This is a genomic window from Nonomuraea mesophila (assembly GCF_004352805.1).
Lineage (GTDB): Bacteria > Actinomycetota > Actinomycetes > Streptosporangiales > Streptosporangiaceae > Nonomuraea > Nonomuraea longispora.
Genome location: NZ_SMLD01000040.1, coordinates 1 through 55,848 on the forward strand (window position 1 = coordinate 1; position 55,848 = coordinate 55,848).

Here is a 55,848-nt window from a genome sequence, read left to right on the forward strand (position 1 = left end):
GGGTGTGGGTGGGTAGGTCGAGCAGGCCCAGCAGGGGCAGCAGGTGGGCGGCGTCACGCCCGGCGGGTTCTTCGTGGAGATGGTCGTGGCCGACCGCGACGCTGGCGCGGACGGCCAGATCGGCGTACTCCAGCGCGTCCAAGCGGCGGGTGGCGTCGGCCAACTGTACTTCCAGGTCGGCCAGGGTCCATTCGGGGCGAGCGACCAAGCGAGCGCCGGCGATCCGCAGGGCGAGGGGGACGCCTCCGCACAAGTGGACGATCCGCTCGGCCGCCTGCGGTTCGGCGCGTACCCGCTCGGCTCCGGCCAGTCGCGACAGGAGCACGGTGGCGTCGGCGGCATTCAGGGTGCCCAGGTGGAGGTGGCGGGCGTCGTCCAGGACGGCCAGCGGATCCCGGCTCGTGATCAGGACCCGGCAGCCGAGGCCGGCGGGGATGAGCGGGCGGATCTGGCGTACGTCTCGGGCGTTGTCCAGGATGACGAGCAGGCCGCTCGTCGCGGTCAGGGAGCGGTAGCGGGCGGCGGCCTCCCCCTCGTCGGTGGGAACAGCGGCGCCGTCCAGGCCGAGAGAGCCCAGCAGGTGGCGCAGGGCTTGGGCCGGGGTCAGCGGGTCGACGCCGGGGGTGGCTCCGTGCAGGTTGAGGTAGATGACGCCATCGGTGAACCGGGCGGCCATCGCGTGCGCGACGTGGACGGTCAGGGCGGATTTGCCGATGCCGCCGGGCCCGTCGATCACCGTGATCCTGGATCCGTCGGCAGGGCCGAGTGCCGTGCGCAGGAAGTGGATCTCGGCGGCACGGGCGGTGAAGGCGCGGGTGCCGGCGGGCAGTTCGAACAACACGTTCGGCCGGCTGACCGTGACCTCTTGCGCCGGTGTGGTCAGGTCGAGGGCCGGGTCATCGGCCAGGATGGCCTGGTGCAGGCGGCGCAGATCGGTGCCGGGCTCGATGCCGAGTTCCGAGACCATGACCCGGCGGATGTCCTGGTAGACGGCGAGCGCTTCGGAGGTGCGGCCGGCGCGGCGCAGAGCGAGCATGAGTTGCGCGGCGGGGCGTTCGCGTAGTGGATGGTCACGCACGTGTCCGGCCAGGTCGGCGGCCACCGCGTGGTGGTCCCCGGCGGCGAGGCGGAGGTCGGCGTGGGCTTCCAGGACGGAAAGGTGTTCTTCTTCCAGGCGGGCGGCTTCGATGCGTGCCCAGGGGGTGGTCAGTTCGGCCAGGGGTTCTCCTCGCCACAGTTGCAGGGCCGCTCGGAACAGGGCGTCCGCGGTGGCCCCGGCCCCCTGCTCCTGACTGGTACGGGCGCGTTCGGCCAGTCGCAGAAACAGGTGGGCGTCGACGTTGCCCGGTTCCACATCGATCCGGTAGCCGCCGGGCACGGTCTGGATGATCTTTCCCGTGGCGTGGGGTCCGAGGGTCTCACGGAGTTTGGAGATCACGATGTGAAGTTGTTTGGCCGCGGTCTCCGCGGAGTCGTCTCCCCAGATGTCGGTGAGGATCCGCTCGGCGGTTACGGCCTGCTCCGCGCTCAGGGCGAGTCTGGCCAGCACACCGATTCGTCGATGCCCGACGAGCCGTACGGGTTCGCCGGCGGCCAGGACCCGCAATGGGCCGAGCAGCTTGATCTCCAGCGCCATCAGCAGATGCTCCCCTGGTTTGACGGAGTCGGCACAAGCCCGGTGGCAGGGCTCCTTCGTGGCGATGACGTATGGAACACGGCCGTCACGCGGCTTCTGACGCCTTGCTTCACAGATGCATGCATAGACGTGCAAAGTTGCAGATGCCTTGCAAGTGCCTGGGCAGACTACTGGTTGATCAGAAGAGAGCAGCCCGTGCCGCCAGTTTGACTGCGGGTCCCAGGGCCAAGTGCCCCGGCGTCGCTCTGTAGGGTCGGCGTCATGGTTGATGTGATCACGGTCCGCCCCGCGGAACCCGGCGACGGCGATGTTCTCGGGGAGATCCACGCCTTGTCCTGGGGTGTCTCGCACGGGCCGCTGTGCACGCCGAAGGTCGCCGCGGCCGGGGTGAAGGAGCGTCGTTCCAAGTGGCACGGCATTCTGGCCGAGGGCACGGACACGATCCTGCTGGCCCACCTGAACGAACGGCCGGGGGCCTTCGCGCGGTACGAGGACTCCACTTCCCGTCCCGGCTCCGCCGAGATCCATACCTTCTTCGCCCATCCCGGCGTCTGGGGCAGCGGCATCGCGACGGCCCTGCTGGAGGCCGTCCTGGAGCGGGTGCGGGAGGCCGGGTACGCCGACGTGCATCTGTGGACGCTCCGCGACTCCGCCCAGGCGCGCCGCTTCTACGCCAAGAACGGCTTCGCCGAGACCGGCAGGACCCACGACCACGACTTCGGCGAGGGTCCCCCGCTGTCCCTGGTCGAGTTGGAGCGGGCCGTGCCCGCCCGCTGAACCGCGGGAGGGTCACCCGCGCGGGGGCCTGGGCAGGGCCGCGATGATCCCGGCGAGCACGGGCAGCGCGGCGACCAGAGTGGCGATCGCCCACCATGGGGTATCGAACGACACCCGCGGCATCACCTCCCACTCGTGCGAAGTCGTCGTCGGCCACGCCAGAAGCGACCCGATGACACATCCCGCGACCGCCCCCGGCGCCGTACCGCACACCATGCTCAGTCCCGCGCGGCTCGCCGCGAACCTCCGCAGGGTCAGGGCCGAGCCGTTGCCTGCGCGCAGCAGCACCCGTCTCGACCGGCCCCTTGCGGCCGCCCGCCCACCCGCGACCAGCGCGCTGCCCAGCGCCACGACGATCAGCGCCGCCACCACGCCCAGCCAGCCGGTCGAGCCCCGGAAGCCTCGCTCGACGTAGGTGCTCGCTCCCTCGCCCATTCGCCGGTCGATGCGCTCCTGCTCGGACCCCGTCGTGCGATGGGCGGACGGGTCGACGATCAGTTCGTACGGTTCCGGGCGCAGGCCCAGGTCCCGTACGACCTGCGTCGGGATGAAGACCTCGTTGACGTACGGGTCGGAGGAGCTGACCACGACCGCGGGAATGGTCTTCTCCGACGGTTCGCCGGAGGAAAGGGCGTAGGTGAGCGTCACCGCGTCGACCTGTACGTCATGCGGCGTGACCACCACGGCTGTGCCCTCGTCGTACGGCGTGGCCGGATTGCCGGTGAGATAGCGCAGGAGCGCCTGGTCACCGATGAAGCCCGATGACGCGACGTCCCGCACGCCCTCGGCTCTCAGGCGGAGGTCTCCACGGCGGGAGGGGAGGTCTCTCTGGGCGACGGGCACCCCGGGAAGTTCCCGCTGGATGGTCGCCCGTACGTCGGTCGCGTCTTCGGCAAGGACATTCACGAGGAGAGCGCCCGAGCGAGCCGCGGGATCGTACCCGGCCCTGCTCTGCGCCGTCACGGCGACCGCGACGATGAGGACGGTCACGGCGACGGCCGTCGTCACCATCGTGATCGCGATCGGATGAGCCGTCCGGCCACTGTTACGGGCCAGGTCACGTGCGGCCAGCCGGATCGACGGCGGCAACCGGACGGTGTGCCGCCGCAGCAGGGCCAGCAGCCACGGAGTGGACGGCCCCGCCCCGGTGAGAAGCAGCGACCCGCCGACGACGGCCGCCAGGAGCAGCAGAAATGCTCCGGTGTCGTCGTAGTGCCGGTCTTCGCGCGTCGTCCAGGCGACGAAGACCATCGTCAGGAGGCCGACGGCCGCCAGAACCGCGCCCCAGAACAGCAGCCACGGTCTCAGCCGAGCCCGCCGCGCCGCCTCGGACGCCAGGACGACCGAGCCGCACACCAGGGCCACGGGAATGCAGAGGACGACGAAGAAGAGCGCTAAGGCCGCGATCACCTGCGAAGGGTACGCAGCCCGTGGGGGCCGGGCAAGCGACGATCTCCGTGGTGCTCAGCGCACCCGCGGGGTTGCGACGCTCGTTTATGGTGCCGTGCGTGGAGGACCTGTTCGGCGGCGCCGCGCCCTATTACGCCAGATACCGTCCCGGTTATGGCCGGGCTGCGATCGACCACCTGGCCGCAGCGCTCGGCGCGGACAGCCGGGTGCTGGACCTCGGTTGCGGTCCAGGGACGATCGCGATCCCGCTGGCGCGGCGGGTCAGGTCGGTGCTCGCTGTGGACCCGGCGAGGGAGATGCTCGACGAGGGCAGGCGGCTGGCCGACGGCGTTCCGAATCTCGTCTGGTTGCCGGGCGATTCGACGGTTCTGCGGGCCTTGCCGCCGTTCGAGCACGTGGTGATGGGCCGGTCGTTCCACTGGATGGACCGCAGGTCCGTACTGACCGAGCTGGGCGAGGTGCTGCCGCCCGGCGGCGCGGTCGCGCTCGTCGGCCCGGTGAAGCGGCAGGGCGAGCCGTGGCAGCCCGACTCGCAACCGTGGCAGCCGGTCGAGGTGCGGGTATGCGATGCGTTCGGCCTCGACATCCGCACCGCCGCCACCTCTTTCCACGCCACCGGCGAACATCACCACGATCTGCTGGCCGCCTCGCCCTTCAGCAGCCTGGAATCCCGCATCTTCAGCCGAAGGCTGACCTGGGACGTGGACGGGCTGGTGGGACTCCAGCTCTCCTACTCCTACAGTTCGCCCGCGAGGCTCGGCGAACGCCTGCCCGCCTTCGTCGAGGCGCTGCGACGGGCGCTGCTCACCGACAACCCGGCAGGGCGGTGGGAGCAGACACTGGTGACCGAGGTCCTGGTCGCCAGGCGGCCCGAGCCGGCAGGCCGACGCGACCGGAGGCAGCGCCCATCCTCTGCCTGAATCGGGCCTGAATCGCTCTGCTCTACGCTGCCGCCCCATGTTACGGACCAAACCTCTCTGGGCGGTCGCGGCCGGCCTCCTCGCCCTGCCGCTCCTGACGACGCCCGCCGCCGCCGCCCCGGAGCCGCTCCGCGTCATCTCGTGGAACATCTGCGGCGAGGCGGGCGGGGATCGTGGCGAGGCCGGCTACTGCCCGTACCGCAATGAACCCGGCAAGAAAGTACGGCAGATCGCCGGCCTCGTGGCCGAGCACCAGGCCAACGTGGTGCTGCTCCAGGAGGTCTGCGGCGTCGCCTCCGACAGTCATCTCGAGTTGTTGAAGGCGGCCCTCGGCTCTGACTGGTCCTTCGCCAGGGCCGACGGCGCGCGCCCCGACGGCCGTGTCGACTGCCGTGGCTCGCTGTCGGGCAACCTCGGCCTGGGCATCGCGGTCAAGTCGCAGATCACCGACACGAAGGTCACGCAGACGCTGCCGCCCGACCCCACGGGAAAGAGCAAGCAGACGTTGCCGACGTTGTGCGTACGCACGGCGAGCTGGGCGGACACCCGGATCTGCACCACCCACGTGCTCGCCGACCCGGCGGATCCGCGCCGCCCCCAGCAGGTGAAGAACATCAGGACGGCGGTGTCCGCGGGTGGCCTGGACGTCGTGCTCGGCGGCGACTTCAACCTGTTCCCCGGCTCGGCGGAGCTGAAGCCGCTGTCCGGCACGTACGAGGAGTGCGACGCCGGCGGCGCGAAGCGCAACGAGGTCACCCACCACGCCTGGACCAACGGCAAGCACGTCTACCGCAAGCGCGACCACATCTTCGCCGCGAAAGCCGGCACGAGCAGGCGCTTCACCGCCTGTGACGCCGACCAGTCGCTGATGGACACCACCGCGAACACGTCGGACAGCGGCCGTCCGAGCGGCTACTCCGACCATGCGCCGCTGATCGGTTACCTTCCAGCGAAATCCTGAGCCGGCGATGAGTGCGCAGCAGGGCCCATAGGGTGTGACGATGGCAGGAAACAGCCCAAAGCAGGCAAAGCCTGTGCTGTCCTGGATATATCCCGCCCTACTGGTGCTTGTGCTCGCCGACCTGTTCCTGATCGACGTCCTGCCGGGCGGCCTGAGCGTGCACAGCCTGGTCGGGCTGGTGCTCGTCTCGGCCGTCGCCCTGCACCTGTTCGACCAGCGCGCCTGGATCAGTCGTACGGTCCGCCGGGCGCTGTCACGGCGAGGGCTGCACAAGGCGGTGCGGCGCGTGGGTGTGCGGGACGGCTCCCTGCTGATCGCCGGCCTCGCGCTGGTCGTCACCGGACTGGTGCAGTGGAGCGGCGTACCGGCCGCCAAACCGTGGCACAGTACGGCGACCGTGGCCTTTCTGATCACCGCAGGTGTGCATCTCTGGGGCAACCGGCGCAGACTGGCCCACCGTATTCGTGAGACCGGCCGCCTTTTCCGGCCGGGCCGCTGACCCGGCTGCGGTCAGATCAGCTCGGCCCAGGGCGACGGCGGGTTCGCCGTGAAGAAGCGCAGCAGGCCCAGCAGGCGGCCGGCCGGAGGCGCGGTCCAGTGACGCTCCCCCGGCCTCGGTACGGGGTCGGCCAGGCGCCCGAGCGCCCAGGCGAGGTGGACCCACAACACGCGCGCCTCCCAGCAGCCGCCGGAACCGTTCTCCTCGCAATACCCGCCGAGCATGGCGGAGGCGGCGCTCAGCGGCATCTTGGCGAACTCCACCGCCGGGTCGGCCCACTGCGCGTCGCCCCAGTCCACGATGCCGGTCAGAGCGGCCCCCGACGCGAGAAGGTTCTGCGGGGCGATGTCGCCGTGCACCAGGACCATGGACGGCTCGGCCGGCACGTACGGGCCGAGCGCGTCGAACCGTCCGGTGAGCCAGCGGGCGGCCTCGGCGTCGATCCAGCCGTCGGCGAGGAGCCGGTCCACCAGCACCCGCGGATCCCCCGGAGGTTCGTCCCGCGGAACGGCGGACAGCCCGGCGTCCGGCGTCGGGGTGAGCCGGTGCAGCCCGGCCAGCTCGCGGCCCACCTGCCGGTGGACCTGCTCCGCCTGGTGGGCGGGCAGGTCGAGCCTGGCCAGATCGGCTCCCCGCACGCGGTCGAGCACCATGTACGGCACGTCCACCTCGGTGCAGGTGTCATCAAATGTCACGACAGCAGGAGTCCGTACGCCGAGCCGCCGGGCGGCGGGGATGACCGCAGCCTCTTTCACGAGGTCGGCGAGGAACCGCCCCGTGCGCGGGATCCGCAGCACCAGGGCGTCGCCGATCAGGTAGGCCCGGTTGGCGACACCGGACGGCGCCGGGCGCACCGACTCGGCGGTGTGCCCGTGCCGGGCGGCGATGGCGGCCAGCGTGTCCCGGCTCGGCTCGTACTCCTCCATGGGACAGCATGCTGGCAGAGCGCCGCACGCCCGGCCCCCGGGGGCGTCTCAGGCCGGCGCGAGAGCCTTGGAGCGGTCGGTGGCCATGAGTACGGCGAAACCCCCGAGCAGGCTGCCCATGATGTAACGCTGCACGCGCAGCCAGGCGGGGCGGCCGGCCAGGAACGCCGCCAGCGCCCCCGCCGAGATCGCGATCAGGCCGTTGACCGTGGTGGCGACCACGATCTGCACCGAGCCGAGCGCGAGGCTCTGCAGCAGTACGTGACCCGTCGACGGGTCGATGAACTGCGGGAGCAACGACAGGTACAGGATGGCGATCTTGGGGTTCAGCAGGCACGTCAGCAGCCCCATCCCGAACAGCCTGGCCGGCCGCTCCACCGGGAGGTCGCGCGGCTGGAAGGCCGACGTGCCGCCGGGCCTGACCGCGTTCCATGCCAGCCAGAGCAGGTAGGCGGCGCCGGCCAGCTTGAGCGCGGTGTACGCGGCCGGCACGTACGCGAAGACGGCCGTCAGTCCGAGGCAGGTCGCCGTCAGGTAGACGGTGAAGCCGAGCACGACCCCCGCGAGGGAGATCAGCCCGGCTCTGCGGCCCTGCGTGATCGACCGTGAGATCAAATAGACCATGTTGGGGCCTGGTGTGAGCACCATGCCCAGCGAAACCAGCGCAATACCAATCAATCCCACCGTCATGTCGGCAGGTTATCCCGCGATATCTGCCATATTTCTGCCGGGTACCCGTCATTTCCGGAGAAATCGCCTCACTCTACCACCCTGCGTGTTCATGAAACTACGGGGGATGACCTTTGCGAGGAGGTGGCATGCAGTTCGACGACGACAAACCTCTCGATCCGTCCCAGATCGAGGACGTACGGGCCCCGCGCCCGCGACGCGGCGGTGGCGGCAGGCCGGGCGGCTGCATGGTGCCCGTCGGCGGCCGGCGCGGCGGCTGCCTGACGCTGGCCCTGGCGGTGGCGGGGCTGCTGCTGTTCGGTGTCGTCCCCTCGCCGTTCGGCGGCGACGAGAGCGGGCGTCAGGGCGAAGGGCAGGCGCCGAGCGCCCCTCCGGCCCCTTCACCGGACGGCAACCTGGCCGAACGCTGCCGTACCGGCGCCGACGCCGACCAGTCCGAGGACTGCCGCATCGTCGGCACGGTCAACAGCATCCAGTCGTACTGGCGGGCGGAGTTCGGGCGGCAGGGGCAGGGGGCGTACCGGCCGGCCAGGACCGTGCTGTTCTCCAGGACGGTGAGCACCGGCTGCGGCGCGGCCGACTCCGCCGTCGGGCCCTTCTACTGCCCGCCCGACCACAAGGTCTACCTCGACCTGACCTTCTTCGACACCCTCCAGCGGGACTTCGGCGCCGAAGGCGGACCTTTCGCCCAGGCGTACGTCGTCGCCCACGAGTACGGCCACCACGTGCAGAACCTGCTCGGCACCATGGAACGCCTCGGCGGCGCGGGCCTGCCGGGCGCGGGCAGCGTCCGTACGCCTGGAACTGCAGGCCGACTGCTACGCGGGCGTCTGGGCACACAACGCGGTCAGAACCGGCTTCTACGACGAACCGTTCTCCAAGGCCGACATCCACCAGGCGCTCGACGCGGCCGCGGCGGTCGGCGACGACAGCATCCAGCGGCGCTCGCAGGGCCGGGTGAACCCCGACGCCTTCACGCACGGCACCTCGCGGCAGCGCGCGAAATGGTTCGGCAGAGGATATGCCGGCGGCGAACCCCAGCGGTGCGACACCTTCTCGGGCGCCATCTGAGACCGGAAAATCGATCACGACATCCCGCGAAACCCTTTTCCAGCAGGGCTGGGAAAACCCGTACGCGCGGGCCGAGCTGCGCCGACGCAACCCGGATAACGCAAGGAATCGGATTCTCTCCTAAAATCAGGGGGGTGATCTTCAAGCTTGTCGGCGACGGACGCCCTTATCCAGAACACGGTCTGACGCCCCGGGAGTGGGCGCAGATCCCGCCACGGCAGGTCCGGCTCGACTCGTTGATCACCACGAAGGCCATGCTGGACCTGCACTCACTTCTCGCCGCCGACTCCACGTTCTACGGTGACCTCTTCCCGCACGTGGTGCAGTGGCAGGGCGAGCTCTATCTCGAGGACGGCCTGCACCGCGCGCTGCGCGCCGCGCTCCACCAGCGGTCGATCCTGCACGCCCGGGTGCTCGAGATCCCCGACTGAGGGGCGCGGCCGACACGCGAAAGGGCCCCCGGGAAATCCGGAGGCCCTTGGGCGGACGGCGGTGGTGGTGGGATTTGAACCCACGGATGAGTTGCCCCATCACACGCTTTCGAGGCGTGCGCCCTCGGCCACTAGGCGACACCACCGCGAACGAGCTTACCGGATCCTGCGGGTAGCGAAGAACCGCTTTAGTACGGCCGAGCACTCGGCGGCCAGAACCCCCATGACGACCTCGGGCCGATGGTTGAGCCGGCGATCGCGTACGACGTCCCAGAGCGAGCCCACGGCGCCGCCCTTCTCGTCGACGGCGCCGTACACGATCCTGTCGACCCGCGCCAGCACCGCGGCGCCCGCGCACATCGTGCAGGGTTCCAGGGTCACCACGAGCGTGCAGCCGGTCAGCCGCCACTGCCCGCGGCGGGCGGCGGCCTGCCGGAGCGCGAGCACCTCGGCGTGGGCGGTCGGGTCGGCGGAGGACTCACGGTCGTTGCCCGCCGCGGCCAGCACCTCGCCGTGCCGGTCGAGCACGACGGCCCCCACGGGGATCTCTCCCCTGTCGCCCGCCGCGGCGGCTTCGGCCAGGGCGAGGCGCATGGCTTCCTCGTGCGTCACCGCAACCGGTCGAGCTCGTCGGAGAACGACAGCCGCTCGGCGATCACCGACAGGATGTCGGCGGGCAGCATGCCCTCTTCCATGCTCAGCTCCAGCAGCTCTTCCGAGCTCACTCCGAGGTCGCTGAGCAGCTCGAAGTCGCCGGCGGGGCGCACGCCGAGGCCGTTGCCCTCCTTCTCGGGAACCACCCCGGCGAACTCGGCGAACAATTCGCCCAGGCTGTTGGGGGCGACCGCGTGCACGTCGGAGAGGAAGACGCGCGGCTCGTCGTCGCCGTGGTAGCGGACGAGGGCGAACCATTCGTCCTCGACCTCGACGCAGAGCAGGGCCAGCTCGTCGCCCGTGAGCCCCAGCGTCTCCATCACGGTGTCGCCGAAGTCGTCGACGATCTCGGCGTCGTCCAGATCGACCTCGGCGCCGCTCCAACCATCGGAGGTCCTGACAAAAGCCGCAGAGAAGGTGTTGGACGCCATGTTCCGCGCTCCAGGGGGTCAGCCGAAGACCGATTCGATGGCACGCTCGAACGGCTCGGAGAAGCCGAGCCGGGCGGCGATGCTGGACAACACGTCTTCGGGCAGCAGGTCAATGTCGCCGGAGAGGATGCCCAGCTCCATCTCGTCCAACCCGAGATCAGCGAAGATCGACAGATCTCCGGCGGGAAGCACGGTCTCCTCGTCCTGGAGGATCTCGTCGAGCTCCTCCTCGTCGGGGACGGGCACGTCGAGGTAGTCGAGCACCTGCTCGGCCAGCGGGAAGTCCCACGAGGCCGCGATGTCGGAAAGGAACACGTCGACCCGCTCGCCGAGGACCCGCAGCGCCACGAAGAACTCGTCGCCGACCGCGACGAGACCGATCGTGCTGCTCTCGCTCGGCTGCTGCCTGAGGGCGTGGATCAGCCCCTTGAGATCGGACGTGAGCGTGCTCGGCAGCAGCCCCGCGTCCCAGCGATCGTCCTCGCGATAAACCACGATGGCGAAGTCGAGAGCGTCTTCGTCTGTCATCGCCATCTCCACCCGACCTCTGACACGACAGATATCACCAACACCTAATCGTTCCAGAGTCGGCCACCGGTCGTGTGCCTCTCCGACCAAATTGTGATCAAAACCGATGAGGTGAGCGGCCGTACGCAGCACGACCTGCGACCTCCGCCGTCACGAGATAGCGTGGTCCTCCATGGAAACCCTCGTCGTCGACCATCCGCTCGTGGCACACAAACTGACGGCGCTGCGTGATGTCCGCACCGACTCGCCGACGTTCCGCAGGCTCGCCGACGAGCTGGTGACACTGCTCGCGTACGAGGCCACCCGCGACGTGCGCGTCACCGACGTCACCGTCGAGACGCCCGTCGCCCCCGCCCACGGCGTCCGGCTGGCCAAGCCGCACCCGCTGGTCGTGCCCATCCTGCGCGCCGGGCTCGGCATGCTCGACGGCATGACGAGGCTGCTGCCCACGGCCGAGGTCGGGTTCCTCGGCATGATCCGCAACGAGTCGACGCTGCAGGCGGAGACCTACGCCACGCGCCTGCCCGACGACCTGTCCGGGCGGCAGTGCTTCGTGGTCGACCCCATGCTCGCCACGGGCGGCACCCTGGCGGCGGCCGTGCAGTTCCTGTTCGAGCGGGGGGCGGTCGACGTCACGGCCATCTGCCTGCTGGCCGCGCCCGAGGGCCTGGCCTACATGGACAAGGTGTTCGCCAACTCAGGCAAGCCGATCCGCGTGGTGACGGCCGCGCTCGACGAGCGGCTCAACGACAACGGCTACATCGTGCCGGGGCTCGGCGACGCGGGCGACCGGCTCTACGGCGTGGTCTGATCCCCCGAAGCGGCGCAATCTGAAGCCCTGGCGCGAAAAGTCCTTTTTCCGTCACGGGGAGTCGTCACTTCGTTACATACTGTGGTTGAGTGGGTACGAAGAGACAGGAAGGCAACTTCCGCATTGCGCGTGGGGGAGCACGATGAGCGACATGCCCGGTGCCGAGGTGTTCTCGTGAACGATCACACCAAGGCCGATCCGACTCCGTACGCGGAGGTGGAGGCGCTGCTGCGCGACGAGTTCGCCGGCATCCACTCCTCGACCACCGTAACGCGCTGCGTCGAAGCCGCGCACTACGGCGCGCTGGAGGTCACCGGCTACGCCCATCCCGGGCTCGTGGAGCGCATCGCGCGTAAGCACCTTCACGTGTTGGCCCTGGTGGCCAGCGAACGTGGTTAGCAAGATCAGAACATACCCACCAAGTTACCTTTACCCCGGCACCCGGGTGGGTAATGTAGACGGTGGGTGGAGTGGGTAAGTGGCACGGAGGCGACAGTGCAGGTCAAAAAAGTCCTCACATACGGTGGTATCGCATTTGTTGCGTACTACCTGTTCGCGCGACCAGCTGACGCCGCGGACGCGGTGAGAGGAGCGTTCGACACGGTGTTCAACGCGGCCGACTCGCTGGCTCAATTCGTGAACAGCCTCGCATGAGACTTGTGACCCACGGGGACTCCGCTCCGTCGTCGGTCAACCGCTACCTTCTCCCCCACGAACAACAGGTCCTCATGGTGCGGCGGCACCCTGCCATCCTGCTCCGTCCGGTCGCCGAGGTCTTCGGCGGCCTGATTGTCGCCGGACTGCTCAGCAGCTTCTTCGGCGGCGCCGGAGCGGGTGGCACGGCGCTGGTCGTCGTCTGGTGGCTGTGGCTCCTGCTGCTGATCCGCTTCGTGTGGAAAGTGGCGGAGTGGTCGGTCGATTACTTTGTGGTGACGTCCACGCGAATGTTGCTGACCACCGGGCTCATCACCCGCAAGGTCGCGATGATGCCGTTGGGCAAGGTCACCGACATGAGCTTCCAAAGATCTCTGCTTGGGCGCATGCTCGGTTACGGTGAGTTCATCCTCGAGTCGGCCGGTCAGGACCAGGCTCTGTCAACAGTCGAGTACATTCCGTATCCGGAGACCTTGTACCTCGAGGTCTGCCAGATGCTTTTCCCGGGCAAGGACGACGGCGACGATTAATCTCCCTGCGGGGAATTCTTCACGTGGGGATACCCGATTCGGCTACTTCATGCAATCATTGCGTGTTGTTGACCCTTCCCCGCCTTGAGAGATGAGATGCCGAGTCAGGGAACCATCGGTGACCGCGTCCGAGGACTGCGGCTGAACAGGCGGATGTCCCAGGCCCAGCTGGCCGGGCCCGACCTGTCTGACAGTTATGTCTCGCTCATCGAGTCGGGCAAGCGCACGCCGACTCCTGTCGTGGCCCGGCTGCTCGCCGAGCGACTCGGCTGCACGACCGAGTTCCTGCTGCACGGGATCGAGCCCCGTCAGCGGATCGACACCGAGCTGGGACTGCGCCACGCCGAGCTGGAGTTGCAGCACGGCGACCCGTCCACCGCCGCCGATCGTTTCACGGAGATCGTGAAGGCGGCCGACGAGGAGAACGCCATGCTGACCGCGCACGCCCGCTTCGGCAGGGCGCGCGCTCTTGAGGCGCAGGGCCGGCTCGGCCAGGCCGTCGAGGCGTTCGAGCGCCTGCGCAGGGAGGCCTCGGCCCATCCCGAACGGCTGGCCGACCTCCCGCTCGCCATCTCGCTGAGCCGCTGCTACCAGCGGGCCGGCGACCGGCTGCGCGCCCACGACCTGGCCGTCTCCGCGCTGCGGCAGGCCAGGCGGCTGTCCATCACGCAGGGTGAGGTCGCCATCGACCTGGCCACCGCGCTGGTGGAGGCGCGCAGCGAGCACGAGAGCCACTCCCCCGAGCTCGACTACGTGAAAGACGTGCTCGATCTGACCGGCGTCCCTCGGGTTGTGGACCGTTCCGGAGAGATCAGGTCGCTGTGGGAGGCCAGCTCGGCCGCCGCCGCGGGCGAGGACTCCGCGCTGGCCGTACGCCTCGCCGATGACGCGATCATGGCAGGGCGCGAGACCCGTCTGGCGCTGCAGCTCGCCCGGGCCGCCATGCACTGGTCGCGGCTGCCCACGGCCGACATCGCCGAGGCCGAGCGGCTCGTCACGGCCGCCTCCGAGGCGTTCGAGGTCTTCCCCGCCACCACCCGCGAGCACGGCGAGAGCCTCATCGTGCACGCGCGGGTGCGCTTGCGGGCCGGCGACGCGGCGCGGGCAGGAGAGCTCGCCACGACGGCCCTCGGGCTCTCCGACGACCGTCGCGGCACGACTCCCGCCGAGGCGCACCTCGTGCTGGCCACCGTCGCCCTTGAGCTCGACGGCGACGCCGCGGCCCACCTGCGCAGCGCGCAGGAGCTGCTGGCCGGGCTCGACCGGCCGGCGTTCGGCTCCGACCGGCCGGCCGCGCGCTGCTGGCGCGAGCTGGGCGACCTCTACGGCAGGACCGGGTCCGTGACCCAGCAGACGGCGGCCTACCGCAAGGCTCTCGAGTCGGCTGGGGTACGCTCCGCCATGGCGGGGGTGACGGTCGACACCAGTGTTTCCCGCTGAAACCTCCGGGGGCTCCAGATTTGGCTTTTCGAGTCTGGAATAATTAGGGTCTACCAGTCATTCACTCATAGGATGATTGGCTTTCCCGGAGGAGGCGGACTGTGAGTCTGCGTACGGCGCAGCGGGCTTCGCTCGTCGACCAGGTGATCGACCAGCTCAAGGAGCAGATCACCTCAGGGACGTGGCCGATGAACGGCAAGATCCCCACCGAGACGGTGCTCGCCGAGCAGCTCGGTGTGGGCCGCAACACCGTTCGGGAGGCCGTACGCGCGCTCACGCACGCCGGGCTGCTCGAATGCCGCCAGGGCGACGGCACGTACGTCCGGGCCACGAGCGAGTTGTCCGGCGCGATGTTGCGGCGGTTGCGCCAGGCCGAGCAGCTCGAGATCTTCGAGGTGCGCCGCGCGCTCGAGGTCGAGTCGGCGCGCCTGGCCGCCACCCGGCGGACCGACGAGGACATCCAGCACATCGAGGCGGCGCTGGCCGAGCGCGACCGGGCCTGGGAGCTGGACGACCCCGACCATTTCGTCGAGGCCGACCTGGCCTTCCACATGGCGGTCGCGCACGCGACCCACAACCTGGTGCTGATCGACCTCTACGAGGACTTCTCGGCGGCCCTGCGGGCCAGCATCACGGCCGCGGGCACGTCGCTGAACAAGAGCTACATCCCCCACGACGCGATCGCCAGGGCCATCGCCGCCGGCGACGCCTCGGCCGCCGAGCGGGCGGGGCACGCCTGCATGGAGCACATCCTCATCGCCCTCACCGAGTCATGACTGGCGCAGCGACATGACGAGGTAGCGGAAGACGGGCTCGGCGTCGCCGGGCACGTCCTGGATGAGGGCGGGCCTGGTGGGCGACTCCATGTTGATGCGCGCCAGCTCGCTCTCGATGCCGGTCAGCCCGTCGAGCAGAAACTGCGACTGGAAGGCGATCTGGATGTCGTCGCCGCGCAGCTCGCACTCGACCACCTCGGTGCCGCGGCCGATGTCGCCCCCGCCGGCCTGGATGAGGACCTGGCCCTGGCTGAACGACAACCGGATCGCGGTGTTGCGTTCGGCGACCAGGGCGACCCGCTTGATGGCGTTGACGAACGGCGCCACCGCCACGTCGGCCCTGATCGACCAGTCGTTGGTCAGCCGCGCGCGGTAGTCGATGAACTGCTCGTCGAGCAGGCGCACGGTCGTGCTGCGGCCGACGCTCTCGAACCCGGCGACCCCGTCGCCCATCGCGACCGACACCTCGCCGCCGCGCAGCGACTTGGCCACCTCGACCAGCACCTTGGCCGGCACCATGGCGGAGACGGCGACGTCGGCGGTGACGGGGCGCCAGGTGAAGTCGCGGGCGGCGATGCGGTAGCGGTCGGTCGCCGCCATCGCCACCGACTCGCCCTCGATGTCGACCCTGATGCCGGTGAGCATGGGCAGCGTGTCGTCACGACTGGCCGCGGGGGCGACCTGGCCCACGGCCGCGGCGAACACGCCGCCCCCGATCGCTCCGACGCTCGGCGGCATGGCCGGCATGGTCGGGAAGTCCTCGACCGGCATCGTGATCAGCCCGAACTCGGCGCTGCCGCACGTCAGGACCGCCTCTGCGCCTTCGGTGACGATCTCCACGTCGTCGGCGGGCAGGCTCCGGCTGATCTCGGCCAGCAGCCGGCCGGGGATCAGCACGCTGCCCGTCTCGGCCACGTCGGCGTCGATCGCGGCCCGCGCGGAGACGTCGTAGTCGAACGCGGACAGGGTGAGCTCGTCGCCCGCCTCCAGCAACAGCCCGGACAGGACGGGCACCACAGGGCGGCTGGGCAGGACTCGGGCAGCCCACGCCACCGCATCTGCCAAAACATCGCGGTTAACCCGGATCTTCACCTGTTACCACCTCTTCGTCGCCTGCCCCTATGAAAATAGTCGCTGCGACCGACAACTCGGGGCGGGCGGCGAGGCTAGCGGCTGTTCAGGTAGGCGAGCACGGCCAGCACCCGCCGGTTGTCGTCGTCGGACGGCGCGAGGCCGAGCTTGCCGAAGATGGAGGCCGTGTGCTTGGCCACGGCGCTCTCGCTGAGATAGAGGCGCTGGGAGATGGCCGCGTTGGACCGGCCCTCCGCCATGGCCTCCAGCACCTCCCGCTCGCGGGGCGTCAGCGCGGCCAGCGGCTCGTCCCTGGCGTTGCTGGCCAGCAGCTTGGCGATCACCTCGGGGTCCATGGCCGTGCCGCCCGCGGCGACCCGGTGTACGGCGTCGATGAACTGCTCGGCGTTGAAGACGCGGTCCTTCAGCAGATAGCCGATCCCGCCCGAGCCGTCGGCGAGCAGTTCGCGGGCGTAGAGCTGCTCGACGTGCTGGGACAGCACCAGGATCGGCAGGCCGGGCACCTTCTCCCTGGCCGCGAGGGCGGCCTTCAGGCCCTCGTCGGTGAACGTGGGCGGCAGGCGTACATCGACGATGGAGACGTCGGGGCGCAGCTCCACCAGGCCCTTGAGCAGCTCGGGCCCGCTCTCCACGGCTGCGACGACCATGAAGCCGTGGGCTTGGAGCAGGTGGACCAGCCCGTCTCTGAGCAGGTAGAGGTCTTCGGCGACGAGAACACGGTTTGTCATCAGCACAACACCTTGGCCGCCGGCTTGCCGGTGAGCAAGCGCTCGCGGTTGTGGGCGGCCGGGATCCGGATGGCCAGGACGTGCATGATGAGGCCCAACGTGATCATGCCCACGATGGTGGGCCACTGCCAGATCTCGGGCAGGTAGAGCGCGAGGAACCAGGACTTCTGCTCGACCTCCAGGACTTTCATGACGCCCGCCACGACCCCCTGCGGCATCGTCGGGCACCAGGCCGTCGCCCACAACATGACGACCGCCACCGTCTTCCAGCGCGGCAGCTTGTTCAGGTCGCCCGCCCAGTGCTCGGGCAGCACCCGGGGCATCTCCATCGTCACGGTGGTGGGCCCGCCCGGCGGGCTGTTGAGGGCGAGCACGCCGTCGAAGGCGGCCAGGCGCCGTTCGATGCCCGACAGGCCGGTGCCCTTCGACGGGTCGGCCCCGCCCATGCCGTCGTCGGTGACCGAGACGCGCAGGTGAGCGCCGTTGGCGCTGATGTCGACCGTCGCCCTGCGGGCGTCGCCGTGCCGCGCCGCATTGGAGAGCAGCTCGCTGACCGCGAAGTAGACCGCGGCCTCCACCGGCGGGTCGGGCCGGTGCGGCAGGTCGACGTCGACGGTGACGTCCATCGGGCTGTCCATGGCGAGCGCGCGGACGGCGTCGGCCAGCCCGCGCTCGGCCAGCACCGGCGGATGGATGCCCCGGATGACCCGGCGCAGCTCCGTCAGCGTCTCGGAGGAGGCGTCCCTGGCCTTGGCCAGCAGCGCCTTGGCCGCCTTGGGGTCCTGGTCGACGAGCTGCTCGACGGCGCCCAGCGTCATGCCGATGGCCACCAGCCTGGCCTGCGTGCCGTCGTGCAGGTCGCGCTCGATCCTGCGCATCTCGGCCGCCTTGGAGTCGTTGGCCAGGTTACGGGTGCGCTTGAGGTGGCTGACCTGGCCCGCCAGGCGGCTGGCGGCGGTCGCGCCGAGCAGCAGCTCGCTCCACTGCGCGTACAGGCGCAGCCCGCGTGCGGGAAGCACGACGAACAGCGGCACCAGCAGCGGCTTCACCACCACGTCGAGCACCAGCCAGAGCAGGTCACGCCACGAGCCCGGATCGGTGAGCAGCCACTTCCACCGGTTGTTCCACGCCGGGATCCGCGGGGTCTTGTAGAGGGTGCGGTCGGAGCGGTACATGCCGTCCGCCTGCGGCACCGGGGGTGGCGGTTCCGGCAGGTACGGGGGCTCGATCTCGATGTCCGTCCATCTGCGCATCAGCCGGCGGTTCAGCTCCGCCAGGCGCCGGACCATCATCACCTGCCACGGGAGCAGGAAGACCATGCCCAGGCCGAACGTCAGCAGCAGCATGAGCCCGGTCAGAGGGATCGCGGGCACCTCGAGGACGAGGAGAGCGAGGAGCACCAGAATCCGGCCGAAGCTGCGAAGCATGCCTCTAGTCTGCGGCAACGGTGCGCCACGGTCACTGCATCTAAGTACACCCTTGGCGGGCATCCACCCGGATTCTCCCGCGCCCGCCGGCTTTCTAGCGTCGATGACATGAAAATCATCGAGGTCAGGAACCTGCGCAAGCAGTATCCGAACCACGTGGCGGTCGAGGACGTGTCCTTCGAGGTGGCGGAGGGCGAGATCTTCGGCATCCTCGGCCCGAACGGCGCGGGAAAGACCACGACCGTGGAGTGCGTCGCGGGCCTGCGGGTGCCGGACGGCGGCACCGTACAGGTGGCCGGGCTCGACCCCCGGCGCGACCGGGACGAGCTGCGTCAGGTGCTGGGCATGCAGCTGCAGAGCGCCGAGCTGCCGGAGAAGATCACGGTGTCGGAGGCCATGGACCTGTACGCCTCCTTCTACCCCGACCCCGCCGACTGGTCCGAGCTGATCGAGCGGGTCGGGCTCGGCGGCAAGCGCGACACCATGTTCAAGAAGCTCTCCGGCGGGCAGCGCCAGCGGCTGTCGGTCGCGCTCGCACTGGTCGGCAGGCCGCGCGTGGCGGTGCTGGACGAGCTGACCACCGGGCTCGACCCGCAGGCCCGCAGGGACACCTGGGAGCTGGTCGAGCAGGTACGCGCATCCGGGGTGACGATCGTGCTCGTCACGCACTTCATGGAGGAGGCCGAACGCCTCTGCGACCGGCTCGCGCTCATCGACGCCGGCAAGGTGGCCGCCATCGACACGCCGTCGGGGCTCATCGCGCAGGTGGGCGACGAGCAGCGGGTGACGTTCCGGCCGTCCGCGCCCGTCGACGACGCCGTGCTGCTCGCCCTGTCCGAGGTGCGCGACGTCACCAGGAGCGGCGACCAGGTCGTGGTGACCGGCTCGGGCAACCTCGCCCCCACCGTCACCCTGGCGCTCGCCCGGGAGCAGATCGTACCCGGAGACCTGCGCATCGAGCGGGCCACGCTCGACGACGCGTTCCTCGCGCTCACCGGAAGGAAACTCTCATGACGAAGATATTGGTCCTGGAGACCAGGCTCTATTTGCGTGACTGGCCGTCGTTGTTGTTCACGATCGGGCTGCCGGTCGGGCTGCTGCTCGTGCTGGGCCTCAGCATCCCGGTCATGACGCAGGCCGGAGAGTCGGGCGAGCGCATGGTGGACGCCCAGCTGCCCACCATGATGACGCTGCTGGCGTTGCTCACGCTCTCCTGCAGCATCGTGCCCGCGGTGCTCACCACGTACCGCGAACGGGGGGTGCTCCGGCGGATGTCCACCACGCCCGTGCATCCCGCGCGGCTGCTCGGCGTGCAACTGCTGATCAACCTGGTCGTCGGCGTGGTGTCCGCGGCCCTGCTCATCCTGGCCGCCACCGTGGTGTTCGGCGCGCCGCTGCCGGGGCGGCCGGTGGTCTTCGTGCTCGTGTTCCTGCTGGGCAGCGCCGCGCTGCTGGCCATCGGGCTGGTGATCGCCGCGCTCGCGCCGAACGGCAAGACCGCGCCCGGCATCGGGACCGTGGTCATGTTCCCGCTGATGTTCCTGGGCGGGATGTGGGTGCCGCGCGACGTCATGCCGGACGCGCTGCGCGCCGTCAGCGACTTCTCCGTGGCGGGGCCGTTCGCCCAGGCGCTCAAGGACGCCTGGGCCGGGCAGTCTCCCGAGCTCGGGCACCTCGCGGTGGTCGCCGCCGGGCTGGTGATCTTCGGTGGTCTGGCCGTATGGCTCTTCCGGTGGGAGTGAGGCTAGCGCGCGGCCCACACGGGAAGCGCGCCGGTCACGCTGGTCATCAGCGAGTAGAGCGAGGTCGAGGCCGTGATGAACAGGCGGTTGCGCTTGGGCCCGCCGAACACCAGGTTGGCGGTGAACTCCGGCAGCCTGAGCCGGCCGATCAGCGTGCCGTCGGGGTCGTAGCAGAGCACCGCCTTGCCGGCCGCGGTCCAGACGCGGCCGGTGTGGTCGAGCCGGATGCCGTCGTAGTTGTCGCTCTCGGTGCCCTCGGCGAACACCTTGCCGCCCGCGAGAGAACCGTCCTCGCGTACGTCGAACACCCGCAGGTGCCTGGCCCGCGTGTCGGCGATGTACAGCAGGCTCTCGTCCGGCGAGAAGGCCAGGCCGTTGGGCCGTACGAAGTCGTCGGCCACGACGCGGACCTCGCCCGTCACCGGGTCGGCGCGGTAGACGTGGCAGCCGTCGATCTCCTGCTCGGCCGCGTGGCCCTCGTAGTCGCTGAGGATGCCGTACGGCGGGTCGGTGAACCAGATGGAGCCGTCGGAGCGCACCACCGCGTCGTTGGGGCTGTTGAACCGCCTGCCCTGCCAGCGGTCGGCGATCACCGTGATCGAGCCGTCGTGCTCGGTGCGGGTGACCCGGCGGTTGCCGTGCTCGCAGGTGATCATCCGGCCCTCGCGGTCGAGGGTGTTGCCGTTGGAGTAGCCGGCCGGCTGCCGGAAGGTGCCGACCACGCCGGTCGTCTCGTCCCAGCGCAGCATGCGGTCGTTGGGGATGTCGCTCCAGACGAGGAACCGGCCGGCCGGGAAGTAGACCGGGCCCTCCGCCCAGCGGGTGCCGGTGTGGAGGCGTTCGACCCTGTCGTCTCCGTTGACCGCGGCGAACCGCTCGTCGAGCACGTCGAACTCAGTGGGGATCGTGTCCATCATGGCATCCACCATACGGAGTTCGGAGCTTAGGGCAAAGTGCGAGATATCATCCTGCTGTGGACGATATAGACAGAATGCTGATCGGGCTGCTCCAGGACGACGCGACGCGGTCGTACGCGATGCTCGGCAAGGCGGTGGGGTTGTCCAGCGGCGCCGCGCACGAGCGGGTGCGCAAGTTGCGCGAGCGCGGCGTCATCAGGCGCACCACGATCGAGGTCGACCAGGAGGCGATGGGGCGCGCGGTGACCGCATACGTGCTGGTCGACGGCAGCACCTGGATGGGCGACAGCGGTGACCGGCTGGCCGCGATCCCGGAGATCGAGGAGGCGCACGTCATCGCGGGTCCCGCGTCGGTGCTGCTCAAGGTGCGTACGAGCGGACCCAAGGAACTGCAGGACCTCCTGCGCCGGGTCTTCCAGGTGGACGGGGTGACCGGCACCCAGACGGTCGTCGTCCTGGAGACGCTCTTCGAACGGACCCTCAAGTAAGCTCCAGGTATGACCAAGGTCGCCTGGAACACACGAGAGCTCACCGTGGGCCAGCTCGCCGAACGCAGCGGCGTCGCCGTCTCGGCCCTGCACTTCTATGAGGCCAAGGGCCTGATCACGAGCCGCCGCACGGCCGGCAACCAGCGCCGCTACACCCGCGACAGCCTGCGCAGGGTCGCTTTCATCCGGCTGGCGCAGCGCATCGGCATCCCCTTGAAGACCATCAAGGACGCCCTCAGCCGGCTGCCCGACGAACGCACCCCCACCCGCGACGACTGGGCCCAATTGTCGGCCGCCTGGCGGGGCGAGCTCGACGACCGCATCGAGCAGCTCCAGCGGCTGCGCGACGACCTCACCGACTGCATCGGGTGCGGCTGCCTGTCGCTGGACCGGTGCCCGGTGGCCAACCCGTACGATCGGCTCGGCGACGAGGGGCCGGGCGCGCGGCGCATCGACACCCGGCTGTGCCCTCCGCACCCGTCCTGCTGCGTCCCGCCGGCCGAGGTGCCCTGAGCCCCTACGACGGGTCCTTCTGCGGCGGGACCGGCGGGACGATGAGCGTGGGCCGGCCCGCGTGGTGCAGCACGTGGTTGGAGACGCTGCCGAGCAGCACCGACCTGACCCCTGCCAGGCCGCGCGAGCCGGTGACGACGAGCGAGGCGTCGACCTCGTCCGCCACGTCCACGATCTTCTTCCAGATCGACTCGTTGTCGGCCACCGCCCGGTAGGTGACGTCGGACATCCCGCCCGCGATCGCGAGCTCCGCCCCCTCCCTGGCGTGCTGCTCGGCCTGCGCGTGAGCCTCGTCCTCGGCTCCCGCGTCGAACGCCGCCGCGGCCAGCGGAAACCTCCTGATCTGTACGAGCAGCGGCTCCCACACCGTGACGACGACGGCAGGCTCGGCGGTCAGGTGCTTGGCCGCGAACTCGATGGCGGCGCGCGCGTCGGCCGAGCCGTCGTAGGCGACGAGGATGGTCATGGCGTTCTTCCCTTCGCTCTTCGGCAGAGCACCGAAGCTCCACCGGTGAAGCACCGGAGCGATCAGGCGCCATTCCGGTGACCGCTGTCTGCTTGGTCACACCATTGCCTAAAACCTTTAGGCCCATGCCTTATGGTTGTCGGCTAACAGGAGGAAGCTTATGGTGAGAGCAGGGCTGACCCCCGAACGGCTGACCCGGGCGGGGGCGGAGCTGGCCGACGAGGTCGGCTTCGACCAGGTGACCGTTTCGGCGCTGGCCCGGCGGTTCGACGTCAAGGTCGCGAGCCTCTACTCGCACCTGAAGGGCTCCCACGACCTCAAGACCAGGATCGCCCTGTTCGCCCTGGAGGAGCTCGCCGACCGGGTGGCCGCCGCCCTGGCCGGACGGGCCGGCAAGGACGCCCTGGCCGCGTTCGCCGACGCCTACCGTGACTACGCCCGCGAGCACCCCGGCCGCTACGCCGCCGCCCGGCTCCGGCTCGACCCGGAGACGGCGGCCGCCGGCGCCGGCGTACGCCACTCGCAGATGACGCGGGCGATCCTGCGCGGCTACGACCTGAGCGAGCCGGACCAGACGCACGCGGTCCGGATGCTGGGCAGCGTCTTCCACGGCTACGTCAGCCTGGAGGAGGCCGGAGGCTTCAGCCACACTCCCGTCGACCCGCAGGAATCCTGGGCCTGGGTTGTGGACTCCCTCGACCTCCTCCTACGGAGCCTGTCCGCGGACCGTAGCCGATGACCATCTTGACCACCTCTACCGACAGGCGGAGACCATGACCACCCGACACGACCTGATCACCACGCCTGTCACCGCGGAGCTGTTGCGCGGCGCACTCGACGTGGAGACGACCCCGCACGGCCTGCTGCCGCATCGGCTGACCGCGTGGGCACGCCGGCAGATCCCCGACGACCGGCTGGCCACGGCCGAGGCCCAGCCCTCCGGCGTACGGCTGGCCTTCCGCACCCGCGCCACCGCGATCGAGCTGGACACCCTACCCACCAAGCGGGTCTTCCAGGGTTTCCCGCCCCCGGCCGACGGCGTCTACGACCTGCTGGCCGACGGCCGGCTCGCCGCCCAGGCCACCGTGGCGTGCGGCCGGGTCCGTACGATCACCGACATGGTCACCCAGTCGGCCGAGGTGCGCGAGGGGCCGGCCGGCACCGCCCGGTTCACCGATCTGCCGGCGGGCGACAAGGACATCGAGATCTGGCTCCCGCACACGGAGGTCACCGAGCTGATCGCCCTGCGCACCGACGCCCCGGTCGAGCCGGCGCGAGACAGCGGGCGCAGGGTGTGGCTGCACCACGGCAGTTCCATCAGCCACGGCTCGAACGCCACCCACCCGACCGCGACCTGGCCTGCCCTGGCGGCCGCCCAGGGCGAAGCGGAGCTGGTCAACCTGGGGTTCGGTGGCAGCGCGCTGCTCGACCCGTTCACCGCCCGCGCGATGCGCGACACCTCCGCCGACCTGATCAGCGTCAAGCTCGGCATCAATGTCGTCAACGGCGACGTGATGCGGCTGCGCGCCTTCACCCCCGCGGTCCACGGCTTCCTGGACACCATCCGCGAAGGGCATCCGACCACTCCGCTCCTGGTCGTCTCCCCCATCCTGTGCCCGGTGCAGGAGGACACCCCCGGCCCGCTCGCGCCCGACTACGACGGCGTGACCCTGCGATTCAAGGCCACGGGCGACCCGGCCGAGCGCGCCGCCGGGCGCCTGACCCTGAACATCGTCCGCGACGAACTCGCGCGGATCGTCGACCAACGTACGGCCGACGACCCGAACCTGCACTACCTCGACGGCCGTGCCCTCTACGGCGAGAACGACCACGCCGAGTTCCCCCTGCCCGACGAGGTCCACCCCGATCCCGCGGCGCACCGCCGCATCGGCGAGAACTTCGCGCGGCTCGTCTTCGGCGACGGCGGCCCCTTCGCCGCGAAGACCGGCTGACGGCCGCGCCGGCCCGGCCGCGCGGCCACTGGCGGGTCGCTAGTGCTGGGCCATGTCGACGAACCGGCTGTAGTGGCCCTGGAACGCCACCGTCACGGTGGCGGTGGGGCCGTTACGGTGCTTGGCCACGATCAGGTCGGCCTCGCCCGCCCTGGGCGACTCGCGTTCGTAGGCGTCTTCCCGGTGCAGAAGGATCACCATGTCGGCATCCTGCTCGATAGAACCACTTTCGCGCAGATCGCTCACTTGAGGGCGTTTGTCGGTGCGTTGTTCGGGGCCTCGGTTGAGCTGGGAGATCGCGATGACGGGGACCTCCAGCTCCTTGGCCAGCAGCTTGATGGCACGGGAGATCTCGGAGACCTCGTTCTGGCGGCTCTCGACCCTCTTCGGCGAGCTCATCAGCTGGAGGTAGTCGATGACCACGAACCTCAGGTCGTTACGCTGCTTGAGCCGCCGGCACTTGGCCCGGATCTCCATCATCGACATGTTGGGCGAGTCGTCGATGAACAACGGCGCCTCCGCCACCTCGCTCATGCGGCGGGCCAGACGGGTCCAGTCGTCGTCGCCCATCATGCCGGAGCGCATGGCGTGCAGCGCCACGCGGGCCTCGGCGGACAGCAGACGCATGGTGATCTCGTTGCGGGACATCTCCAGCGAGAAGATGACCGTGGTCATCCCATGCTTAATAGCTGCAGACCGGGCGAAGTCCAGACCGAGCGTGCTGTTGTGCGTCGGTATACATGATCTGCTCGCAAGGTACATGTGGTCGGCGTTGTCCACTTCAACACATCGGACGGGGCGCGATGGGACAGGGCGGACGTCGACGATGTAGCGGACCAGCGTGGTCGGGTGTGCCGCGCCGACCTGCCTGGACGCCTTGCGGGACAGCCGGAAGACCTTGTCAGAAGTGGTGAAGTTGATCATGTAGTAGGTGGAGGAGTCCTCGGTCCTGCCCTTGACCGGCTTCGTCCGCATGGTGGCCTTATAGCCGAGGCTCAGGATGAGCTCGAGGGCGTCATGGGCGAGCCTTCGGTTCGTCAGCGCGAGCTGGATCTGCCCGGCTGCGCTGACATAACCGTCAGTGTCGAGCAGGCCGGCCAGCAGTTCACGCCTCTGCTGCTCCGACCCACGCAGGTAGACCCGCGGGATGTGCTTGTCACGGAGGACTCCGAGCGTACGCAGGATGCCCTGAACGGTGCCATGACTCCTGTGGCACTCCTGACAACGTCGCAGGCCGCTCGTAGGCCGATCACAATCAGAACACGTCGGTGCCACCACGGGCGCTGAGACGAATCGCGCCTCGCCTCCACAGGTGCGGCCGCACGTGCGCACCTCGGCAGTCCGCGGAACGAACGTGGAACCGCACACCACGCAGGCACGGACGCCGACGGGCCCCGGCTCGGGAAGACTCATGCGATAGGTGATGGTGGAGCCCGCTCGCGTGATGCGCAGCCCTTCGGCCCTCAGAGTGGCGATGATCTCCGGGTCGGTCGTGGTGAAGCGTGCCGCCGCGCTCTCGCCGTCACCGAGCCAGACTCCGAGCGCGTACGGCGGCAGCGGCACCTCCTGTGGCGCGAGGTCGAAGGGCGCCGCGACCGCCACCGCGTGGTTGGGCCGGTTGTCAGACGCACAGCGCAAGGAAGCCGCGAGCTCCTCAGTGGTGACCACGCTCTCTGCCGTCAGGGCTGCGTTCTTCGGCGTCGTGACCCGCGCATAGAGGGCTCCGAAAAGCTGCGCCGCCGGATAGGCCGGGAGGTGTCGTACGTAGTCGGTGCGGATCGGCCCACCCACGCGGGCAGGAATCTTGCCGACGCACCGGATCTCCTTCTGCACCGTGTGCAGGACATGGCGGAATTCCTCCCCCACGAGCGCAAGCGCCTCGCGGTGAGTGACCGGCTTGTCAGCCTCGGTACAAGCCGACCGGCAAGCTTCTTCCACCCGCCGCACCGCTGCGTCGGACCAGTAGAGAGCGCGGCCGGCGTGCGCGGCCCGCCTGGACGCACGGGTGGTGGTGCGCCACTGATGCTGCGCGTCCGCGACGATCACGGTGCCGTCGCCGAACTCCACCTCATAGCACGGCCGGGCGTAGATGATGTCCGTTGCGGCGACCACCCGCGTCGGGCATCCGTCGGCTCCGATCAGCTGATCGCCGACCTTGACCTCACCCATCGTCGTCCAGCCCGTAGGCGTGGGCAGCGGGGTGTCGAGCGCGAGCGCCTTTCCGATGGCCGGGCGGGCGGCCACGACGATCATCTGCCCGGGGTGGAGGCCGTTGGTGAGCTGGTCGAGGTCCTGGAAGCCGGTGGGCACGCCGACCATCTGGCCGCCGCGGCTGCCGATGGCCTCCAGCTCGTCGAGCGCGCCGGGCATGATGTCGGCCAGCGGCGCGTAGTCCTCCGACGTGCGGCGCTCGGTGACCTTGTAGATCTCGGCCTGGGCGCGGTCGACGAGGTCGTCGACCTCTTCGTTCTGGCCGCCGAAGCCGTAGGAGACGATGCGGGTGCCGGCCTCGATGAGGCGGCGCAGGATCGCCTGCTCCCGGACGATCTTCGCGTAGTAGCCGGCGTTGGCGGCGGTGGGGACGACGGCCGTGAGCGTGTGAAGGTAGGCGGCGCCGCCGACCCTGGCCATCTCGCCGCGTTTTTGCAGCTCGTCGAAGACGGTGACGGCGTCGGCCGGCTCGCCCCGGCCGTAGAGGTCGGTGATGACGTCGTAGACCATCTGGTGCGCGGGACGGTAGAAGTCGTCGGAACGCAGGATCTCGACGACGTCGGCGATGGCGTCCTTCGACAGGAGCATGCCGCCCAGCACCGACTGCTCCGCGTCGATGTTGTGCGGCGGGGTGCGCTCGAAACCTGGGCCTGCGCCACCGGTCTCTTCGTCGATGCTCATCGCGCCCCCTCAACCTCGCAGGCGGTCGCACCACCCCCACTTGTAGTCGACCGGTCTGACAGTTTCTCGGAGTCGCGGTCAGTCGGCAACGTGGCCTGTGGACAACGTTGTGGTCAAGCTGTGCACTAACGCCCCCAGCCTGTGAAAGGCCTGTGGACGTGACTGTGGATAACTCTTTCACGTCTCCACCGAAGCCGCCCCGACCTGCACAAACACTGTCCACCGACTGTGGAGGGAAGAAAGTTTTCCCGACATGCCGTGTAAGGGCCATAATGGAGCAATGCCCATTACCACCAGAGACCGGGAGATTCTGCGGCTGGCCGTGCCCGCGTTCGGCGCACTGGTCGCCGAACCGCTGTTCCTGCTGGCCGACTACGCCATCGTGGGACACGGCCTGGGCACCACGGCGGTGGGCGCGCTGGGGGTGGCGGGCGCGGTCCTCACCACGCTGGTCAACCTCTGCGTGTTCCTCGCGTACGGCACCACGGCCTCCGTGGCGCGCCAGAGCGGCGCCGGCAACCACGATCGGGCCATGCGCAGCGGCGTGGACGGGATCTGGCTGGCGCTAGGCATCGGCGTGGCGCTCATCGCCGTGTGCTGGCCGCTCGCGCCGGCCATCGTGGAGGTGTTCGGGGCGGCACAGGAGCAGAGCGCGCAGGCGGTGACGTACCTGCGGATCAGCCTGCTCGGCGCGCCCGGGATGCTGGTCGTGCTGGCGGGTACCGGCGTGCTGCGCGGGCTGCAGGACACGGTGACGCCGCTGGTGGTGGCCGTGGGCTCGTTCGCGCTGAACGCGGCGCTCAACGCGTGGTTCGTGCTGGGCCTGGGGTGGGGCATCGCCGGATCGGCCTGGGGCACGGTGCTGGCGCAGACGCTGGGCGCCGCCGTCTACCTCGTCGTGGTGGTCAGAGGGGCGCGGCGGCTCGGCACGGCGCTGACGCCCCGCCGCGAAGGGCTCAGGCAGGCGGGCACTGCGGGGTTCGCGCTGCTCATCCGTACGCTGTGCCTGCGGGCGGTACTGCTGGTGGCCACCATGGTCGCCACCAGGATGGGCCAGGCCGAGCTGGCCGCGTTCGCCATCGCCACCCAGGTCTGGACGCTGCTCGCCTTCGCCCTCGACGCCATCGCCATCGCCGGGCAGGCCATCACGGGGCGTTCGCTCGGCGCCGGCGACGTCGCCGCCACCAGGGACGCCACCAGGCGCATGGTCCAGTGGGGAATCGGGTCGGGCATCGTGCTCGGCGGGCTCGTGCTCGCGGCGCGGCCGCTGCTCCCCGGGCTGTTCGACGCCGATCCCGCGGTCACCGGGCTGCTGCTGGCCGTGTTGTGGCCGGTGGCGCTGTTCCAGCCGGTGTGCGGGGTGGTGTTCGTGCTGGACGGCGTGCTGATCGGCGCGGGCGACCAGCGCTACCTCGCGTGGGCGGGGGTGTGGACGACGCTGGCCTACCTGCCGGCCGCCCTCCTCGCCACCGGTTTCGGCGTGGTCGCTCTCTGGTGCGCGCTCGGGGTGTGGATGGTCGCCCGCCTGATCACCCTGGTACGCCGGGCCGCCGGCACTGCCTGGCTGGTGACCGGGGCGTGACCTGCCCGTGCTTGCCGTCGTCCACGTGGTGAGACATGGTGGGCGAGGTCCCCAAGGGGTGTTCCGTGTCCACGATTCTGCGACGACTGCCACCTTCTGAGGCGCGCGGGCTGCGCACCGGCGCCCGGCACAGCCTGGCCGAGGTCTACCGCCCGGCCGATCTCGTGGTGCTCGGGTTCGGCGTGATGATCGGCGCGGGCATCTTCAGCATCGCCGGCCGGCAGGCCGCCACCACGGCGGGCCCCGGCGTGATCCTGTCGTTCATGATCGCGGGAATCGCGTGCCTGCTCGCCTGCCTGTGCTACGCCGAACTGGCGTCCACGATGCCGGCCTCGGGCAGCGCCTACACCTTCACGTACGTCATCTTCGGCGAGGTATGGGCGTGGATCATCGGCTGGGCGCTGATCCTGGAGCTGCAGTTCGCCGCGGCCGTGGTGGCCAGGGCGTGGGCCGCGATCACGGTCGGGGCCGTCACCGCCTTCGGCGTGCGCGTGGCGAACCCCGAACTCGTCGGCGACGTGCTGGTGCTGGTGATCCTGCTGGCGCTCACCGGCATCGTGGCGCTCGGTGCGCGGGTCGGGCTGCGGGCACTGTGGATCATGGTGTCGGCCAAGCTGGTGGCCGTGGGCGCGGTGATCGTGGTCGGCCTGACCCAGGTCGACGTGGCGAACATCGGCGAGTTCTACGTGCCGCCCAAGTCGCTGCCGACCCCGCCGGCCACCGTGCTGGAGATCGTGGTCGGCGAGAGCCAGGCGTTCGGCTGGTTCGGCATCTTCGCGGCGGCCTCGGCCATCGCGTTCGCGTACATCGGGTTCGACGTGGTCGCCACCGCGGCCGAGGAGACCGTCAACGCCTCCAGGGCCGTGCCCAGAGGCATGATCCGCAGCCTGGTGCTCACCACGGTCATCTACCTCGCGGTCGCCCTCGTCATGGTGGGCATGGTGTCGTACACGCGGATCTCGGTGGAGGCGCCGCTGTCCAGCGCGTTCCGTGCGGCGGGGGTCGACTGGATGGTGCACGTCATCGACGTGGGCGCGGTGCTCGGCCTGACGACCGTGATCCTGGTGCTGATCGTGGGGCAGACGCGGGTGCTGTTCTCGATGGCCCGCGACGGGCTGATCCCCCGAGGGCTGGCGTCGGTCAGCCGCCGCTACCACACGCCCACCAGGGTGACGCTGCTGATCGGCCTGGTGGCGCTCGTACTGGCCGAGTTCGTGCCGGTGCTCACGATGCAGGAACTCGTCGTGATCGGCGCGCTCTTCGCGTTCCTGTTCGTCTCGGCGGGCGTGATCGTCATGCGGCGGCGCATGCCCGGCCTCGAACGCGGCTTCCAGGTGCCGCTCTCACCCGTGCTGCCCGCGCTCTCGCTGGTCGCCACCCTCTGGCTCATGGTCAACCTGCGGGTGCTGACCTGGGCCTGGTTCATCCTGTGGATGGCCTTCGGCCTGCTGGTCTACCTCGTGTACGGCCGCCGCCACAGCATGCTGGCCCGCCCCCGCGACCCGGTCGAGCCGCCCCGCGGACGGCACCGGCGCTGAGTCCTCAGAACCGTCCCGAATCCAGCACGCTGCGCAGGAACTCCCGGGTACGCGCGTTCTCCGGCTCGCTGAAGATCTTCTCGGGCGGGCCCTTCTCCAGCAGCACACCTTCGTCGAGGAAGCACACCGTGTCCGAGATCTCGCGGCAGATGCCCATCTCGTGGGTGGTGAGGATCATCGTCATGCCCGCGTCCTTGAGCTCCCTGATGATGCCCAGCACCTCCACCACCAGTTGGGGGTCGAGCGCCGAGGTGACCTCGTCCAGCAGCATCAGCCGCGGCTGGGTGGCCAGCGCCCTGATGATCGCGACCCGTTGCTGCTGGCCGCCGGAGAGCTGGTCGGGGTAGGCCCGCACCTTGTCCGCCAGCCCGAACCTGGCCAGCAGGTCGTGCGCCTGCTCCTCCGCCTGCTCCCTGGCCACCCGGTGCACCTGCCGGGGCGCCAGCGTGACGTTGTCGAGCACGGTCATGTGCGGGAACAGGTTGAACGCCTGGAACACGATGCCCAGCCGCGTACGCACCTCGTCGACGTTCACGCGCGGATCGGTGATCTCGTCGCCGTCGAGGTGGATCGTGCCGTCGTCCACGGTCTCCAGCAGGTTGACGCAGCGCAGCAGCGTGGACTTGCCCGAACCCGACGCGCCGATCAGGGTCACCACCTCGTGCGGTCGCACGTCCAGGTCGATGCCGCGCAGCACGGCGTGCCCGCCGAAGAATTTCCACACCCCGTCGATCGAGAGGACGCTCATGCGCCACGCCTCCTGCGCGTACGTGCGGCCAGATGGTCGGTGAACCTGGCCATGGGGATGGTCAGCAGGATGAACAGCAGCGCGGCGGCGAGGTAGGGCGTGAAGTTGAACGTGCTGGCCGCGTGGATCTGCGCCTGCCGCAGCGCCTCCAGCGGCCCGATGGTCGCCACCAGCGCCGTGTCCTTCTGCAGCGAGACGAAGTCGTTCAGCAGCGGCGGCACCACCCTGCGGGTCGCCTGCGGCACCACCACGAACCGCATGGTCTTGCCGTGGCTCAGCCCGAGCGAGCGGGCCGCGGCCACCTGGCTGGGATGGATCGACTCGATGCCCGAGCGGAACACCTCCGCCACGTACGCGCCGTAGGAGAGGGTCAGCGCGATGATGCCGAGCGTGGCCAGGTCGGTGGGAATGCCCTGCAACCGGAGGGCCGGCAGCCCGAACCCCACCAGGTAGATCACCAGAATCGTCGGCACGCCGCGGAAGATGTCGGTGTAGAGCGTGGCCAGCACCCGGATCGGGAAGAACGCCGGCGTTCTCACGCCCCTCGCCAGCGCGACCAGCAGCCCCACGACGAGGATCAGCGGCTCGGCGATCAGGAACATCTTGATGTTGAGCAGGAACCCGTCCAGCACGTCGGGCAGCGCCTTGCGGAACTCGCCGAAGTCGAAGAACGTCTCCCGCACCCGCGGCCAGCCCGGCGAGCTCGTCACGATCCACACGACCATGACGACGAAGACGAACGTCGAAGCGGTCGCGATGGAGGCCGTGCGGCGGCTGCGCGACCTGCGCAGCCGCTCGCGCTCGACCTGCCGCTCCGACTTGACCCACTCGCTCACCGCGGCATCACTTCAGCTCGGGCGCGCCCGCCGCAGAACCGAGCCACTCCTGCTCGATCCTGGCCAGCTCGCCCTTCGACTTCAGCGTGTCCACGGCCTTGTCCACGCAGGACTTGAGCGCGCTGCCCTTCTCCATGACCAGCCCGAACTCCTCCGGCGTGCCACCCGTCGAGGCGAACTGGCCCACGATCTTGGCGTTCTCCACCTGCGCGGCCGTCACGTAGAACGCCGTCGGCAGATCGACGACGATCGCGTCCACCTGCTTGTTCTTCAGCGCGTTCACGGCGTCCACCTGCTCGTTGTAGACGTTGGGGTCCTTGCCGGGCTGGATGACGCTCTTGACCGCGTCGAGCGAGGTCGTCCCCACCTGTACGCCGATCTTCGCGTCCTTCAGCTCGGCCAGGCTCTTCGCCTGCGCCACCTTGCCCCCGTCGACCGCCACCACGGCCTGCTTGACCGTGTAGTAGCCCTTGCTGAAGTCGACCGCCTTGGCCCGGTCAGGCGTGATGGACACCTGGTTGATGTCGAAGTCGAACTGCTTCTTGCCCGGCGCGTACGCCGAGTCGAACTTGACCGTGTTCCACTGCACCTCGGTGCGGTCGAAGCCGAGCTCCCCCGCCACGGCGAACGCCACCGCGCTCTCGAACCCCTGACCGTTGCTCGGGTCGTCGTCCTTGAACCACGGCTCGTAGGCCGGCTTGTCGGTGCCCACGGTCAGCTTGCCGGGGGTGACGAGTTGGAGCTGCTCCTTGACGCAGGCGGTGGACGTGGTCGGGGCGGCCGCCGTGTCGTCAACGGGTGCGCAGCCAACGACCGCCACCGCGAGTGCGAGCAGCATGAGGGGACGGGCCATGGCCTAGCCTCCAGGGGGAACGTGCCAGATAAACGAGGGCATTCTACGCTGCTCCATGAACCCCGCCCCCTTCCCCACCACCCCTCTGGACCATGGGCAACGTTGTGTCCACGGCGACGGCCCGCGTGGGGCTCGCGTTACGGCGCTCGGCCGGTGAAGGGTCAGAGGCCGTTTCCTGGAGGGCCCTGAGCCGAAGTGCGGCGGGTGGCGGGCCACGGCAGCGCGTAACAGATGGAACAGCACCACGCACGAACCGTCGAAGAAGAGAAAAGCCCCCGCACGAGGCGGGGGCTTTTCGGGGCAGGTCAGCCTGCGACGACCTCGACGTCGATCGCAGCGGACACCTCAGGGTGCAGCTTGACGGTGACCTTGTGGGAGCCGACGCTCTTGATCGGGTTGACGATCTCGATGCGGCGGCGGTCGACGATCGGGCCACCGGCGGCCTTGACGGCGTCGGCGATGTCGCCCGTGGTGATCGAGCCGAACAGGCGGCCGGACTCGCCGGCGCGGGTGGCCAGGCGCACGCGCAGGGCGCCGAGCTGGCCGGCGACCTCCTTGGCGGTGCCGAGGTCGCGGATCTCGCGAGCGTCGCGGGCCTTCCTGATGGTCTCGATCTGCTTCTCGGCGCCGCGCGTCCAGCGCATGGCGTAGCCGCGCGGGATGAGGTAGTTGCGGCCGTAGCCGTCCTTCACCTCGACGACGTCGCCAGGGGTGCCGAGGCCGGAGACCTCGTTGGTGAGGATGAGCTTCATATCGACATGCCTCCTTAGCGCGCCGTGCTCGTGTAAGGCAGCAGGGCCACCTCACGGGCGTTCTTGATAGCGGTCGCCACGTCGCGCTGGTGCTGGGTGCAGTTGCCCGTCACCCGGCGGGCACGGATCTTGCCGCGGTCGGAGATGAACTTCCGCAGCAGTGCCGTGTCCTTGTAGTCGACGTAGGAGATCTTGTCGTGGCAGAACAGGCAAACCTTCTTCTTGGGCTTGCGCAGTGCCGGCTTGGCCATCGTGGTGCTCCTCTCAGAGCCCCGCACCAGGGCGGGAATGGACAGTCATCCGCTTGCGCGGATCTTCACGGGTTAGAAAGGCGGTTCGTCGCTGAAGTCGTTGCCGCCGCCGCCGAAGCCGCCGCCGCCCTGCTGGCCGCCTCCGCCGCCGCCGAAGCCGCCACCACCGCCGCCCTGGGGCGGGGCGGGCGTCGCGGAGGCCCACGGGTCGTCGGCCGGGCCGCCGAAGCCGCCGCCGCCACCACCCTGGCGGGAGGTGCGGTTGACCTTGGCGGTGGCGTTGCGCAGGGACGGGCCGACCTCGTCGACCTCGACCTCGTAGACCGTGCGCTTCTCGCCTTCCTTGGTCTCGTAGGACCGCTGCTTGAGCCGCCCCTGAACGATGACCCGCATGCCGCGCTGGAGGCTCTCGGCGGCGTTCTCCGCCGCCTGCCGCCACACGTTGCAGGTCAGGAAGAGGCTCTCGCCGTCCTTCCACTCGTTGGTCTGGCGGTCCATATACCGCGGAGTGGATGCGATGCGGAATCGAGCCACCGCTTGCCCCGTGGGGGTGAAGCGCAGCTCCGGGTCGTCGACAAGGTTGCCGACAAGGGTGATTACGGTGTCGCCTGCTGCCATGGCTAGCGCTCGCCTTCCTGCACGCCTTCGCTTGGGTTTCGGCTCAGACTACGGCCGCCGCCCGACAGAATGCCGGGCAACGAGCTTGCTCAGTGCACGTCCGGACGCAGGACCTTGGTACGGAGGATGCCCTCGTTGAGGTTCATCTGCCGGTCGAGCTCCTTGACCGTCCCGGGCTCCGCGGACAGGTCGATGACGGCGTAGATGCCTTCGGACTTCTTGTCGATGTCGTAGGCGAGACGGCGACGGCCCCAGACGTCGACCTTCTCCACGGTGCCGCCGTCGTTGCGGACCACGGTGAGGAACTGGTCGAGGGACGGCGCGACGGTGCGCTCATCGAGCGAAGGGTCCAGAATGACCATTACTTCGTAACGACGCATGCGGGACTCCAACCTCCTCTGGACTCTTGCGGTCACGACACTCTGTCGTGACAGGAGGACGCTGACGTCTGAGCCCTGGCGCCCCTTTCGGCGCTCGGGGACGATGAATCATCCATCACAACGCAGCGTGCCCAGGTTACCAGCCTCGACAAGGTGGGAAAGCCTTTAGGAAACCGAGGGGGTGGTGGTTGTGCCGCACGTGCTTCAGCCCTCCGAACAGGAGCGGTTCCGTCTCACGCTCAACACCGACGGACGTTCGCACCCGCTGGAGAACACGCTGGCGGTCGTCACGCTGGTGTGCGGTGTGGTGGCGTTCGTCGCGACGTTCTGGGCTTCCGCGCACATGATCGCGTCCTGGGTCGGAACGCTGGGGTTCGGCGTCGGTCTCTACTCTCAGTACATCTCGGTGACCACGCCGCAGCGCACGCTCAACGTCGTCGGGCTCGTGGGGGCGTTCATCGGCGCCGCCCTGGGCATCGCGCACGGCGGTTTCCTCCCGCATCCGTGATGCACCCGTACGAGCTCATCCGCTGATGTGCAGGTCTATCCCGAGCAGCACCAGGAACCAGAGGAAGACGGAGAGCAGCGCCTCGGCGAGGTCCCTGAGGAGTCCTGGGGTGATGTAGTCGTGGACCCACGCGACGTAGATGCCGATGACCACGTAGATCAGGACGATCAGCGCTCGTAAGCGCCAGCGGCTCATGGTTTCTCCTCGGGTCGGGGGTGCCCGGCGATGGGGTCGGAGGGCCCGGCGATCGGGGTCGGGGGTGCCTGGCGACTTCCCCGGTGTGCCCCGGCCAAACGGATAAGCTCGGTGACATGGTGCGCATCGGAGCTCACGTCGACCAGGACGACCCGGCCGCTCACGCCGAGGAGGTGGGGGCCGAGGTGGTGCAGTTCTTCCTCGGCGATCCCCAGGGCTACAAGAAGCCCGTGCTGCCCGCCCGGCCTGTGGAGGGCGTCGACATCTACATCCACGCCCCCTACCTGGTCAACGTGGCCACCACGAACAACCGCATCAGGATCCCGAGCCGCAAGCTGCTGCAGCAGCACCTGACGGCGGCCGCCGGCCTCGGCGCCAAGGGCCTGATCGTGCACGGCGGCCACGTCGGCAAGGACGACGACCCGCAGACCGGGTTCGACAACTGGCGCAAGGTGTTCGAGCGCATGGAGTGCCCCATCCCCGTGCTGATCGAGAACACCGCGGGCGGCGGCAACGCGATGGCGCGCACGCTGGAGCGCATCGCCCGGCTGTGGGACGCGCTCGACGGGTTCGACGTGGGTTTCTGCCTCGACACCTGCCACGCGCACGCCGGAGGCGAAGAGCTGGTCGACCTGGTCGACCGGGTCAAGGCCATCACCGGCCGGATCGACCTGGTGCACTGCAACGACTCCCGCGACGCCTTCGGCTCGGGCGCCGACCGCCACGCCAATCTGGGCAAGGGGACGATCGACCCGGAGCTGATCCTGGCGGTCTGCCGGGCGGCCGGTGCGCCGGTCGTGGTGGAGACGCCGGCCGAGGGCCAGGCCGACGACATTGCCTTCCTGAGGAAGAACCTCTAACGAATACACACAGCCTGTGGATAACTTCCCTGGATTACCGAGGAAGGAAAGGGGGTAGAGAGATCTACCCCGCCCACGCGCCGTCGAGGAAGCGGGCGGTGTTGACCAGCATGAGCGGTCCCGAGATCAGGGCATAGAGCGCCAGCACCCACGCCTTCCTGGTCATGACCTTGGCGACCAGCACCCACACCGGGAACCACAGCAGGAGCGAGCGCGGGATCGACAGGTAGTACGCCGACGTCATCAGCGCCGCCGCCTGGGCCCCGGTGTAGACGAGCTCGCTCCACCGGCGCAGTACGGCCAGCCAGACCAGCGCGGCGAGGGCCAGCACGGCCCCCACGATCTCCATCCTGAAGGCCACCGCGAAGTCGTCGGCGCCCATCGCGGATTGCCAGGTCGTCTGCCACGCCTCCCACGGCCACACGAAGTCGCGCCCCCAGCCGGCCTCCTGGGCGTGCTTCCAGGTCAGCCAGTCGCCCGTCCTGCTGTAGTGGTACGACGAGTACGCCACCAGCGGCACGAACGGCACCACCAGCCACCCGGCCCGGCGCGGCGACTCCCTCCTCACACCGAACTCCACGATGAGCGCGACCGCCAGGAACAACCCGGTGATCCGCACGCAGGAGGCACCCGCGGCCAGCAGCACCGCCGCCGGCCAGCGCCCCTGCCTGGCGGCCAGCCACGCGGGGATGGCGAAGGCCAGGAAGAGCGACTCGCTGTAGCCCGCGGCCAGGAACACCGCCATCGGGAAGAGCAGCAGCGCCAGCACCGCCATCCAGCCGGAGGCGCCCTCGAACTCGGTCAGCCGGGCCAGCGCCATCATGGCGACCGCCCCGGCGGCCAGCGAGACCAGCAGCCCGGCCGCCGCCCAGTCGGGTATGACCAGGTAGGCCATGCGCAGCGCCGCGGGCAGGCCGGGGAAGAAGGCGGGCAGGCCCTCGTCCACCGGCTTGCCTGGCTCGCCGTCGTAGCCGTACTGAGCGATCGTGATGAACAGCGTGGCATCCCACTTGCGCCACTTATCCAGATATTCGCCCAGCGCCACGCCGAGCACGGTCGCGAGCAGCAGCCCCGCCCGCGAGCCGCACCAGAGCAGCAGCGCGTCCCGGCCGGACGAGCGCGTGATCATCGCGTGATGGAGGCCAGGGTGAAGCGGTCACGCGCGTCGGCGAACACGCCGCCCGCCTGATCGTCGATCCCGTCTTGCCGCACCACGTCCTTGCCGGGGCGCAGGATGTCACGCACCACGAACGCCATCATGATGCCGATCGTGATGACCCGCCCCCAGACGGCGGTGAAGTAGGTGTCGTCGCCGATGCCCAGGTCGTCCCTGCTGAGCGGCGGCTGCGCGAGCAGGTAGAGCCAGATGGCGACGAAATACCACACCTCGGCGAGCTGCCACAGCGCCAGCGGCTTCCAGTTGGGCCTGGCCAGCACGGCGAACGGCACCAGCCAGAGCACGAACTGCGGCGACCACACCTTGTTCGTCATCATGAACGCGGCCAGCGCCAGGAAGCAGATCTGCGCGAGCCTCGGCCTGCGCGGCGCGGCCAGCGTGAGCACGGCGATGCCGAAGCACAGGACGGCCAGCGACGCCATGCCGAGCGTGCTCACGTCGGCCTCACCCAGGACCGGCCAGCCCTTGTTCTGGAAGAACAACCACGGCGAGCCCCAGTCGACGCCGCGCTCCTGGGAGAAGACGTAGAAGCGGCGCCAGCCGTCCCACGCGAAGACCATGAACGGCAGGTTGACCACGAGCCACGCGCCGACGGCCGAGGCCATGGTGACCAGGAACGGCCGCCATCGCGCCGTACGCCAGGTGAGCAGGAACAACGCGCCCACGAACATCAGCGGATAGAACTTCGTGGCGATCGCCAGCCCGAGCAGCACCCCGGCCAGCACCTGCCGCTTGCGCGCCCACGCCAGCAGCATGCCCATGGACAACGCGCCGGCGATGAGGTCCCAGTTGATGTACGCGGCCAGCACCACGGCGGGCGCGACGGCGTACCAGAGGGCGTCCCACCGCCGCGTGGGCCCGGCCACCGCGGCCATCAGCAGCACGCCGGCCACGAGGGACAGGCCGAGCAGGATGACCGTCAGGTCGTAGAACCTGACGGCCTGCGCGACCTGGTCGGGCTCCAGCCACCGGGCGATCCAGCTGAACACCTGCATGACCTCGCCCAGCACCACCGGGTATTCGACCTGCTTGTCGAACGGCACCGCGGCGAAGTAGGGGTTCTCGGTGGCCAGCTGCCTGTCGAAGTAGAGCGGGTAGATGTCGGTGTAGCAGAAGTTGGTGTACGTCGAGATCTGGTCGTTCCAGCCGCCCGTGCGGCACGGCAGCCGCACGACGTACGCGAGGGACGCCCCCAGGGCCGCGAACACCCCCAGGGGAAGGAACGGAATGGCGCGCGCCGCCAGCGGCGCGCGCACCTCCGTGCTCGTCATTGGTTCTCTTGCCTGCCGTTGACCGGCCCAGGCCCTCCGGCTCGCGTGTCGGTCCCGGTCTCGCCGCCCGCGACGTTCGGGTCGTCGACCTCGGGGAACCCGTCGTCGGCGGGCGGCGGGTCGTCGGTGGTGGGCTCGTCGCCGGTGTCGCCGTCACAGCCGATGAGGCAGTCGGGGTCGTCGCCGGTCTCGTCGTCGAACGGGTTCTCTTCGTCGAACGGGTTGTCCGGCGTCTTCGTCGGCGTGGGCGTCGGGCTCGGCACGATGTTCTCCTGCGTGCCGATCTCCGCCTTCTCGGGGAACTGCTCGACGGGCTTGCCCTCGTGCGCGGCCAGCATGAACCTCTGCCAGGCGATCGTGGGCGGGCCCGCGCCCTCGAAGCCCAGGGACACTTCGTACGGCCTGGTGTACGGGTTGTTGAGGTCGTACTTCTTGCTCGCCTTGCCCTTGGGCGTGATGGGGCAGTTGGAGTGGAGCGGCGGGACGACCTTGCCGCTCTTCGTCCTGCACTGCTCGCGGTAGAACCCGACGGCGGTGGAGATCTGCGGCGTGTAGCCGACGAACCAGGCACCGTTCTCGTCGTTGTTGGTGCCGGTCTTGCCGGCGGCCGGCCGGTTGCCCAGGCCCTTGCCCGCCGCGGTGCCGTTGCGCAGCACCGCCGCCATCGCGACGGTGGAGTCGGCGGCCACGCCGGGGTCGATGACCGACTTGGACACCTGCTGCTCGGGGTAGGCGACCTGGCCGTTCTGCTCGACCTTCTGCACGACGTGGTAGCGGGTGTATTTCCCGGCGTTGGCGAAGATGGAGTAGCCGGCGGCCTGCTCGACCGGCGTGACCGGGGCGCTGCCGATGGCGAACTGGTAGTGGTGCTCCTTGATGTCGGCTGTCATGGCTTTCTCGTTGAACCCGGCGGCCACGACGAGGTTCTTCACGTCGTCGAGCTGGTTGGGCAGCGCGTACGCCATGGAGACGAAGGCGGTGTTGACCGACTGGGCGGTCGCCTTGACCACGTCGACGGCCCTGCCGACGTTGTGGCTGTTGGTGATGCCGCCCTTCTGCTGGCCGGGCAGCTCCTTCGGCACGGTCTCGTTGCCCGGCACGTAGCTGCTGAGCGAGTAGCCGGCCTGCAGCCAGGCGGCCAGCACGTACGGCTTGAACGCCGACGCGGCCTGCTTCTTCGACTCGAAGGCTTCGTTCCACGGGTCGTTGACGTAGTTGTCGCCGCCGTAGAAGGCGAGGACGCGGCCGTTCTTCGGGTTGACCGCGGCCAGGCCGCCGTGGAACTCCTTCGACATGCCCTGCATCGTGGTCTTCATCGCCTGCCGGGCGGCCTTCATCAGTTTCCTGTCGAAGGTGGAGACGATCTTGTAGCCGCCGCTCTCGACCGCGTCGCGGGTCAGCCCGCGCCCCTCCAGCTCGTCGAGCACCTGCTTGACCATGTAGCCCCGGTCACCGCCCAGGGAGTTGCTGGTGGTGCTCTTCCTCGTCTTGGGGAACTTCGCCGTCTGCTGGAGCTGGCCGTATTTCTCGGGCCAGAGCTCGGCCATCTTCTTGACGGTCTGGTTGAACCGGTATTTCAGCGCGTCGGCGTCGGGCTCCCAGGCCGGCTGCTGGATCCGCGCGGCGAGGTAGGCGCCTTGCTCGGGAGACAACTTCGCGGCGGTCATCTTCTTGCCGAAGTAGGCCCGCGCCGCGGCCTCCACGCCGTACGCACGGCCGAAGTTGACGGTGTTGAGGTAGTTTTCCAGGATCTGGTCCTTGGTCAGCTGGTCGTCGAGCTTGACCGCGACGAAGATCTCCTTGATCTTACGTTCGATGGACACTTCCTGGCTGAGGCCGTCGTAGTAACCGCGGGCCATCTGCTGGGTGATGGTCGAGGCGCCCTGGAGCTGCTGCCCGGTCGCGGTCATCCACACCGAACGCGCCATGCCGGAGAAGGAGATGCCGGAGTCCTCGTAGAACGTGTCGTTCTCGATGGCGATCGCGGCGTCCTTGACGCTGTCGGCCATCTCGTTGATCTTGACGCTCTCGCGCGGCATGCCGAGCCTGGCGATCTCGGTCTTGCCGTCGTTGTAGTAGATGGTGCTCTGCTGCGCGGTCGCCTCGGCCTGCACGGTCGTCGGCACCGGCACGTTGGCGTACGCCACCATGATCATGCCGAACATGCCCGCCGCGAACACCACGATGCCCGCGACGACGACCTTCCAGCTCGGCACGAACCTGCGCCAGCCACGGCGGCCACCGCCACCGTCACCGCCGCCGCCCTTCTTGACGGGTGGCTCCGGAGGGCCTGGCGGCCCGCCCTGACCTCTTCTGCGCGAGCGCCGCGGCGCGTCGCTGACCATCGTCTCCTGGTTACCGAGCGTGCGCGACTCCGTGCGGGATCGGGAGCGCGGCGGCGGCTGGTCGCCACGCTCACGCGGCGGGTCGGCGCGTCTCGGAGGTTCGTCGTACGGCTGTGCGGCCATGGCCCCGGTCTGCTCGTACGCCGCTTCGGGACGTCGGGACTCCGGCTCCTCACCCCAGCCGGATCCGCCGGTCCGGCGAGAGGAACCCTGGGGCACAGAACGGGATGAGCTGGAGCGACGGCGCCTTCCTTGGCGCGCCGACCCCTCATTCATGCTGTTACTCACACGTCCTCGCAACGTCGTCGGAACTGAAACGGCGGTTGGGCGTGAGGCTCCTCGCCGCCCTCGGTCTTCACGCTTGGCCGACGAGGTCAGGCGGTCCGTTCCCGAGTACGTACGAAACCGTCAAGTGGTTCCAGGAACAACCTTGGCAGACCTCGACAACGTACACCCGGAACTCATCGTAATCATGAGCCATGGTGATGAGCTCTGATGTGACTTTTGCCTGGCCGGCATGGCGCCCGAGGCACTCACCGTAGACATAAGTCACATTGGTGACGTTCTCCCTTTCGCAGACCGGGCAGAGACGTTCGGTCGGCTCGCCGAAGTGGCGGGCCGCGCGAAGGAGGTAGGGCTGTGCGTCACAGACGTCACCGCGCGAAGCTCGCCCGGAATGCAGGGAGCGAACTGCGGCTCTCTTCGCGAGACCGTAATCCACCACCCTTCGCTGTGACCACATGAGCGTCAGACTACGGCGTTTTGAGTGTCCATCCCAACGACTCCGCGGAATCGTAGATTGCAGCGATATAGCGCCACGACGTATCATCGGGATGTATCGGCTCGATACATCGACGCGAGAGGGGGGCGGTTCCCATGGCCGGCGGACAGGGCAGGGTCTTGGAGCTGGCCGTGCTCGGGTCGCTGCACGAGACGCCGCTGCACGGCTATGAGCTGCGCAAACGGCTCAACGCCCTGCTGGGGATGTTCCGTGCGTTCTCCTACGGATCGCTGTACCCCTGTTTGCGATCACTTCTCGCTCGAGGCCTCATCGCGGAGGAGCAGCCCGCTCCCGCCACGATCGTCGGCGGCCGGTCGAAGATCGTCTACAAGCTGACCGCCGAAGGCAAGGAACGCCTGCAGGACATGCTCACCCAGGCCGGTCCATCCGCATGGGAGGACGAGAGCTTCGGTGTGCATTTCGCGTTCTTCCGGCACACCGAGGCCGAGGTGCGGCTGCGCATTCTCGAAGGCCGCCGCAGCCGGCTGGAAGAGCGGCTCGACGCGGTGCGCACGGCGCTGGCGCGCACCAGGGAACGCCTCGACAGCTACACGCTCGAGCTGCAGCGTCACGGGCTCGAGTCGGTCGAGCGCGAGGTGCGCTGGCTCAACGAGCTGATCGCAACGGAGCGCCGGGCCTCGGAAGAGCCCGGCAGAGACACCACGTCAACTGATGAGTAAGGGAGCGAGTGCGATGGGTTCGGTTCGCGTGGCCATTGTCGGTGTCGGCAACTGCGCGTCGTCGCTGGTCCAGGGTGTTCACTATTACAAGGACGCCGACCCGGACACACGGGTCCCGGGCCTGATGCACGTGAAGTTCGGCGATTACCACGTCGGCGACGTCGAGTTCGTCGCGGCCTTCGACGTTGACGCCAAGAAAGTCGGCCGTGACCTGTCCGAGGCCATCGTCGCCAGCGAGAACAACACCATCAAGATCACCGACGTGCCGCCCACCGGCGTGACCGTGCAACGCGGACCCACCCACGACGGCCTCGGCGAGTTCTACCAAGACATCATCGACGAATCCGACGAAACACCCGTCGACGTCGTCCAGGTCCTGCGCGACAACCAGGTCGACGTCCTGGTCTCCTACCTGCCCGTCGGCTCCGAGGACGCCGACCGCTTCTACGCCCAGTGCGCCATCGACGCCGGCGTCGCCTTCGTCAACGCCCTGCCCGTCTTCATCGCCTCCGACCCCGCCTGGGCCGCCAAATTCACCGACGCCGGCGTCCCCATCGTCGGCGACGACATCAAATCCCAGGTCGGCGCCACCATCACCCACCGCGTCATGGCCAAACTCTTCGAAGACCGCGGCGTCGAACTCCTGCGCACCTACCAGCTCAACTTCGGCGGCAACATGGACTTCATGAACATGCTGGAGCGCAAGCGCCTGCAGTCCAAGAAGATCTCCAAAACCCAGTCGGTCACCTCCCAGATCCCCCGCGAGATGGGCAAGAGCGACGTGCACATCGGCCCCTCCGACCACGTGCCCTGGCTCGACGACCGCAAATGGGCCTACGTCCGCCTCGAAGGCCGCTCCTTCGGCGACACCCCACTCAACCTCGAATACAAACTCGAGGTGTGGGACTCACCCAACTCCGCCGGCATCATCATCGACGCCGTCCGCGCCGCCAAGATCGCCCTCGACCGCGGCATCGCCGGACCCATCCTGTCGGCCTCCTCCTACTTCATGAAGTCCCCGCCCGAGCAGTACTCCGACGACCAGGCCCGCGAATACGTCGAGAAGTTCATCCGCGGCGAAGTCGAACGCTGACCACCGCATCTCGCCCAGGGCGCCGCACCCGCGCGGCGCCCTGCGCCCGATTCACAGCCGGGCGGCGGGAGGCAGCTCGTCGGCCGGGGCCGAACGCCAGGTGAGCGGGTCGGCGCCGAGCCTCGCCAGCTGCGGCACCTGCTCCCTGCACCACGGCGAGATCGCCAGCAGGCCGTTGAGCACGCCCTCGGCGAACTCCTTCCACGGCATCCACGACGTCTCCCCCACCTCGTCGGGGTTGGGCACGGCCGGCGCGTCGACCGTGACCCGGAAGACCGGGCAGAGCTCGTGCTCGACGATGCCGTTGGGCATGACGGCGCGGTAGGAGAAGGCGGGCAGCATCAGGTCGGTGCGCTCGGCCTTCAGCCCCAGCTCGTAGGAGAGCCGGCGCATGACCGCGCTGTCGAGCGACTCGCCCGGCAGCGGGTGGCCGCAGCAGCTGTTGGTCCAGACACCCGGCCAGGTGAGCTTGTGGTCGGCCCTCCTGGTGAGCAGTACGCGGCCTTCCCGGTCGAAGACATAACTGGAGAAGGCCAGATGAAGAGGAGTGTCGTGGCAGTGCACCGACATCTTCGGCGCGGTGCCGAGCGGGTGGCCACTGCGATCGACCAGCACAACGAGTTCGTCAGTCGTCACGCTTCGAAGCGTACGTGATCATGTGTGCGGCAGGGAAGCCAGGGTTCACCTGCTGGACCGGCATCCGCGCGTCCCGCACGACGGGTACGGGGCTAGGCTGACGGCGTGTCATTCGTCGCCGATCTCCGCGTGGTCCTGCGGGGCAGAGATTTCCGGCGCCTGTTCGCGACCCGTCTGGTCTCCCAGTTCTCCGACGGGATCTTCCAGTTCGGCGTGACGGGTTTCGCCTTCTTCAGCCCCGAGAACCAGACGACCGCGCTCGAGGTGGCGGCGGGGCTGGCCGTGCTGCTGCTGCCGTACAGCGTGCTCGGGCCGTTCGTCGGCGTGTTCATCGACCGCTGGTCGCGGCGGCAGATCCTGGTGGTCGCGCCCTTCGTCCGCGGGGCGCTGCTGCTCGTGGCGGCCGGGCTGGTCATCGCCGACGTGCCCGATCCGCTGTTCTACGGCGCGGCGCTGCTGGTGCTCGGCGTCAACCGGTTCTTCCTGGCCGCGCTCGGCGCCTCGCTGCCGCACGTCGTCCCGCCCGAGCGGCTGATCGCCGCCAACGCCGTCACCCCCACCTCCGGGACGGTGGCCACGTTCGTCGGCGCCGGTCTGGGATTCCTGCTGCGGGAGATCTTCGGCGGCGGCGACTTCGGCGTGGCGCTGCTGCTGGCGACGTCGGGCGTGGTGTTCACGCTGAGCGCACTCGTGGCGCGGACCATGGACCGCCGGTTGCTCGGCCCGTGGTCCGACCCCGACCAGCCGCAGGCCCGCCAGGCCCTGCGCAACGTCGTCACCGGTCTCGCCGACGGCGCCAGGCACCTGGTGCGCCACCGGGTGGCCGCCGCGACGATGGGCGCGATGGCCACGCACCGGTTCCTGTTCGGCATGTCCACCGCGCTCGGCATCATCCTCTACCGCTACTACTTCGCCGACGGTGACGCCGAGACCGCGCTGCGCGGGGTCAGCCTCGTCGTGGTCGGCGCCGGCATCGGCACGGCCCTCGCCGTGGTCATCACCCCGTACACGACCGAGTGGTTCGGGATCGAACGGTGGGTGCAGATCGCGATGGCGAGCGCGGGCGTGCTGACGGCGGCGCTCGTGCTGCCGTTCCAGGAGTGGGGGCTGCCGGTCGCGGGCTTCGTGTTGGGCGTGGCAGGGCAGAGCGTCAAGATCTGTGCCGACACGACGGTCCAGCGCGACGTCGAGGACATCTACAGGGGCCGCGCGTTCTCCATCTACGACATGCTCTTCAACGGCATGTACGTGCTCGCTGCCGCCCTGTCGGCGGTGATCCTGCCGCCCGACGGCAAGTCGTACGTCGCCGTGGTGATCATCTCGGTCGGCTATCCGGCGGCGGCGCTCGTCTACCGGATGATCACCACCACCGCGTCACGCGCCGAGGTCGTTTGACCTGGCCCACTCCAGCAGCGCCTCCGTGGCCGCCTCCTTGCCGATCATGCCCTTGTCGAGCCTGAGCTCGAGCAGGAACTTGTACGCCCGCCCCACGACCGGCCCCGGCCCGACCCCGAGCACCCGCTGGATCTCGTTGCCGTCGAGCTCGGGGCGGATCTTGGCCAGTTCCTCCTCCTCGGCCAGCCTGGCGATGCGCTCCTCCAGGTGGTCGTAGGTCCGCGACAGCGCAGCCGCCTTGCGCTTGTTGCGGGTCGTGCAGTCGGCCCTGGTCAGCTTGTGCAGCCGGTCGAGCAGATGGCCGGCGTCGCGCACGTAGCGGCGCACGGCGCTGTCGGTCCACTCCCCCGTGCCGTAGCCGTGGAAGCGCAGGTGCAGCTCGACCAGCCGGGAGACGTCGGACACGACGTCTTTGGGGAACTTCAGCTCGGTCATGCGCTTCTTGGTCATCTGGGCGCCGACCACCTCGTGGTGGTGGAACGACACCCGGCCGCCCGGCTCGTGGCGGCGCGTCTTCGGCTTGCCGACGTCGTGCATGAGCGCCGCCCAGCGCAGGATCTTGTCGGGCTTGCCGTCCTCCTCCTGCGCGATGGCCTGGTCGAGCACCGTCAGCGTGTGCTCGTAGACGTCCTTGTGCCGGTGGTGCTCGTCGATCTCGAGGCGCAGCTTGGGCAGCTCGGGCAGCACGTACGCCGCCAGCCCCGTCTGCACCAGCAGCCGCAGCCCCTCGCGCGGGTGGGCACCGCAGACGAGCTTGTCGAGCTCGTCACGGATGCGCTCGGCCGAGACGATCTGGATGCGCTCGGCCATCGCCGACATCGCCGCGAGGGCGTCGTCGTCCACCGTGAACCCGAGCTGCGAGGCGAACCTGGCCGCCCGCAACATGCGCAGCGGATCGTCGCCGAAGGAACGTTCGGGAGGCCCCGGTGTGCGCAGCAGCCTGGCCCGCAGGTCGCGCAGCCCGCCGTAGGGGTCGGCGAACTCGTGCCCCGGCAGCCGCACCGCCATCGCGTTGACCGCGAAGTCGCGCCGCTCCAGGTCGGCCTCCAGCGTCTCGCCGTACATGACGTCGGGTTTGCGCGACTTCGGGTCGTACGACTCGCTGCGGTAGGTCGTGACCTCGATGAGCGAGCCGCCCTTGCGCAGGCCGACGGTGCCGAAGTCGATGCCGATCGTCCACACGGAGTCGGCCCAGTCCTTGACGATCTCCAGCACCCGCTCGGGGCGGGCGTCGGTCGTCAGGTCGAGGTCGTTGCCGATGCGGCCGAGGAGGAGGTCACGCACGGGCCCGCCGACCAGGGCGAGCTCGTGGCCGTGCGCGGCGAACAGACGGCCGAGCTCGTCGGCCGCCGGCGCGATCTTGCGGAACAGGTCGTGCATGGCCTGCCGCTGGCTTTCGGTCAGAGTTGAGTCGGACAAACGCAGTGGGTCCTTCCGGAACATATCCCCCGAGCCACACCAGGTCCGGGTTACCTTCGGTCAAGGGACCGTCGGGGGCCATGGAACGAGGCAAGGAGGACTATATGAAGGACGCCCTCGCGATCCACCGCTGGCTCCTCACACACCAGGTCCATCATGAGATCGTACGCCTTCCGCGTCCCATGACATCCGCGCGGGAACTCCCGGACATGGTCTGCGCGGCGCCCGAGAGGTGCCTGATGGTCACGGTGCTCGAAGTGGCCACCAGGGTCGGCCGCGAGGCCGTCGTCGCGGTGACCTCCCCCGTCGCCCTGCCGCCCAGGCCCGGGGCCGTCGGCGCCCTGCTCGGCGCGCGCCAGGTGCGCCACGCCCCCTCCCACGTGGTCAACGCGGCCACCGACTACGCCGACGGGCTGGTGTGCCCGCTGCTGCTGCCGCAGTCGCTGCCCGTGTTCATCGACGACCGGCTGCGCGTGGACGAGGGACCGGTGTTCATGGCCATCGGCGAACGCCACACCGCGCTCTCCTTGCGCGCCCGCGACCTGCTGGAACTTCTGCCGGGCAAGCTGGCCGACCTGAGGGGCACACGCCTGCGGGGAGCACGTGGGGCGGTCGCGCGACGGCACTGAACCCGTACCATTGCGGGCGTGCGTCGTCGTACTCCAGCTCGGGCATTCGCGTGATCCGTAAGGCCACGCTGCTCGCCGTGCTCTCCGCCGCGTTGCTCGCCCCCATGGTGGCGGCGACGCCGAGCACGGCTGCCACCAGTGCGATCAGGCAGACCGTCACCGTGTCGATCGCCTCGATCAGCCCTGACGTGCCCACCTCGCAGAGCGACGAGATCAAGTTCACCGGCACGGTCCGTAACGACACGGGCGCTCCCAGACCGGCCATGCGCGTACGCCTGCGCTACACGCCGCAGCGGGTCACCGACAGGGCGTCCATGGACGCCTACGCGCGCGACCAGAACACCACGACGCTCCCGGCCAACGTCTCGTCCGTCTCGGCGATGGACATCCCGCCGCTCGCCGCCGGCGAGGAGACCCGCTGGGAGTTCACCGCGACGCCGGTGCAGCTCGGCTACCGCTCGTTCGGGGTCTATCCGATCGCCATCGACGTGGCCCAGTACGGCGTGCCGATCTTCGCGCAGCGCACGTTCCTCACCTACGCGCCGCCTGCCGTCCCCAAGCCGCCGCGCAACAAGCTGGCCGTCGCCCTGCCCGTCATCGACCAGCCGCACCGGGCGACCGACGGATCCACGTTCGTGGACGACAAGCTGAGCCAGTCGGTCGCCGGCCGGGGCCGCCTGGCCGACCTGGCGCGCATCGCGCAGGTCGCGCCCAAGACCGTGACCTGGTTCTTCGAGCCCGGGCTGCTCGACGACCTCGACGTGATGAAGAGCGGCTACACGGTCAAGACGAAGGACGGCGAAGAGAGCAAGCCGGCCAGCGCCGCGGCCGGCGCGTGGCTGACGAACATGCGCACCTCGCTGGCCTCCTCGCCCGTGGTGGCGGTCCCCTACGCCGACCCCGACGTGGCCGGGATGGCCCACCGCGGCCTCGACGTCCTGCCCAACAGGGCCATCCAGCTGGCCTGGCAGAGGGCCGGGGAACTGCTGGGCCGCGAGGTGAAGACCAACGTCAACTGGCCTCCGTCAGGCCGGCTCGACCCGGACGCTCTCGACCTGCTCTCGGTCGCCGACGCCAAGGTCGACCGGGTGCTGCTCGACCCCGGCAACCTGCCCCCGCAACCGCCCGTCACGTTCACGCCCGACGCCGCCTCGACCCTCGACTCGGTCAACGGCCCCGTCACCGCGCTCGTCGCCGATCCCCAGCTGAGCGCCCTGTTCGAGCCCGAGGGCGCCACGAGCGTGCTGCTCAGCACGCAGCGTTTCATCGCCGAGACCGCGATGATCTCGGCCGAGCAGGGCCAGACCTCGCCCAGGTCTCTGGTCGTCGCCCCGTCAAGGCGCTGGGACCCCAACCCGGCGCTCGTCTCCGCCCTGCTCAAGACCGCGGGCCGGCTGCCGTGGCTGCAGATGACCACGCTGGAGTCGATCAAGCCGAGCAAGGCCTCGGTGCCGCGCGCCGGGCTGACCTACTCCGACGCCGACCGCAAGGACGAGCTGAGCGGCAAATATCTCAAGCGGGTCAAGGAGACCTGGGAGCAGGCGCAGCTGACCGCCGAGATCACCACGACGAAGACGCAGTCCAGCTTCGACGCGGCCGTGCTCAGGCTGTCCTCCTCGGCCTGGCGCGCCAGCCCGCGGACGGGCCGCGCGCTGACCAAGCAGGTGAGCGCGGCGGTCGATGACCGCCTGGGCAAGGTCACGATCACCGGCGCCGGCTCCGACCGCCCGCGCAAATCGCTGGCCGGCAGCAACGGCGTGGTGCCCATCAGCGTGAAGAACTCCACGGGCACCCAGATCACCCTCTACGTCGACGTGAAGTCCAACAACCGCAAGCTGCTGCAGGTGAAAGAGCAGAAGGAGCAGCTGACCATCGGCGTCGGCCAGAGCGGCACGGTGCAGGTGCCGATGAACGCCACCGGCAACGGCGACGCCACGGTCACCGTGCAGGTCAGGACCGTCGACGGCAAGGCGTACGGCGAGCCGGTGCGGCTGACCATCCGCACCACCGGCTACACCGGCATCGCCTCGGTGATCGTCGGAGCCGCTCTCACCGTTATGCTCGCCGCCGTGGTGACGCGGGTGCTGCGCCGACGGTCAGAACGTAAGCTCGCCCGGGCCGCCAAGAACCGGGAGGTGAGCACTGCATGAGCCGCGTGCTGAAGGCCAGCGCCATCATGGCGGCGGGCACGATGGTGTCCAGGGTGACGGGTTTCGTCAGGACCATGGTGCTGGCGTACGCCATCGGCACGGCTCTGCTCGGCGACGCCTACAACGCGGCTTACGCGATCCCGTACAGCATCCTCGACCTGCTGCTGCTGGGCGTGCTGAGCAGCGTCGTGGTGCCGATGATCGTGCGGGCGCAGCAGCGCGACGCCGACGGCGGGCGGGCCTACGAGCAGCGGCTGCTGACGCTCGCCACGCTGGCGCTGGCCGTCATCGCGGTCGCCGCCGCCTTCGCCGCGCCGCTGCTCATCGACCTCTACACGGTGTGGGACCGGGACAGCAGGGAGTTCGAGGTCGCGGTCATGCTGGCCCGGTTCATCCTGCCGCAGCTGGCCTTCTTCGGCACGGGCGCGGTGGCGGGCGCCATCCTCAACACCCGCGACCGCTTCGCCGCCCCCATGTGGGCGCCCGTACTCAACAACCTCGTCGTCATCTTCGCGTTCCTTCTCTTCGCCCTGGTCAGCACCGCCGGCGGCGACATCGCCAAGGTCACCGACGGTGAGCTCGTCCTGCTGGGCCTCGGCACCACGGCCGGCATCGTGGCCCAGGCGTCCGTGCTGATCGTGGCGCTCAAGCGGGCCGGGTTCTCCTTCCGCCCCCGCCTCGACCTGCGTAACGCCCGGCTGGGCGAGATGGCCAAGGCCGGCGTCTGGACGATCGGCTACACCGTCGTCACCCAGCTCGGCTTCGTGCTGACGACCAACCTGGCCAGCGCGGCGGGCTCCTTGGTGGAGGGGCACGGCATCAGCCCGTACACCCTGGCGTTCCAGCTCTTCCAGCTGCCCTACGGCGTCATCGGCGTCTCGGTGATCACGGCCATGCTGCCGCGCATGAGCAGGGCCGTCAGTGACGGGCGGTTCGACGACGTACGCTCCGAGTTCGGGTCGAGCGTCCGCCTCGTCTGCTCGCTGATGGTGCCCGTGTCGCTGCTGCTCATGGTGCTCGGCCCGGCGATCACCGTGCCGATCTACGGCCACGGCGCCAACAGCGTCGCCGACGCCGTCTACATCGGCAACGTGCTGCAGGTCTACGGGCTGGCGCTGGTGCCGTTCGCGCTCTTCCAGCTGCTGCTGCGGGTCTTCTACAGCTTCGGCGACACCCGCACGCCGGTGTTCGTCGGCGCGGGCACGACCGCGGTCAACGCCCTGCTCATGTTGCTGTTCTTCACGCTGCTGCCGCCGCGTTACGCCGTGATGGGGCTGGCTCTGGCGTACGCGGTCGCGTACGCGCTGGGCGCCCTGACCGCCTGGTGGCTGGCCGGCCGGCGGGTCCAGGGGCTGGGCGGATGGAGCATCGGCATGGCGCTGACCAGGATGTACCTCGCGGCGCTGCCCACCGCCGTGCTGGCCCTCGGGGCGGTATGGGTGGTCACGGGGGTCTTCGACGGGCTAGGGTTCGTCAACTCGCTGATCGTCCTGGCCGTCGGAGGCGGTCTTGGATTGCTCCTCTATCTCGGCGTTGCGCACAGAATGCGCATCCCAGAGGTCAACTCCATCGTTGGGATGGTCGCGGGGCGGGTAGGTCGGTAAAGAACGCGGGCGTTATCTACTCGGCACTACCATGGAGCCCGACACGCGCGAATGAGAGCAGGAGGGGCGTGGGCGGATCCACCCGGCATAGCGTGCCTTCGTGGTACACGACCACGCAGGTGAGTCGAGTCATGAGAACGCCCGATCGGCGCAGCGGAGTGAGCCAGTGAGCACGTCGGCGGTCGAACCCGGCACCCGCCTCGCCGAGCGCTTCCGGCTGGAGGACCGCGTCAGCGAGTCCGACGGCGCCACCCTGTGGAAGGCCATCGACGAGATCCTCGCCAGGCCGGTGGCGGTCCACACCTTCGCTCCCGGTTTCCCCCGGGTTCACGAGGTCGTCACGGCCGCCCGGTCGGCGAGCCGGCTCACCGATCCGCGCCTGACCCAGGTGTTCGACGCGGCGGAGGACGAGAAGGCCTCCTACGTCGTCAGCGAGTGGGTCACCGGCGAGAGCCTGACCGACCTGCTGGCCTCGGGGCCGCTGGATCCCGAGCGTGCTGCCGGGCTGGTGGCCGAGGCCGCCGAGGCGCTCGCGCACGCCCACGAGGCGCAGCTCTACCACCTGTGCCTGCGCCCGTCCCACCTGGTCTGGACGACCGGCAACACGGTCAAGGTGCTCGGCGTGGCCGTCGACGCGGCCATGTACGGCCTCACGACCGACCAGCCGGCGCTCGACGACGCCGAGGGCCTCGGCCGGCTGCTCTACGCGGGGCTGACCGGCCACTGGCCGGGCGACGAGGAAGAGGGCGGGCTGCCGGCGGCGCCGATGACCGACGGCCACTTCTGCACGCCGCGGCAGGTCACGGCGGGCGTGCCCGGCTATCTCGACGCGGTGACCGTGCGGGCGTGCCTGCCCGAGTCGCGCAAGGGCCAGGGCGCGCTGGCCACCCCGGACGAGGTCGCCGCGGCCCTGGCCGACGTCGCGAGGCCGATGCCGATCCCGATCCCCTACCCTTCGACCCCGGCGGTGACCTCCGCGTCCCACACCGAGGGCCTCGACATCGCCCACCGGCAGAAGTTGTCCGTCCCGCCGCCGCAGCCCATGCCGCACCGCGTGCCCAAGCGCGAGGGCAGCATGGTCAACCGGGTGCTGATGACGCTGGTGGTGCTGCTCGTCATCGCCGCCGTCGGCGTGGGCGCGTGGACGATCGGCAGGAGCCTGGGCAGCCCCACCGGCCCTGAGGCTCAGCAGACCGTGCCCAGCGCGTCGGCGTCGGCGTCCGCGCAGGCCGAGGCCGTCAAGCCCGAGAGCGCCAAGGGCTTCGACCCGCTCGGCGACGGTGACGAGAAGTCCGACATCGCGAAGCTGGCCATCGACGGCAAGCCGGGCACGCTGTGGAAGACCGAGTCCTACAGCAGCGCCGACCTCGGCCGGCTGAAGGACGGCGTCGGCCTGCTGCTGGACATGGGCAAGTCCATGCAGATCAGCGACGTGGTGGCTACGCTGGGCGACGCGCCGGGCGCGACCGTAGAACTCAAGGTGGGCGACTCAGCCGATCTCGACGCCCTGGAGACGGTGGCCACCAAGAAGGACGCAGCAGGTAAAACCACCCTCACCCCCGAAGAACCAGCAAGCGGTCAGTACGTTTTGATCTGGTTCACGCGCGTTCCGACGGATGCGGGCAAGTTTCATGGCACCATCTATGACGTAGTGGTGCACTCTCCCGGATCGGCATAATCAGGAAACTCTCTTGTGAACTCCCCACCCGAGACACCCTCAGCAGCTGAGCGGCCGGCGGTCACAGACGCCGAGCTGCTGACTGCCCATATCAACGGGGACCCCCACGCCTTCAGCGAGATCGTCAAAAGGCATCGCGATCGCATGTGGGCGGTCGCCCTGCGTACGCTCGGTGACCCCGACGAGGCCGCCGACGCCGTGCAGGACGCCTTCGTCTCCGCCTACCGCAAGGCCGCCACGTTTCGCGGCGAGGCGGCCGTCACCACCTGGCTGCACCGCATCGTGGTCAACGCCTGCCTCGACCGCATGCGCCGCAAGTCCGTCAGGCCCGTCGCGGACGACGAGCTGATCGAGGCCGCCGAGCGCGAGACCCCCCTGCCCGACCAGACCGTGGAGCGTGAGGTCTCCATGGAGGTGTCGGCCGCGCTCAAACTCCTGCCCAGCGATCAGCGGGCGGCCCTTGTCCTCGTCGACATGATGGGCTATTCGGTCGAAGACGCAGCTCACGTGCTCCAAGTTCCGAGCGGCACGGTGAAGAGCCGGTGTGCCAGAGGACGCGCGAAACTTGCCCCGATTCTTTCGCATCTGCGGAACCGAACGGACCTCGATCGCGTCTCATCCGCGAAGGGAGCAGAACTTCGTGACGGGTGATACGCACTACGATCTGGACATCCTGGCCGAGCTGGCCGAGGGTCTCCTGGACGTCGACACGGCACGCCAGGTCCGCGGGCATCTCGCGGTCTGCGACCCCTGCGGGGAGCTACTGGCAGACCTGGCGACGGTTCGCGAGGTGCTCGCGGCGACCCCCACCCCGGCCATGCCGATGGGTGTCGCACTGCGCATCGACAAGGCTCTGGCCGCCGAGTCGGAGTCCCGGAAGGGCGCGGGTGTGGGCCTCGCCGACACCCCGGACTGGGACGAGCTCATGCGGGACGCCCCGTGGGAGCGCGCCGCCGAGGTGCCAGAGCCCGCACGCTTCGGCGCGGGCAGGGCCGCCGACCCGGCGCCGGCCGACGCCCCCGGACAGGACACCGCGGAGCCGGTACGCCTCGGCGTGGTCGCCGGCGACGGCACCGTCGTCCCGGCCAGGCGCACGCGCGCACGACGGCGCGGCTGGGCGTTGCCCGCGGTCGCGGCAGCGGCGGCGGCCGCCGTGGTCGGCACGGCGGTGGCCTCGACCAGCCTGCTGGCGAGCGGCGGAGGCGGTCAGGGCGAGACCGTCGCGCCACCGGTGGCGCAGTCCAAGGCGGTGTCGACGCCCACGCCGGTGGAGCGGAATCCGACGCGGGCGAGGTCGTACGCGCTGACCGACAGCCAGCACAACTACAGCGACCAGGAGCTGCGGCAGCCGCTCGAAGGCGTCTTCGGCCCCGCGCCCATCGTCGGTGGCGGCACGTCCGACGCCGCGAACGTCGACAAGTGCGTGAACAGGGTGGCGAACCGCTCGAAGCTGCCGACGTACGCGGTCGACCAGGGGCAGTACAACGGCCAGGAGGCCCTCGTGATCGCCTCGTGGAAGAACAAAGCCGCCCAGAAGCTGCGCATCGACATCGTCGACCCGTTCAACTGCAAGAACCTGCGTAAGCCCGCACTGGGCCGCTGGTAGACGAAACCCCACGTCAGAGCCCGCTTCGGCGGGCTCTTTCGTTTCGGATGGGTGTTGCGGGCAGGGCAGGGAATCAGGGCGGCCTAGGATCTGTTGACGCCGATGGCATCAGCTGACTGAGGAAGGCAGGCGTGAAGCGTTGAGCGACGTGCGTAACGTGATCATCATTGGATCCGGCCCAGCCGGCTACACCGCGGCCGTCTACTCCGCCCGTGCCGAGCTCAAGCCGCTGATCTTCGAGGGCTCCGTCACGGCCGGCGGCGCGCTCATGAACACCACCGACGTGGAGAACTTCCCCGGGTTCCCTGACGGCATCATGGGCCCCGACCTGATGGACAACCTGCGCAAGCAGGCCGAACGGTTCGGCGCCGAGCTCATCGCCGACGACGTCGTCGAGGTCGATCTCGAGGCCAACCCCAAGGTGGTCAAGACCTACACCGACACCTACTACGCCAAGTCCGTCATCCTGGCGATGGGGTCCGGTTACCGCGAGCTCGGCCTGGCCAACGAGAAGCGTCTGTCCGGCCGCGGCGTGTCCTGGTGTGCCACGTGTGACGGCTTCTTCTTCCGCAACAAGGACATCGTGGTCGTCGGCGGCGGCGACACCGCGATGGAGGAGGCCACGTTCCTGACCAGGTTCGGCCGCATGGTGACGGTGGTGCACCGGCGTGACACGCTGCGGGCCAGCAAGATCATGCAGGACCGCGCCTTCAGCAACGACAAGATCCGGTTCGTCTGGGACTCGGAGGTCGCCGACGTGATCGGCGACACCAAGGTCGAGGCGGTCAAGCTGCGCAACCTCAAGTCCGGCGAGGAGTGCGAGCTGGCCACCGACGCGCTGTTCCTGGCCATCGGCCACGACCCGCGCACCGAGCTGGTCAAGGGGCAGATCGACCTCGAC

At 69.4% G+C, this 55,848-nt stretch carries 57 protein-coding genes and 1 tRNA gene (1 of these 58 only partly in view); 30 read left to right on the plus strand and 28 right to left on the minus strand.

The genetic code is table 11. From position 1 onward, the window contains the following. Positions 1-1,636, minus strand: a 1,636-nt coding sequence (locus E1295_RS17450; protein ID WP_132631371.1) for an AfsR/SARP family transcriptional regulator, incomplete at its 3' end; no start/stop codon positions are given. 261 nt (positions 1,637-1,897) lie between these two features. Between E1295_RS17450 and E1295_RS17455 the strand changes: the two genes are divergently transcribed. Continuing rightward, positions 1,898-2,413, plus strand: a complete 516-nt coding sequence (locus tag E1295_RS17455; protein ID WP_220448765.1) for a GNAT family N-acetyltransferase — start codon at positions 1,898-1,900, stop codon at positions 2,411-2,413. Between the two features lie 12 nt (positions 2,414-2,425). Here E1295_RS17455 and E1295_RS17460 read toward each other — a convergent pair whose 3' ends face one another. Further along, positions 2,426-3,823 (minus strand): ABC transporter permease family protein, encoded by a 1,398-nt coding sequence (locus tag E1295_RS17460; RefSeq protein WP_166427270.1) that lies wholly within the window; start codon positions 3,821-3,823, stop codon positions 2,426-2,428. A gap of 98 nt (positions 3,824-3,921) precedes the next feature. On the opposite strand from E1295_RS17460, the gene E1295_RS17465 reads away from it, so the two are divergent. From E1295_RS17465 to E1295_RS17475, 3 genes are all read left to right on the plus strand, one after another. Then, positions 3,922-4,743, plus strand: coding sequence for a class I SAM-dependent methyltransferase (locus E1295_RS17465; protein WP_166427271.1), 822 nt, complete (start codon positions 3,922-3,924; stop codon positions 4,741-4,743). A gap of 37 nt (positions 4,744-4,780) precedes the next feature. Then, complete coding sequence (locus E1295_RS17470; protein ID WP_132631374.1) at positions 4,781-5,704, plus strand: endonuclease/exonuclease/phosphatase family protein; 924 nt, start codon at positions 4,781-4,783, stop codon at positions 5,702-5,704. Positions 5,705-5,777: 73 nt separating this feature from the next. Continuing rightward, positions 5,778-6,203, plus strand: coding sequence for a DUF4405 domain-containing protein (locus E1295_RS17475; RefSeq protein ID WP_166427272.1), 426 nt, complete (start codon positions 5,778-5,780; stop codon positions 6,201-6,203). An 11-nt stretch (positions 6,204-6,214) separates the two neighbouring features. Here E1295_RS17475 and E1295_RS17480 read toward each other — a convergent pair whose 3' ends face one another. After that, positions 6,215-7,129, minus strand: a complete 915-nt coding sequence (locus E1295_RS17480; RefSeq protein WP_132631376.1) for a phosphotransferase family protein — start codon at positions 7,127-7,129, stop codon at positions 6,215-6,217. Positions 7,130-7,177: 48 nt separating this feature from the next. Next, a complete protein-coding gene (locus tag E1295_RS17485) occupies positions 7,178-7,819 on the minus strand; it encodes a LysE family translocator (RefSeq protein WP_132631377.1) in 642 nt (213 codons plus the stop codon). 128 nt (positions 7,820-7,947) lie between these two features. Here E1295_RS17485 and E1295_RS52460 point away from each other — a divergent pair, with 128 nt between their 5' ends. Further along, positions 7,948-9,321 (plus strand): neutral zinc metallopeptidase, encoded by a 1,374-nt coding sequence (locus E1295_RS52460; protein WP_425465349.1) that lies wholly within the window; start codon positions 7,948-7,950, stop codon positions 9,319-9,321. A gap of 59 nt (positions 9,322-9,380) precedes the next feature. On the opposite strand, the gene E1295_RS17500 is transcribed toward E1295_RS52460, so the two are convergent. The 4 genes from E1295_RS17500 to E1295_RS17515 all read right to left on the minus strand — a co-directional run bounded on the left by E1295_RS17500 (position 9,381) and on the right by E1295_RS17515 (position 10,940). Then, positions 9,381-9,467, minus strand: a tRNA-Ser gene (locus E1295_RS17500). A gap of 10 nt (positions 9,468-9,477) precedes the next feature. Next, entirely contained in the window at positions 9,478-9,933 is a 456-nt protein-coding gene (tadA, locus tag E1295_RS17505; protein WP_220448766.1) for a tRNA adenosine(34) deaminase TadA, read from the minus strand. Further along, positions 9,930-10,406, minus strand: a complete 477-nt coding sequence (locus E1295_RS17510) for a tRNA adenosine deaminase-associated protein (protein ID WP_132631378.1) — start codon at positions 10,404-10,406, stop codon at positions 9,930-9,932. The genes tadA and E1295_RS17510 overlap by 4 nt, the downstream gene beginning before the upstream one ends. 18 nt (positions 10,407-10,424) lie before the next feature. Next, positions 10,425-10,940: a tRNA adenosine deaminase-associated protein gene (locus E1295_RS17515; protein WP_425465227.1), complete on the minus strand. Its 516-nt coding sequence runs from the start codon at positions 10,938-10,940 to the stop codon at positions 10,425-10,427. A 166-nt stretch (positions 10,941-11,106) separates the two neighbouring features. Here E1295_RS17515 and upp point away from each other — a divergent pair, with 166 nt between their 5' ends. From upp to E1295_RS17540, 5 genes are all read left to right on the plus strand, one after another. Next, positions 11,107-11,745 (plus strand): uracil phosphoribosyltransferase, encoded by a 639-nt coding sequence (gene upp, locus E1295_RS17520; RefSeq protein WP_132631379.1) that lies wholly within the window; start codon positions 11,107-11,109, stop codon positions 11,743-11,745. 174 nt (positions 11,746-11,919) lie between these two features. Continuing rightward, on the plus strand, positions 11,920-12,144 hold the full coding sequence (locus E1295_RS17525) for a hypothetical protein (protein WP_132597103.1): 225 nt from the start codon (positions 11,920-11,922) through the stop codon (positions 12,142-12,144). Positions 12,145-12,395: 251 nt separating this feature from the next. Then, positions 12,396-12,929, plus strand: coding sequence for a PH domain-containing protein (locus E1295_RS17530; RefSeq protein WP_132631380.1), 534 nt, complete (start codon positions 12,396-12,398; stop codon positions 12,927-12,929). A 96-nt stretch (positions 12,930-13,025) separates the two neighbouring features. Further along, complete coding sequence (locus tag E1295_RS17535) at positions 13,026-14,369, plus strand: helix-turn-helix domain-containing protein (protein WP_132631381.1); 1,344 nt, start codon at positions 13,026-13,028, stop codon at positions 14,367-14,369. Between the two features lie 101 nt (positions 14,370-14,470). Further along, positions 14,471-15,145 carry a FadR/GntR family transcriptional regulator gene (locus tag E1295_RS17540; protein WP_132631382.1) on the plus strand — a complete coding sequence of 225 codons (675 nt, stop codon included), beginning with the start codon at positions 14,471-14,473 and terminating at the stop codon, positions 15,143-15,145. Here E1295_RS17540 and dnaN read toward each other — a convergent pair. The 3 genes from dnaN to E1295_RS17555 all read right to left on the minus strand — a co-directional run bounded on the left by dnaN (position 15,140) and on the right by E1295_RS17555 (position 18,392). Further along, complete coding sequence (dnaN, locus tag E1295_RS17545; RefSeq protein ID WP_132631383.1) at positions 15,140-16,237, minus strand: DNA polymerase III subunit beta; 1,098 nt, start codon at positions 16,235-16,237, stop codon at positions 15,140-15,142. The genes E1295_RS17540 and dnaN overlap by 6 nt on opposite strands. A gap of 74 nt (positions 16,238-16,311) precedes the next feature. Beyond that, complete coding sequence (locus E1295_RS17550; protein ID WP_132631384.1) at positions 16,312-16,965, minus strand: response regulator; 654 nt, start codon at positions 16,963-16,965, stop codon at positions 16,312-16,314. After that, positions 16,965-18,392 carry a sensor histidine kinase gene (locus E1295_RS17555; RefSeq protein WP_220448767.1) on the minus strand — a complete coding sequence of 476 codons (1,428 nt, stop codon included), beginning with the start codon at positions 18,390-18,392 and terminating at the stop codon, positions 16,965-16,967. The genes E1295_RS17550 and E1295_RS17555 overlap by 1 nt, the downstream gene beginning before the upstream one ends. A 108-nt stretch (positions 18,393-18,500) precedes the next feature. On the opposite strand from E1295_RS17555, the gene E1295_RS17560 reads away from it, so the two are divergent. Continuing rightward, positions 18,501-19,406, plus strand: coding sequence for an ABC transporter ATP-binding protein (locus E1295_RS17560; RefSeq protein ID WP_132631386.1), 906 nt, complete (start codon positions 18,501-18,503; stop codon positions 19,404-19,406). Further along, complete coding sequence (locus E1295_RS17565; protein ID WP_132631387.1) at positions 19,403-20,134, plus strand: ABC transporter permease; 732 nt, start codon at positions 19,403-19,405, stop codon at positions 20,132-20,134. The genes E1295_RS17560 and E1295_RS17565 overlap by 4 nt, the downstream gene beginning before the upstream one ends. Before the next feature lie 2 nt (positions 20,135-20,136). On the opposite strand, the gene E1295_RS17570 is transcribed toward E1295_RS17565, so the two are convergent. Then, positions 20,137-21,051, minus strand: a complete 915-nt coding sequence (locus E1295_RS17570) for an SMP-30/gluconolactonase/LRE family protein (protein WP_246080107.1) — start codon at positions 21,049-21,051, stop codon at positions 20,137-20,139. Between the two features lie 56 nt (positions 21,052-21,107). On the opposite strand from E1295_RS17570, the gene E1295_RS17575 reads away from it, so the two are divergent. Next, entirely contained in the window at positions 21,108-21,539 is a 432-nt protein-coding gene (locus E1295_RS17575) for an Lrp/AsnC family transcriptional regulator (RefSeq protein ID WP_220448768.1), read from the plus strand. Positions 21,540-21,548: 9 nt separating this feature from the next. Continuing rightward, positions 21,549-22,052, plus strand: a complete 504-nt coding sequence (soxR, locus tag E1295_RS17580; RefSeq protein WP_132631388.1) for a redox-sensitive transcriptional activator SoxR — start codon at positions 21,549-21,551, stop codon at positions 22,050-22,052. A 4-nt stretch (positions 22,053-22,056) separates the two neighbouring features. On the opposite strand, the gene E1295_RS17585 is transcribed toward soxR, so the two are convergent. Beyond that, on the minus strand, positions 22,057-22,518 hold the full coding sequence (locus E1295_RS17585) for a universal stress protein (protein ID WP_132631389.1): 462 nt from the start codon (positions 22,516-22,518) through the stop codon (positions 22,057-22,059). Positions 22,519-22,678: 160 nt separating this feature from the next. On the opposite strand from E1295_RS17585, the gene E1295_RS17590 reads away from it, so the two are divergent. Then, entirely contained in the window at positions 22,679-23,257 is a 579-nt protein-coding gene (locus tag E1295_RS17590) for a TetR/AcrR family transcriptional regulator (RefSeq protein ID WP_132631390.1), read from the plus strand. Positions 23,258-23,291: 34 nt separating this feature from the next. Beyond that, positions 23,292-24,470 carry a GDSL-type esterase/lipase family protein gene (locus tag E1295_RS17595; RefSeq protein WP_132631391.1) on the plus strand — a complete coding sequence of 393 codons (1,179 nt, stop codon included), beginning with the start codon at positions 23,292-23,294 and terminating at the stop codon, positions 24,468-24,470. Positions 24,471-24,509: 39 nt separating this feature from the next. Here E1295_RS17595 and dnaB read toward each other — a convergent pair whose 3' ends face one another. Continuing rightward, positions 24,510-27,362: a replicative DNA helicase gene (dnaB, locus tag E1295_RS17600; RefSeq protein ID WP_132631392.1), complete on the minus strand. Its 2,853-nt coding sequence runs from the start codon at positions 27,360-27,362 to the stop codon at positions 24,510-24,512. A gap of 280 nt (positions 27,363-27,642) precedes the next feature. On the opposite strand from dnaB, the gene E1295_RS17605 reads away from it, so the two are divergent. Next, positions 27,643-28,944, plus strand: coding sequence for an MATE family efflux transporter (locus tag E1295_RS17605; protein WP_132631393.1), 1,302 nt, complete (start codon positions 27,643-27,645; stop codon positions 28,942-28,944). Positions 28,945-29,009: 65 nt separating this feature from the next. After that, entirely contained in the window at positions 29,010-30,482 is a 1,473-nt protein-coding gene (locus E1295_RS17610) for an APC family permease (protein ID WP_246080108.1), read from the plus strand. Between the two features lie 4 nt (positions 30,483-30,486). Here E1295_RS17610 and E1295_RS17615 read toward each other — a convergent pair whose 3' ends face one another. The 7 genes from E1295_RS17615 to rpsF form a co-directional block, all read right to left on the minus strand. Beyond that, positions 30,487-31,230 carry an amino acid ABC transporter ATP-binding protein gene (locus E1295_RS17615; protein WP_132631394.1) on the minus strand — a complete coding sequence of 248 codons (744 nt, stop codon included), beginning with the start codon at positions 31,228-31,230 and terminating at the stop codon, positions 30,487-30,489. Beyond that, complete coding sequence (locus tag E1295_RS17620; RefSeq protein WP_132631395.1) at positions 31,227-32,066, minus strand: amino acid ABC transporter permease; 840 nt, start codon at positions 32,064-32,066, stop codon at positions 31,227-31,229. The genes E1295_RS17615 and E1295_RS17620 overlap by 4 nt, the downstream gene beginning before the upstream one ends. 7 nt (positions 32,067-32,073) lie before the next feature. After that, entirely contained in the window at positions 32,074-32,919 is an 846-nt protein-coding gene (locus tag E1295_RS17625; protein ID WP_132631396.1) for an ABC transporter substrate-binding protein, read from the minus strand. Positions 32,920-33,224: 305 nt separating this feature from the next. Continuing rightward, positions 33,225-33,671: a 50S ribosomal protein L9 gene (gene rplI / locus E1295_RS17630; RefSeq protein WP_132631397.1), complete on the minus strand. Its 447-nt coding sequence runs from the start codon at positions 33,669-33,671 to the stop codon at positions 33,225-33,227. A gap of 14 nt (positions 33,672-33,685) precedes the next feature. Next, a complete protein-coding gene (rpsR, locus tag E1295_RS17635; protein WP_020543048.1) occupies positions 33,686-33,922 on the minus strand; it encodes a 30S ribosomal protein S18 in 237 nt (78 codons plus the stop codon). 72 nt (positions 33,923-33,994) lie between these two features. Continuing rightward, positions 33,995-34,540 (minus strand): single-stranded DNA-binding protein, encoded by a 546-nt coding sequence (locus E1295_RS17640; protein ID WP_132631398.1) that lies wholly within the window; start codon positions 34,538-34,540, stop codon positions 33,995-33,997. An 89-nt stretch (positions 34,541-34,629) separates the two neighbouring features. Continuing rightward, positions 34,630-34,920 carry a 30S ribosomal protein S6 gene (rpsF, locus tag E1295_RS17645; protein ID WP_132631399.1) on the minus strand — a complete coding sequence of 97 codons (291 nt, stop codon included), beginning with the start codon at positions 34,918-34,920 and terminating at the stop codon, positions 34,630-34,632. Positions 34,921-35,110: 190 nt separating this feature from the next. On the opposite strand from rpsF, the gene E1295_RS17650 reads away from it, so the two are divergent. Beyond that, a complete protein-coding gene (locus E1295_RS17650; protein WP_246080109.1) occupies positions 35,111-35,428 on the plus strand; it encodes a hypothetical protein in 318 nt (105 codons plus the stop codon). A gap of 15 nt (positions 35,429-35,443) precedes the next feature. Here E1295_RS17650 and E1295_RS17655 read toward each other — a convergent pair whose 3' ends face one another. Further along, entirely contained in the window at positions 35,444-35,623 is a 180-nt protein-coding gene (locus E1295_RS17655; RefSeq protein WP_132631400.1) for a hypothetical protein, read from the minus strand. A gap of 116 nt (positions 35,624-35,739) precedes the next feature. On the opposite strand from E1295_RS17655, the gene E1295_RS17660 reads away from it, so the two are divergent. Beyond that, positions 35,740-36,483, plus strand: coding sequence for a deoxyribonuclease IV (locus E1295_RS17660; RefSeq protein WP_181958005.1), 744 nt, complete (start codon positions 35,740-35,742; stop codon positions 36,481-36,483). A gap of 64 nt (positions 36,484-36,547) precedes the next feature. On the opposite strand, the gene E1295_RS17665 is transcribed toward E1295_RS17660, so the two are convergent. The 4 genes from E1295_RS17665 to E1295_RS17680 all read right to left on the minus strand — a co-directional run bounded on the left by E1295_RS17665 (position 36,548) and on the right by E1295_RS17680 (position 42,105). Continuing rightward, positions 36,548-37,612 carry a mannosyltransferase family protein gene (locus E1295_RS17665; RefSeq protein ID WP_132631401.1) on the minus strand — a complete coding sequence of 355 codons (1,065 nt, stop codon included), beginning with the start codon at positions 37,610-37,612 and terminating at the stop codon, positions 36,548-36,550. Further along, positions 37,609-38,931 (minus strand): glycosyltransferase family 87 protein, encoded by a 1,323-nt coding sequence (locus E1295_RS17670; RefSeq protein WP_132631402.1) that lies wholly within the window; start codon positions 38,929-38,931, stop codon positions 37,609-37,611. The genes E1295_RS17665 and E1295_RS17670 overlap by 4 nt, the downstream gene beginning before the upstream one ends. Beyond that, positions 38,928-41,399: a transglycosylase domain-containing protein gene (locus tag E1295_RS17675; RefSeq protein WP_166427273.1), complete on the minus strand. Its 2,472-nt coding sequence runs from the start codon at positions 41,397-41,399 to the stop codon at positions 38,928-38,930. The genes E1295_RS17670 and E1295_RS17675 overlap by 4 nt, the downstream gene beginning before the upstream one ends. A gap of 232 nt (positions 41,400-41,631) precedes the next feature. After that, complete coding sequence (locus E1295_RS17680; protein WP_342775887.1) at positions 41,632-42,105, minus strand: DUF5318 family protein; 474 nt, start codon at positions 42,103-42,105, stop codon at positions 41,632-41,634. Positions 42,106-42,152: 47 nt separating this feature from the next. Here E1295_RS17680 and E1295_RS17685 point away from each other — a divergent pair, with 47 nt between their 5' ends. Both E1295_RS17685 and E1295_RS17690 read left to right on the plus strand, forming a co-directional pair. After that, positions 42,153-42,737, plus strand: a complete 585-nt coding sequence (locus E1295_RS17685; RefSeq protein WP_132631404.1) for a PadR family transcriptional regulator — start codon at positions 42,153-42,155, stop codon at positions 42,735-42,737. Between the two features lie 13 nt (positions 42,738-42,750). Then, entirely contained in the window at positions 42,751-43,830 is a 1,080-nt protein-coding gene (locus E1295_RS17690; RefSeq protein WP_132631405.1) for an inositol-3-phosphate synthase, read from the plus strand. A gap of 51 nt (positions 43,831-43,881) precedes the next feature. Here E1295_RS17690 and idi read toward each other — a convergent pair whose 3' ends face one another. Then, positions 43,882-44,466 (minus strand): isopentenyl-diphosphate Delta-isomerase, encoded by a 585-nt coding sequence (idi, locus tag E1295_RS17695; protein WP_132631406.1) that lies wholly within the window; start codon positions 44,464-44,466, stop codon positions 43,882-43,884. 105 nt (positions 44,467-44,571) lie between these two features. Here idi and E1295_RS17700 point away from each other — a divergent pair, with 105 nt between their 5' ends. Continuing rightward, positions 44,572-45,861 carry an MFS transporter gene (locus E1295_RS17700; protein ID WP_132631407.1) on the plus strand — a complete coding sequence of 430 codons (1,290 nt, stop codon included), beginning with the start codon at positions 44,572-44,574 and terminating at the stop codon, positions 45,859-45,861. Here E1295_RS17700 and E1295_RS17705 read toward each other — a convergent pair. Then, a complete protein-coding gene (locus E1295_RS17705) occupies positions 45,841-47,304 on the minus strand; it encodes a CCA tRNA nucleotidyltransferase (protein WP_132631408.1) in 1,464 nt (487 codons plus the stop codon). The genes E1295_RS17700 and E1295_RS17705 overlap by 21 nt on opposite strands. Before the next feature lie 80 nt (positions 47,305-47,384). Between E1295_RS17705 and E1295_RS17710 the strand changes: the two genes are divergently transcribed. From E1295_RS17710 to trxB, 7 genes are all read left to right on the plus strand, one after another. Continuing rightward, positions 47,385-47,909 carry an aminoacyl-tRNA deacylase gene (locus E1295_RS17710; RefSeq protein ID WP_132631409.1) on the plus strand — a complete coding sequence of 175 codons (525 nt, stop codon included), beginning with the start codon at positions 47,385-47,387 and terminating at the stop codon, positions 47,907-47,909. A gap of 50 nt (positions 47,910-47,959) precedes the next feature. Further along, positions 47,960-50,059: a DUF6049 family protein gene (locus E1295_RS17715; RefSeq protein WP_132631410.1), complete on the plus strand. Its 2,100-nt coding sequence runs from the start codon at positions 47,960-47,962 to the stop codon at positions 50,057-50,059. Beyond that, on the plus strand, positions 50,056-51,663 hold the full coding sequence (gene murJ, locus E1295_RS17720; protein WP_166427274.1) for a murein biosynthesis integral membrane protein MurJ: 1,608 nt from the start codon (positions 50,056-50,058) through the stop codon (positions 51,661-51,663). The genes E1295_RS17715 and murJ overlap by 4 nt, the downstream gene beginning before the upstream one ends. Before the next feature lie 166 nt (positions 51,664-51,829). Continuing rightward, on the plus strand, positions 51,830-53,341 hold the full coding sequence (locus E1295_RS17725) for a protein kinase family protein (protein WP_132631411.1): 1,512 nt from the start codon (positions 51,830-51,832) through the stop codon (positions 53,339-53,341). Between the two features lie 15 nt (positions 53,342-53,356). Continuing rightward, positions 53,357-53,992 carry an RNA polymerase sigma factor SigM gene (gene sigM, locus E1295_RS17730; protein ID WP_132631412.1) on the plus strand — a complete coding sequence of 212 codons (636 nt, stop codon included), beginning with the start codon at positions 53,357-53,359 and terminating at the stop codon, positions 53,990-53,992. Beyond that, positions 53,982-54,947 (plus strand): anti-sigma factor, encoded by a 966-nt coding sequence (locus tag E1295_RS17735; RefSeq protein WP_132631413.1) that lies wholly within the window; start codon positions 53,982-53,984, stop codon positions 54,945-54,947. The genes sigM and E1295_RS17735 overlap by 11 nt, the downstream gene beginning before the upstream one ends. 139 nt (positions 54,948-55,086) lie before the next feature. Further along, positions 55,087-55,848 carry the 5' portion of a thioredoxin-disulfide reductase gene (gene trxB / locus E1295_RS17740; RefSeq protein WP_132631414.1) on the plus strand. 171 nt of this gene lie beyond the right edge of the window, so the window shows 762 of its 933 coding nt (coding positions 1-762); it begins with the start codon at positions 55,087-55,089; its stop codon lies off the right edge, out of view.

Bases quoted from the DNA above. Each gene is read 5' to 3' on its own strand.
- E1295_RS17485 (WP_132631377.1), bottom strand. From the start codon at position 7,819: ATGACGGTGGGATTGATTGGTATTGCGCTGGTTTCGCTGGGCATGGTG.
- rpsR (WP_020543048.1), bottom strand. From the start codon at position 33,922: ATGGCCAAGCCGGCACTGCGCAAGCCCAAGAAGAAGGTTTGCCTGTTC.
- E1295_RS17550 (WP_132631384.1), bottom strand. From the start codon at position 16,965: ATGACAAACCGTGTTCTCGTCGCCGAAGACCTCTACCTGCTCAGAGAC.
- rpsF (WP_132631399.1), bottom strand. From the start codon at position 34,920: ATGCGTCGTTACGAAGTAATGGTCATTCTGGACCCTTCGCTCGATGAG.
- E1295_RS17510 (WP_132631378.1), bottom strand. From the start codon at position 10,406: ATGGCGTCCAACACCTTCTCTGCGGCTTTTGTCAGGACCTCCGATGGT.
- E1295_RS17640 (WP_132631398.1), bottom strand. From the start codon at position 34,540: ATGGCAGCAGGCGACACCGTAATCACCCTTGTCGGCAACCTTGTCGAC.
- rplI (WP_132631397.1), bottom strand. From the start codon at position 33,671: ATGAAGCTCATCCTCACCAACGAGGTCTCCGGCCTCGGCACCCCTGGC.
- E1295_RS52460 (WP_425465349.1), top strand. From the start codon at position 7,948: ATGCAGTTCGACGACGACAAACCTCTCGATCCGTCCCAGATCGAGGAC.
- E1295_RS17705 (WP_132631408.1), bottom strand. From the start codon at position 47,304: ATGTTCCGGAAGGACCCACTGCGTTTGTCCGACTCAACTCTGACCGAA.
- E1295_RS17565 (WP_132631387.1), top strand. From the start codon at position 19,403: ATGACGAAGATATTGGTCCTGGAGACCAGGCTCTATTTGCGTGACTGG.
- E1295_RS17615 (WP_132631394.1), bottom strand. From the start codon at position 31,230: ATGAGCGTCCTCTCGATCGACGGGGTGTGGAAATTCTTCGGCGGGCAC.
- E1295_RS17670 (WP_132631402.1), bottom strand. From the start codon at position 38,931: ATGACGAGCACGGAGGTGCGCGCGCCGCTGGCGGCGCGCGCCATTCCG.
- E1295_RS17470 (WP_132631374.1), top strand. From the start codon at position 4,781: ATGTTACGGACCAAACCTCTCTGGGCGGTCGCGGCCGGCCTCCTCGCC.
- E1295_RS17515 (WP_425465227.1), bottom strand. From the start codon at position 10,940: ATGGCGATGACAGACGAAGACGCTCTCGACTTCGCCATCGTGGTTTAT.
- E1295_RS17585 (WP_132631389.1), bottom strand. From the start codon at position 22,518: ATGACCATCCTCGTCGCCTACGACGGCTCGGCCGACGCGCGCGCCGCC.
- E1295_RS17655 (WP_132631400.1), bottom strand. From the start codon at position 35,623: ATGAGCCGCTGGCGCTTACGAGCGCTGATCGTCCTGATCTACGTGGTC.
- E1295_RS17675 (WP_166427273.1), bottom strand. From the start codon at position 41,399: ATGGCCGCACAGCCGTACGACGAACCTCCGAGACGCGCCGACCCGCCG.
- E1295_RS17590 (WP_132631390.1), top strand. From the start codon at position 22,679: ATGGTGAGAGCAGGGCTGACCCCCGAACGGCTGACCCGGGCGGGGGCG.
- E1295_RS17455 (WP_220448765.1), top strand. From the start codon at position 1,898: ATGGTTGATGTGATCACGGTCCGCCCCGCGGAACCCGGCGACGGCGAT.
- E1295_RS17680 (WP_342775887.1), bottom strand. From the start codon at position 42,105: ATGATACGTCGTGGCGCTATATCGCTGCAATCTACGATTCCGCGGAGT.
- soxR (WP_132631388.1), top strand. From the start codon at position 21,549: ATGACCAAGGTCGCCTGGAACACACGAGAGCTCACCGTGGGCCAGCTC.
- upp (WP_132631379.1), top strand. From the start codon at position 11,107: ATGGAAACCCTCGTCGTCGACCATCCGCTCGTGGCACACAAACTGACG.
- E1295_RS17605 (WP_132631393.1), top strand. From the start codon at position 27,643: ATGCCCATTACCACCAGAGACCGGGAGATTCTGCGGCTGGCCGTGCCC.
- E1295_RS17530 (WP_132631380.1), top strand. From the start codon at position 12,396: ATGAGACTTGTGACCCACGGGGACTCCGCTCCGTCGTCGGTCAACCGC.
- E1295_RS17710 (WP_132631409.1), top strand. From the start codon at position 47,385: ATGAAGGACGCCCTCGCGATCCACCGCTGGCTCCTCACACACCAGGTC.
- E1295_RS17595 (WP_132631391.1), top strand. From the start codon at position 23,292: ATGACCACCCGACACGACCTGATCACCACGCCTGTCACCGCGGAGCTG.
- E1295_RS17570 (WP_246080107.1), bottom strand. From the start codon at position 21,051: ATGATGGACACGATCCCCACTGAGTTCGACGTGCTCGACGAGCGGTTC.
- E1295_RS17555 (WP_220448767.1), bottom strand. From the start codon at position 18,392: ATGCTTCGCAGCTTCGGCCGGATTCTGGTGCTCCTCGCTCTCCTCGTC.
- E1295_RS17690 (WP_132631405.1), top strand. From the start codon at position 42,751: ATGGGTTCGGTTCGCGTGGCCATTGTCGGTGTCGGCAACTGCGCGTCG.
- E1295_RS17560 (WP_132631386.1), top strand. From the start codon at position 18,501: ATGAAAATCATCGAGGTCAGGAACCTGCGCAAGCAGTATCCGAACCAC.
- E1295_RS17685 (WP_132631404.1), top strand. From the start codon at position 42,153: ATGGCCGGCGGACAGGGCAGGGTCTTGGAGCTGGCCGTGCTCGGGTCG.
- dnaB (WP_132631392.1), bottom strand. From the start codon at position 27,362: ATGAGCATCGACGAAGAGACCGGTGGCGCAGGCCCAGGTTTCGAGCGC.
- E1295_RS17535 (WP_132631381.1), top strand. From the start codon at position 13,026: ATGCCGAGTCAGGGAACCATCGGTGACCGCGTCCGAGGACTGCGGCTG.
- E1295_RS17480 (WP_132631376.1), bottom strand. From the start codon at position 7,129: ATGGAGGAGTACGAGCCGAGCCGGGACACGCTGGCCGCCATCGCCGCC.
- E1295_RS17660 (WP_181958005.1), top strand. From the start codon at position 35,740: ATGGTGCGCATCGGAGCTCACGTCGACCAGGACGACCCGGCCGCTCAC.
- E1295_RS17625 (WP_132631396.1), bottom strand. From the start codon at position 32,919: ATGGCCCGTCCCCTCATGCTGCTCGCACTCGCGGTGGCGGTCGTTGGC.
- murJ (WP_166427274.1), top strand. From the start codon at position 50,056: ATGAGCCGCGTGCTGAAGGCCAGCGCCATCATGGCGGCGGGCACGATG.
- E1295_RS17665 (WP_132631401.1), bottom strand. From the start codon at position 37,612: ATGATCACGCGCTCGTCCGGCCGGGACGCGCTGCTGCTCTGGTGCGGC.